The following is a 56,922-nucleotide window of genomic DNA, read 5'->3' as shown; positions in this document are numbered from 1 at the left end:
CGAGACGGTGGAACGCATCCGCGAGTCCGGCACCGACATCATCATCAACCTGACCACCGGCCCCGGCCAGCGCTTCGTCCCGGACAGCAGCGACCCCAGCAAGGCCGCCGCCGGCACCACGCTAATGCATCCGCTGAGGCGGGTGGAGCACGTTCTTGCGCTGAGGCCCGAGATCTGCACGCTCGACCTCAACACGATGTTCGCCGGCAACTCCGTCGTGATCAACACGCCTGACAATGTGCGCGTGATGGCCCAGGCCATGCGCGAGGCCGGCACGATGCCGGAGCTGGAGGTGTTCGACAGCGGCGATATCCACCTGGCCCGGGCGTTGCTGTCGGATGGCACGCTGGCCCGGCCACCCCTGTTCCAGATCGTCATGGGGATCCGCTTCGGCTTCGACACCAGCCCTCGGACGCTCGCCTACGCCCACTCGCTGCTGCCGCAGGACGCGATGTGGGCCGCCTTCGGGATCGGCCGCTGGGCTTTCCCAGCCGTGGCGCAGTCCTGGGCGTTGGGCGGCCACGTCCGGGTTGGTCTGGAGGACAACATCTACATCCGGAAGGGCGAGCTGGCGCGGGACAACGCCCAGCTCTGCGAGAAGGCGGCCCGCATCGTGGACGACATGGGCGGTGAGCTGGCAAGCCCTGCGGAGGCGCGCGCCATCCTCGGATTGCGCCCACCGGCATAGGCGGGCTTGCTGGCCGCCCTCCCGTAGCCGTTTGGGCCTTCCATAACAGGCCGTTGCGGCCCGGTGGCACGACCATGGCGGCCTGACGCGAGGCGAGGCCTCGTAGATGCCCCGGGTGCCGTGGGCGTCGTCGCCGCTGATCACCCCGATCCGCTCTCCTTCCGCCCCTCACCAGCAGGTCCGGCACGAGCTCGTCGTCCCCTCACCGGTGATCCTTCTCCGACGCTCGCAGGAGAGCCTCACGGCCTCGCGTCTTCGGACGCGTCCATGGAAACATCGTTCAAGGCAGAGCCGCCTGAGCCCTCATGGCCTGAAGACCAGCATATTTTTGCGCTGCAACAATTCCAGTTTTGAGGTGGATTTGACGCGGATTTCACGGCGCCTTGTTGTCCATAGTTTTTACAAGGTGGGCGTCTAAGATAGGTTAGCCCGTCGGATGACAAACCTCGTCCTCAGAATTGGTGAGCAGGCCTCAAGAGAGGCTGATCGGGCAGGGCGTCACATGCTGCTGCCGAGCGAACCCGGGGATCTGGATGCCCTGTTGGCGGACCTGGTCGCGTGCTTCAATGAGAAGGAAGTCTCCAGAGCCCTGCTCCAGGCTGTAGGAGCGGTGATCATCCAGGAACTGGCGATGCCGAGCGAGGTCGGTGCCCGCCTCGCCCACTGGCAGGAGCGCTGGCGGGAGACGGTGCGCTTAGAGGCACAACCCATGCAAAAGCCCGGTTAAGCCCGTTCAATTAGAGCTACCCTGATTTGGGGGCCACCTGGATGAGCACACCACCGCTTGACGGTTCACGGATCACCCGAGTTCTCAAGATGCGCGATCCCGTGGATGGGACTGGGAAACTTGCGGTCGAGTTCGAGACCGGCTCTCGCGCCGGCACCATCGTCGTCACCACGGATGCTGACGGGAAGCACAGTTTCAGCTTTCGTGACCATCCGCGCAGTTCATCATTAGTTGTCCGACAGCATGGTGCGGCAGTGCTTCCCCTACGGCCCGCCCCCTGTGCCGCCAGCGGCACCGCGGGGGTGGAGATCCGCCACCCCGCCCATGACGAGATCGAGGCGCTGCACATGCGCCGCGACGCGATTGTCCGCCAGTCGATGAAGCTCCTTGCCTTGCCGGTCTACTCGTACTGGGCACCATCGCCGTGGCCTGACGAGGGAAAGGGCTGATCGGGCAAGGCGAAAGCGTATTCCCGAAATGCTCCGGCCAATCGTTCGGCCGTGGGGAGCCCGGATTCCGACGACGAACGATCACCTTTGACTTCAAGGTCGCTGGAAGAGTGCCTGGCAGGCTTGGCCCGGGAAGGACACGTTTGCACGGCCTCAAGCCGGGCGTTGCTGACCGCCCGCAACTGGGGTGGAACCCGGGGAAGACTACCTCCGGCATCAGAATGAACATGCGTGTTGCCCGCCCCAGGGCAAGCCGCCTGGGGTCGGCTGCTAACGTACAGAAAACCGGGGCCGAGATCAGCGCGCGGAACGGGCAAGGTCGAGGGCGCGCTCAGGAAGCTGGAGCATCCCGATAGAAGCGCCCTGCCCCGCCGCGGGCGTAGCGGCTGCAGGCGAGGGCCGATCCTTGTTCCTCAAGTCCCCGGCCGAGGCACCCGTGGCGCCAAGCGAGAGCTTGGGGGCCCCACAGAATTGTCGTTGGCGAGCTCCGGCTTCCTCATTCCGTGCCCACCGGCCTGCCGTACCGGCCCATTCAGGAATTGCGTGCGGCGCCCCGTTCCCTTGAAGGGGCGCGCCTCGAACCAAGCAGGAGTTCTTGCCCTTTCAAGTTCCTCCACGAGCGTCTGATAGACCGCCCGCTCTGCCAACGAGTAGGTCGGGTCAGCCGCTCCTCGGCGCATTGCTCGCAGCGCTGACAGGCCTTTGCCGGCCAGACCCTCCGGAGAACGGAGGAGGGCCGCAACATCTTCGCGCCGCCGGTGCCGGACATGTGGGAGGTCGTGTCGATGCGACATCTGAATTGATCAGCCCTCTTACGTCTTCCGTGCTGGCGTCGAAATAGTGCGACCGAAAGCCGTTCAAAGCCGAAAGCGTACTTGTTGTGCCTATTTTGGTACAGTTCTCACACGAATGTCAGAGATATGAACCGGTAGGCCTCCTCCATCGGCATCATCTCACCCTGCCCGGACCCTGCGCTGCCGGCGGGAGGGCCAAATGGCAGCTGGGCTACCGACAGGATTGCTCCGCCTGCCCTGCGCCGCCCTGGCCGGCAGGATTGTGCCGGAACTTGGGAGAGGAACCTTGGGCGCGCCGTTGCAGGGCTGACTGGGGGACAATGCGCAACAGAGCCTCCGGCCAGCCGCAGCGACGACTGCACATCAGGGCTCTTTGGGCGCGATGCCGTAGTACTCCGCCGCCGCGTCGTGAAGCACGCTCCGGGCACGGTCGGGTCCAAGAACGTCCTGGATCAGCGCGACGTCCGCAGCATCGAACGGCCGCCGCGCCCGCACGGAGGGCAGATCTGTTCCGAACATCAGGGCTCCGGGGCGTTGGCGCTCGATCCTCTCCAGGGCGTTCCGCACATCGAGACTGACACGGCCGAAGCCCGTCGCCTTGACCATGGCACCGGCCGAAACGAGTTCCAGAACCAGCGGAAGGCCGGCCTCCGTCATTCCCAGATGGTCAATGACCAGACCGTCGCCGAGCGAGATCAGAGCATCCATCTGCGGCCGCATGGTCGCGAAGTCGACATAGACCTGGGCGTGCAGGCCAGCGACTGCGCGGGCACGCCGAGCGAGGGCGACGGCATCCTCTTCGGAGCCGGAGACACCGCGGTAAAGGTTGAAGCGCAGCCCTCGCGCCCCCGCCTCGGCCACTCGGCGGAACGTCTCGTCGTCCCAGGCCGGATCGGCATTGAGCACGGCGACGTAGCTCCGGCCTAGCTCCGCCAGGGGTGCCAGCACGGGCGCCGGGTCCAACCCATGTGTCGAGGCCGCGACCAGTACGCCGCCGACGATCCCGAGCGCCCCGGCCGCCTTCAGGTAGCCCGCCGCGAGGAAGGGGTCCGGGATGAAGCCCTGGTTGCCCGGTGAGGGGAAGGCCGGATCGAAGATGTGGAAGTGGCTGTCGATCAGGGGTTCCATGGCGGCTCCGTCAGCAGGCGGCCAGCCCCGGCCGCGGCGGTCCACCTTAGGGACGCGGCGCTCTCCTGGCTTTACCCCTCATTTGGCCTCGCACGCTCGATAGGCCATCTTGCGGCAAGCCTTCCAGCGAGGGGGCGCCCACCACCGAGGAACGCCATGCCCGTCGCCCGCCGCACCGCGCTCGCGCTGTCCGCACTGTTCCTGACCGCCCGCGGGCAGGCCCAGCAGGGTTGGGCGCCCGCCCGGTCCATCCGCATGATCGTGCCCTACGCCCCGGGCGGTGGGGCCGACACCACCGGGCGCCTGGTCGCGGGCCCGATGGGCGAGAAGCTGGGGCAGAGCGTGGTCGTCGAGAACCGCGGCGGCGCGGGCGGCACGATCGGCGCGGCCGAGCTGGCCCGCTCGGCGCCGGACGGATTGACGGTGATGATGGACGCGCTTGGCCACGTGGCGGTCCCCTTCCTGATGCCGCGCCTTCCCCTCGACTACGCCACCGCTTTCGCGCCGATCAGCCAGGTCACCGTGCTGCCGCTGATCGTCATCGTGCCGAAGGCGGCGCCCTACGCCACCCTGGCGGAACTCCTTGCCGACGCGCGGAGGCGGCCTGGGCAGCTCAGCTACGGCTCGGCGGGGAACGCGACGTCCAACCACCTCGCCGGGGTGCTGCTGGCACGGCAGGCCGGGGTCGATCTGCAGCACATCCCCTATCGCGGGGGCGGCGTGGCGCTGCAGGACGTGGTGGGCGGCCGCCTGACCTTCATGTTCGCCACCGTGTCCTCGGCCACGCAGCTGGTCCGGGACGGGCAGGTGAAGGCGCTCGCCGTGTCCACGGCCGCGCGGATCGCGGCCCTGCCCGACCTTCCGACAATCGCCGAGCAGGGCTTCCCCGGCTACGAGTTCGCCGAGTGGAACGGCTTCTACGCCCCCGCCGGCACCCCGCCGGAGGTGGTCGGGGCTCTCTACGGAGCCCTGAAGCACGCGCTGGCGGACGCCAACGTGGTGGGGCGTCTGGATGCGATGGGGGCCCAGGCCGTGGGGAGCGATCCGGCGACCTTCGCCGCCTTCCTGACCCGTCAGCGCCAGCTCACCGGCGACCTGATCCGGTCCGCTGGCATTCAATTGGATTGATAACCGCGCGCCGCCACGAAGGGCGGAAGTGGGTGTGTGACCCCGGCCCATGGAAGGCCGCCCTGCCGGATCGTTGCCGCGCGCACGTCGCCACCCGGAGGGCGCCTCTCGGGCGGCTGGTCCGATCTCATGGCCGAGCACCCGCAGGATCGCATCCGGCAGCGGCCGCTACGCGAATTCCTGCTCAGTCCACGCGATCGGGCCCTGCTGTCCGTCCCTGCCCCCGACCTCTCCCATTCGGATGATCGAACCGCACAGGGCGAGCGGAGCGAGGCGATGCGTCACGATCAGCGCGCCCTGTCCCGTCCTGGCGAGTTGGTGCCGCAACCCGTTCAGCACCCGCTCCTCGGTGGCGGCGTCCAGCCCTTCCGTCGGCTCGTCCAGCAGCAGCCAGGGCGTGGGGCGGAGATAGGCGCGCGCCAGCACCAGCCGCCGCCGCTCACCGCCGGAAAGCCGCGCGCCGTTCTCCCCGATCCAGGCATCCAGCCCGGCGGGCAGGGCGGCCACGCGCTCCGCCATCGCGGCGTCGCGCAGCGCCTCCCACAGCGCCGCTTCCGTCGCCGCCGGGCAGGCGAGCCGCAGGTTGTCGCGCACCGTGCCGGCCAGCAAGGCCGCGTCCTGCGGCGCGTGGGCGAAGCAGCGGCGCGCCGCCCCTGGCGGCAGGGCGGCGAGGTCCACGCCGCCAAGGCTGATCCGGCCGGGCGCCACCGGGCGCAGGGAGAGCAGGGTCTCCAGCAGCGTGGTCTTGCCGCAGCCCGAAGGCCCGGTGATCGCCACCACCGTGCCGGGCCGCAGCAGCGCGGCCGGCTCCGCGAGCCGGACCACCGGTGCGCCCGCCATGGCCGGCCGGGCGGGTAGCGGCGGAGCGGCGGCGCCCAGCACCGCATCCAGCCGAGCCTCTGCCTCCCACGACGCGCCGCGCCGTTCCAGACCGCGCGCAAAAGCGGCCGTGCCGTCCACCGTCATCGCGGCACCGAGCGCCGCGAGGGCCGCCATGGGCAGCGGCTGGTCTGCGGAGAGGGCCAGCGCGCCGACGGCCGCCAGCCCGGTTGCCGCCGCCCCGGCCAGGTCGAACAGGCCCGCGCCTGCCGTCACGTCGTTCTGGGCAGCGAGAAGGTCGGCGCTCCGGACGTCGATCCGCCCTGCGGCCCAGCTCTCCAGCCCGTAGGCGCGCAGCTCCGGCGCAGCGGAGGCCAGGGTGGCGTAGGTCTCCTTTAGCCGCCCGGCGGCGCGCTGCGCCTCCCGGCCCGGCGCCTGGAGCCCCGTGGCCAGGCGGCTCGCCAGCAGCAGGTAGGCGGCGGTGATCGCCCCCGTCGCCAGGGCCGGTGCGGGACCGGCCAGATGCAGCAGCGCCACGCCGCTGACGAGGGAGGCCACCATGCCCCAGCGCGCGGAGAGGCCGACGAAGCGTGCCTCCACCGCGTTCACGTCCCCCACGAGCCGCGCGGAGGCCTCGCCGGTGGAGAGACCGAGCGCCACGGCGGGCGGCGCGGCGGCCAGGGAGGAGAAGAGAGCCGGGCGGATCCGGGCCAGGGCGCGCAGCGCGGCATCGTGCCCCACCAGCCGCTCCCCGTACCGGCTGCCCGTGCGGAGGATCGCGAGAAGCCGGATCCCGGCGCTCGGCAGCAGGTAGTTGAAGGCCTGGGCCGAGGCGATCCCGGCGGCGCCGGCCAGGGCGGAGGCCGTGATGAACCAGCCGGAGAGCCCGAGCAGCAGCACGGAGGAGGCGGAGACCGCGGCGGCCGCGATCCCGGCGACGAGAAGCCGGGGGCGCTGGCGGGCGCGCTCGGCGGCGATGAGTTGGTGCAGGTGCATGGCGATCAACCGAGCCTCACGACGCGGTCGGCCAGGGCGGCCAGCCGCTCGGAATGGGTGGCGATGATCGTGGTGCGGCCCTTCGCGCCCTCACGGATCACCGGGATCAGCGCCGCCTCCGCCGCCGCGTCCAGATGCGCGGTCGGCTCGTCCAGCAGCAGGATCGGCGCGTCCTTCAGCAGGGCGCGGGCGAGGGCGATGCGGCGCCGCTCGCCGCCCGAGAGGCCGCCGCCGCGCTCGTCCAGCACGGCGTCCAGCCCGCCGGGCCTGGCGCGCAGCACGGCGTCCAGCCCAGCCTGCTCCACAGCCCGCGCGATCTCGCCGGCGGACGCGTCCTGGCGGGAGAGGGCGACGTTGGCGGCGATGCTGCCCGGCACGATCAGCGGCGCCTGCCCCATCCAGGCAATGGAAGGTGCGAAGGACCCGGCCTCGGAGAGCGCGAGCCCGTCCACCAGCACTTCCCCCTCCGTGAGCGGCGCCAGGCCGAGAAGAAGGTTCAGCAGGCTCGTCTTGCCCGATCCGCTGGGGCCGAGCAGCGCCACTACCTCGCCCGGCGCCATGTCCAGGCCGAAGCCCTCCACCGCCGCGCGGTCCTCGCCGGGATAGCGGACCGCCACGCCCTGGAAGCGGATGGCAGGGGCCCGGGGGATGGGCCGGGCGCCGCCCGCCGGGGTACGCGCCATGGCCTCCAGCGCCTCCAGCCGGTCCGCCGCGGTCTCGGCGGCCTGCTTGTCGTGGTAGGCGGCGGCGAGGCGGCGCATCGGCGCGTAGAATTCGGGCGCCAGGGCCAGCACGAAGAAGGCGCGGGGCAGGTCCAGCGCCTCCGGCGCCGGGAAGGGCAGCAGGCCCAGCAGGTTGAACCCGGCATAAACGGCGACCAGCGCCACCGAGAGCGCCGCGAAGAACTCCAGCGCGCCGGAGGAGAGGAAGGCCACCCGCAGCACGCCCACGGTGCGGCGGCGCAGCTCGTCCGCGGCCCCGGCCAGCCGCGCGGTCTCCTCCGCCTCGGCCTGGAAGGCGAGGATCGTGGGAAGGCCGCGCACCCGGTCGGCGAAGAGGGCGGAGAGGCGGGACAGGGCATCGAACTGCCGCCGCGCCTCGTCCGCCGCCGCCCCGCCGGCCAGGGCGAGCGCCAGGACGAAGGGGATCAGGGTGAAGGCCAGGATGCCCGCGCTGAAGGGGCTGGCGATCGCCGTGGCGCCCAGGATCAGGAAGGGGACCAGCGCCGCAGCCCGCCGCGCCGGCAGGAAGCGGGCGATGTAGCCGTCCAGCGCCTCCACCTCGTCCACGGCCGAGGTCATCAGGCTGCCGACAGGCGGCCTTTCCCCGGCCGGGATGCCGAGGCTGGCCACCACCACCCGGCGACGCAGCGCGGCCTTGGCCCTACGCGCGGCCTCTCCGCCTGCGCGCAGAGAGAGGCTGCCGAACACCCCGCGCCCGGTGGCCGCCACCACGCCCAGCGCAAGCCAGGGCCAGGCGGCGCCCACCCCCTGCCCGATGGAGGCCAGCCCGCCCGCCAGCGCGGCGGCGAAGCCGATGGCGGCCACGCCGTCCAGGCAGAGCAGCCCGGTGGCCGAGCCGTTCCAGCGGCCGCCGGCGCGGGCGGCCTCCTTCAGCCAGGCCTGGCGGCGGGCCTTGCGTTGCTTGTCGGGTAGGGGATGCGACATGCCCCTCTCTTCGCCCGGCCGCCGCCCTGGTTCCTTGATCGAGATCAAGGCGCCGCCCTCCGGTCCATGGCTTCTGAGGTCATCCCCGGCCTGAACCGCGCCCCCCGATGCGCGCGGCGGCCGGATGGGCGGAGCAAACCAATGGACCCCGGTGTCGTCGACCTGTCGCGGCTGCAATTCGCGCTGACCGCGCTCTACCACTTCCTCTTCGTGCCGCTGACCCTCGGCCTCTCCTTCCTGCTCGTCATCATGGAGAGCATCTACGTGATGACCGGTCGACCGATCTGGCGCACCATCACGCAGTTTTGGGGCGTGATCTTCGGCATCAACTTCGTGCTCGGCGTCGCGACCGGGCTGACGATGGAATTCCAGTTCGGCACGAACTGGTCCTATTTCTCCCACTATGTCGGCGACATCTTCGGCGCGCCGCTCGCGATCGAGGGCCTGATGGCCTTCTTCCTGGAAGCGACATTCGTCGGTCTGATGTTCTTCGGATGGGAGCGGCTCTCCAAGCTCGGCCACCTCTTCGCGACCTTCATGGTGGCGCTGGGCACGAATCTCTCCGCGCTCTGGATCCTCATCGCCAATGGCTGGATGCAGAACCCCGTTGGCGCCGTGTTCAACCCGGAGACCATGCGCATGGAGGTGAACGACTTCGCCGCCGTGCTGTTCAACCCGATCGCGCAGGCGAAGTTCGTCCACACCGTCTCGGCCGGCTACGTCATCGCCTCCGTGCTCGTGCTCGGCATCTCCGCGCTCTATCTGCTGCGCGGGCAATGGGTCGGCTTCGCGCGGCGCTCCATGACGGTGGCGGCGGCCTTCGGCCTGGCCTCCTCGCTCTCGGTCGTCGTGCTGGGCGACGAATCCGGCTACGCGCTGACCGATAACCAGAAGATGAAGCTCGCGGCCATCGAGGCCGCCTGGCACACGGAGGCGGCGCCCGCGGGGCTGACGCTGTTCGGCCTGCCCAACAGCACGACCCGCGAGACCGAGTACGCGGTGAACATCCCCTGGGTGCTCGGCGTCATCGCCACCCGCAGCCTCGACAAGGAGGTGACGGGGATGAGCGAGCTGGTGCTGCTCGCGCAGGAGCGGATCGAGTCCGGGCGAGAGGCATTCGGCGCGGTGGAGGCGCTGAAGGCGAACCCGAACGACCCCGCCGCGCGCGAGGCCTTCGCCCGCCACGGCCGCGACCTCGGCTACGGGCTGCTGCTGACCCGCTACGTCGCCGATCCCCGTAATGCCACGCCGGAGCAGATCCAGAGGGCCGCCTGGGACACGGTGCCGAACGTGCCGCTGATGTTCTGGAGCTTCCGCATCATGGCCTCCATCGGCTTCGCCATGATCGCGCTCTTCTCCACCGCCTTCCTGCTCTGCAGCCTGCGCAAGTTCGACCAGCGCTGGTTCCTGCGCCTGGCCGTCATCGCCATCCCCCTTCCCTGGATCGCGACGGAGCTGGGCTGGGTGATCGCGGAGATGGGCCGCCAGCCCTGGGCCATCGAGGGCGTGCTGCCGACCTTCCTCGGCGCCTCCTCCCTCAGCCGCACCGAGCTCTGGCTCACGCTGGCGGGCTTCACCCTCGTCTACGGCGTGCTCGCGGTGATCGAGGTCGGGCTCATTGTCCGCACGGTGAAGAAGGGCCCCTTTGCCGGGCACGAGGACCCGAACCCCGCCCCCGGCGCGCTTCCCGCCACCCCCGCGATGGTCGGCTAGAGGAGAACACGGTCATGGACCTCGCATACGACTACGCCACGCTGCGCCTGATCTGGTGGGGGCTGATGGGGGTGCTGCTCATCGGCTTCGCCCTCACCGATGGATGGGACCTCGGCGTCGCGGCCATGCTGCCCTTCGTCGGGAAGACCGATGTGGAGCGGCGGATGGTGATCAACGCCATCGGCCCGACCTGGGAGGGGAACCAGGTGTGGTTCATCCTCGGCGGCGGCGCGATTTTCGCCGCATGGCCCTTCGTCTACGCCGTCAGCTTCTCCGGCTTCTACCTCGCCATGTTCGTGGTGCTGGCCTCGCTGATCCTGCGGCCGGTGGGCTTCAAGTACCGGTCCAAGAAGCCGGACCCCGCCTGGCGCACGCGCTGGGACTGGGCGCTCTTCATCGGCGGCTTCGTGCCCTCGCTCGTCTTCGGCGTCGCGGTCGGCAACGTCCTCCAGGGCGTGCCCTTCCGGCTGGATGGCAACCTGCGCGCCTTCTACGAGGGGAGCTTCTTCGGCCTCTTCACGCCCTTCAGCCTGCTCTGCGGCCTGCTCTCGGTCGCCATGGTCGTGCTGCACGGCGCGGCCTTCCTCTCCGTCCGGATCGAGCGCGGGCCGGTGCATGACCGTGCAAGGCGCTTCGGGACCTGGGCGGCCCTGGCCTCGCTGGTGCTCTTCGCCCTCGGCTGGGCCTATGTGGCCTGGGGTGGGATCGGCTTCCGCATCACGGGCGCCATCGATCCGGTCGGCGCCTCCAACCCGCTGCGCACCACCTCCGTGAGGGAGGCCGGGGCCTGGCTGGCGAACTACAGGGCCTATCCCTGGATGATGATTGCCCCCGCCCTGGGCTTCCTCGGCGCGGCGCTAGCCCTGCTGGGCATCCGGGCGAAGTGGGAGGTGCCGGCCTTCGCGGGCTCCGCTCTCTCCGCCTTCGGCATCATCGCGACCGTCGGGCTCTCGATGTTCCCTTACATCCTGCCCAGCTCAGTGGACGCGAACTCCAGCCTCACGGTCTGGAACGCGTCTTCCTCGCAGAGGACGCTGTTCATCATGGTCGTGGTGACCGTGATCTTCCTTCCCCTTGTCCTCGCCTACACCGCCTGGGTCTACAAGGTCCTCTGGGGCCGGGTGACGACCGAGGATGTGGGCCGCAACCCCCACTTCTACTGAGAGAGGGATCCCCGCCATGTGGTATTTCGCCTGGGTCCTCGGCCTCGGCCTGGCCGTCGCCTTCGGGGTGCTGAACGGCATCTGGCACGAGTTCCACCTGCCCACCGACGACCGGGACCACCCGGCCGCCTGACCCTCTCCCCGCGCCGCCCGGGCATACGGCGGCGCGGCCCCCCCCAACAAACAAGCCGGGCCCCCCGGGCCCCCCCGCCCCCCCCCCCCCCCCGCGCGGCCGGCGCGCCCCCGCGGCCCCCTCATCGAAACAGCGCGGTCCCCATCCCGTCCCCGGCGCACTATAGTCCGGCCCTTGTCACGGGGAGGGTCGCCGCCATCACCCAGGTCTGTTCCGATTGCATGGTCCGCGATCGCACCCTTTGCGGCAGCCTCAGCGACGAGGAGCTGACCGCGCTTAACCGGCTCGGCCGCAAGCGGCAGCTGGCCCGCGGCGAGACCCTCGCCTGGGCCGGTGACGAGGCGGTGCTCTGCGCCAACCTCCTCTCCGGCGTGCTGAAGCTCAGCGCCTCCACCGCGGATGGGCGGGAGCAGATCGTCGGCCTGCTCTACCCCTCCGACTTCGTCGGCCGCCCCTTCGCGCAGGAGGTGGAGCACAGCATCACCGCGCTGACGGACGCCGAGCTCTGCGTCTTCCCCCGCAAGCCCTTCGAGGAGGCGCTGGAGAACCATGTCCGCATGGAGCGCCTGCTGCTCCGCCGCACCCTCGCGGCGCTGGACGAGGCGCGGGCGCGGATGCTGATGCTCGGCCGCAAGACGGCGGAGGAGAAGGTGGCGAGCTTCCTGCTCGACATGGCCGGGCACCTCGCGGGGCGGGACAGGCGGCCCGCGGGCGAGGTCACCTTCGACCTGCCGCTGACGCGCACCCAGATCGCCGATGTGCTGGGCCTGACGATCGAGACGGTCAGCCGCCAGATGACGAAGCTGAAGAGAGAGGGCCTGATCGACCTGCCCGCCGGCCGCGCGGTGACGATCCGGAACCGCGAGAGCCTGCAGGAGCGCGCCGAGGCGGCCTGAGCGCCGGCCCGGGCGGGGACGGCCTTGACGCTGATCAAGGCCTTCCCCCTGGCAGGAGGCGAGAATGGCGGCATGACGCATCGAGCCGACCTCCCGTCCCGCACCGCTCTCGCGCTCGCCGAGGCCCGGGTGCCTCGCTACACCAGCTACCCCACGGCCGCGCAGTTCGGGCCGATCGGGGAGGCCACCTACCGGGGCTGGCTACGCGAGGGAATCCGCTCCTCCGATTCCCTATCCCTCTATCTTCACGTCCCCTTCTGCCGCGCCCTCTGCTGGTACTGCGCCTGCCACGCCAAGCCCACGCGCTCGGTGGAGCGCGTCCACGCCTACTCCGCCGCGCTGCACGCCGAGGCGGCGCTGCTGGCCGCCGCCCTGCCGGTCCATGCCGGCGTCTCCCACCTGCATCTCGGCGGCGGTACGCCCTCCATCCTTGGCCCGGACGGGCTGCGGGAGCTGATGCGGGCCCTGCACCGGAACTTCGGCCTCCGCCCCGGCGCGGAGATCGCGATCGAGCTGGACCCGCGCGTGCTGGACGAGGCGACGGCGGAGGTGCTCGGCGAACTCGGCTTCACCCGCGCCAGCCTCGGCGTGCAGGATATCGACCCGGCCGTGCAGGCCCGCATCGGCCGCCCGCAGCCCGCCGCCCTCGTGGAGCTGGCGGTGGAGCGCCTGCGCCGCGCGGGGATCGGCGGCATCAACATCGACCTGATGTACGGGCTGCCCACCCAGACCGCCGCGCATATCGCGGCGAGCGCCCGCTTCGCCGGCGGGCTCGGCGCGGACCGCCTGGCGGTGTTCGGCTACGCCCATGTCGCCTGGATGAAGCCGCACCAGAAGGCCATCGACGCCTCCACCCTGCCCGACGCCGTGGCGCGGCTGGAGCAGGCCGAGGCCGCGGAGGAGGTGCTGGTGGGCATGGGCTACCGGGCGCTCGGCCTGGACCATTTCGCCCGGCCGGAGGACCCCCTGGCCCGGGCCGCCACGGCGGGCCGGCTGCGGCGCAACTTCCAGGGCTACACCACGGACAACGCCCCGGTGCTTCTCGGCCTCGGCTCCTCCGCCATCGGGAGCCTACCGGGCGGCCATGCCGGAAACGCCTTGGACGAGAGGCGCTATGCCCAGGCGGTCGCGGAGGGCCGTCTCCCGGTGGCACGCGGCGTAGCGACCACGGAGGAGGACCGCTTGCGTGCCCGCCTCATCGAGCGGGTGATGTGCGATTTCACGCTGGACCTGCGCCCGAGCGATCCGGCGACACGGCACGTCCTGCGGCAGGCGCTGGACCGGATGGCGCCGCTGGAGGAGGCGGGGCTGGTCCGGCGGGAGGCCGGCCGGCTGAACGTCACGCCGGCAGGGCGGCGCTTCGTCCGGCAGGTCGCCGCCTGCTTCGACGCGTTCCAGGTCCCGGCGGCTGGCCGCCATTCCACCGCGGTCTGAACAGGCCACGGTCAGACCACCCGGCACCCAAACGGCCTCGGCGTGCCCGACAGCGTTGCGCGCGCCTGACCAGAACGCAGAGGGAGGGACCGCGCCCTCGACCTGACCGGCGCGACATGACCGCGCAGGCCTGCTGAACTGGGGCGGGGCGGGATCCCCGTAATGACTGCACGCAGAAGAAATTCGGTTATGGTATGGGGGAGCTTCCAGGAAAGGGCGACTGTCGCGGCCCGGTCGAGCGGCGACGAAAGGGTGTGCAGGGTATCGTGGCAGCCAATCCGATGACAGCCAGCGGGTATGGCGTCTTCGCCCGGGTCAACAGCCTTGCCGCCTGGCCGACGTGACCGGCCCGGCCCTGTCAGAGTGATGCCTGGATCCGGCATGGCAGGAGAGCCGCCCTCCGAACCTGCTCGCCATCAGCAGGCCGCCCCGGGGCGGGGCACGTCACGGGCCCCGGAGCCCCGGCGATCGCTCGGCGCCCTGGTTCGATCCCTGCGGGGCCGGCCGGACACCGAGCACGAGATGAGCTTCAACCGGCTCGCCTTCGTCCTCACCGCCGTCGTCTACTTCGCCCTCGTGCCCGATACCACGCGGGCGATGTGGCAGATCTGCATCGTCTACGCCGTCCTGGCGGTCGGGCTGCTCGCCCACATCCTGCTCCGCCCGGCGCGCAACCTGATCCGGCGCGGCTTTGCGATGGTGCTGGATGTCAGCATCATCTCCCTGGAGCTTTGGATTGGTGGACAGCCGACGGCGGTGCTGTTCCCGCTGTACCTGTGGCTGGTGCTCGGGAACGGGTTTCGCTTCGGGGTGAACTGGCTGTTCGCCGGCATGCTGCTGAGCGTTCTCCAGTTCTCCGCCGTCGTTGCGGTCACGCCGTTCTGGCGCGAACAGCCCCACCTATCGGCCGGGCTCCTCCTAGGCCTGCTCGGCATACCGCTTTACGCCGCGACCCTGGTTCGGAAGCTCTCCGCGGCAACGACGCAAGCGGAGGAAGCGAACCAAGCGAAGAGCATGTTCCTCGCCAGCGTCAGCCACGAGCTCCGCACCCCACTCACCGCCATCATCGGCATGGGCTCCCTCCTGTCGGAGACGCGCCTGGACAACGAGCAGCGCGACATGGTGCGGACCGTCGATCGTGCCTCGCGCTCGCTCCTGTCCCTGATCGAGAGCATCCTCGATTTCTCACGGGTCGAGGCGGGGCGCATGCCGCCCCGGCTCTCGGAGATCGACCCGCTGACACTGCTGGGGGATGTGCGCCGGCTGCTGGGTGCCCAGGCTCTCGAGAGGGGCCTGCGGCTTTCAACCCACACCACGCTGCGCCTTCCCCCACGCATCCTGGGCGACGCGCATCAGCTGACCGAAGTCATGCTCAATCTCGTGGGCAATGCCATCAAGTTCACCCAACAGGGCACGGTCACCCTCGCGTTGGATGCGGAACCACTCAGCGCCAGCCGGATCCGGCTGCTCTGCGAGGTGTCGGACACGGGCATCGGCATCGCGCCGGAGGCTCAGGAGCGCATCTTCGACAGCTTCGTCCAGGCCGATCCGGGCATCTTTCATCGCTTCGGCGGAACCGGCCTCGGACTGGCGATCTGCCGCCGGCTGGTGTCGCTGTCCGGCGGAGACATCGGGGTGCGCAGCACGCCCGGGGCCGGAAGCACCTTCTGGTTCACCCTGGAGCTTGGATTCACGGAAGCCGGCCGGCCGGAGGTTCCGCGGCAGGAGATCCTGCTCCTGGCCGAGCCGGGGCCTCTGGCCCAGCGGACGATGGCGATGCTGGAGCGCCTGGGCCACGATGTGGAGGCCGCCCCTGCCCTGGCGGATGCCGTGACCTCGATCAGCCGCCAGCCCCGAACGGTGGTTGTCATGATGCAGCCGGGGGAGCCGGCAGCGACACCCGAGGCGGCGGCCACCGCTCTCCGGGCCGCGGCGCGCGGCCGGGGCCTGACACTTGTGCTGTGCCAGGGCGATGACCAGGGCCTTCCGGAGGTCGCACTCCGTCGGGAGTTCGCGCTGGTGGTGCCGGTGGATACGGCCGAGCCCGGATGGGCTGCCGCGCTCCGGATGACCACCGGGGACCTCCTGCCGCCCGCTGACGCCCACCTGCCGCGAGCCTCCGCCGCCCGTGCGCTGTCGGTGCTGGTCGCCGACGACAGCCAGGTCAACCGGCGCGTCTTCCACGCGATCCTGGAGCGAGCGGGCCATCGGACCCGGCTCGTGACGAACGGAGAGGAAGCTCTCAAGGCGCTGGACGATCAGGCCTTTGACGCTGTCCTCATGGACGTGAACATGCCCGTCATGGACGGGCTTGAGGCCACGAAGCTGTACCGCTTCTCGGCCCTTGGGCAGGACCGGGTCCCGATCATCGCCCTCACGGCCGATGCCACTCCGATGACCCGCGAACTCTGCAGCAAGGCGGGGGTGGACGCTTACCTCACGAAGCCTGTCGATCCTCGCACGCTGATCGAAACCATAGAGATGGTGGTCAGCAACAGGCCCTCCTCGGACCCTGCCAAGTTCGCTGCGGAGGCTGAGGCCAGCACCGGCCCGCAGATCCGGTCCTTCGCCACCGAACCACCCCTGGACGAGGCGACGCTCGAGAACCTGGAGGCGCTCGGCGGGCTGCAATTCGTCGCGGAGCTGGCGCACGATTTCCTTGAAAGTGCCGAAGAACACCTCATCCAACTCGACATCGCGATAAGCGAGCAGGACGTTTCCGGCTTTCGCTCCACGGTGCACGCGATCCGGAGCGGGGCCGCCAACCTGGGTGTCCGCGCCCTCTTCGACCTGTGTTGCTTCGTCGAGAACCTGCGGCTCGCCGATCTCTCGTACCAGGGCCGCAGCTACCACGCTCAGATCTCGAAGGAGGTGGACCGGGCCCGAGAGGCGCTGGCCCTGCGCCTCGATGCGTCCAGCGATCGGCCGCGGGGCACGGCGCCGGGGTGATCGCGGATCCTCGGGGGGTTACCCTGGCTCCGCGATCGCACGGTCCCTCGATGCCGGCCATGTCGGCCGGCACCGCGGGCTCATCCCGGCACAAGCGGCAGGCCGGGGAGGGGCTAAGTGGTTTCAGGCCGCTTGGCTCCGGCCTTCCATGGCGGCCATCCGCCGGTCCTGCGCCGCGGCCAGGCGGCACATCTTGCGCAGATCGGGCTCGCCAAGCTCCATGGCCGCGTCGACCCAGACGCCGACGATATCGCGCAGTTCCGACAGGGTGACCGGGTTCACGCGCCGACGGGCCCGGTACATCGCGAGATAGGCGTTCCGCTTGCGCTCGTTCTTCGCGATGTAATCGCGAACCGCCATTTCACCCTCGCCGTCCTCGGCCAGGACATCAACGATGCCGATCGAGTGCAGCTCCTCGGCGCTGTAGATCTGGCCACTGGTGATCATCTGCTCGGCCTTCACCGGGCCCACGCGCCGGCTCAGGAAGCTGTAGGCGCCCATGCCCGGGAACAGGTTGAACAGGATCTCCGGCAGGCCGAATTTCGCCCGGCGCTCGGCAACAATCACGTCGAAGGCGAGCGCGCACTCAAAGCCGCCCCCCAACGCGTCGCCCTGCACCAGCGCGATGGTCACGAGGGGGAGTCCGAAGGCCACGGCATTCCCGTACACCGCCTCAACGCATGTCTCACCGTAGTGCAGCAGGGACCCGCGGTCGCCAGAGCGGATGCGCTCAGCGAAATGACCGAGGTCCCCGCCGAGGTTGAACACGCCCTGCACCTTGGACGCCATGACATAATAGTGGGCTGGGAGCTTGGGCGCGTTCGCGTGGCGGGCGAACAGGTGCTGCAGTGAAGCCTGCATGGCCAGGATGTCACGCAGCAGTTCCATGCTGAAGCTGGGCCGGCCGCGTGGGGACATATAGGCCCAATAGGTGCTCTCGCGCGGGTCAAGCGAGACTTCGAGCGTCTCGTACCGCTGGGCCGCAACTTCGAGATGGGCTGAGGCGACGGAGAAGTTGACATCGGAACGCCGTCCCATCTCGGCAGCCACGCTGGTGGCGAGTGACGGGGCGGCACTGGGCGCAATAAAGGTCATGACTGATCCTTACGAAGGAGGTGGACTGCCGGCTGGCACTCCAGGATGACAACGAGCGATCGGTGCCTGCTGTCCGCGGCACATTACGGTTTACGTCTCAGATCGGTCCGCAATCTCCGCGGTTGGAGACATAAAATTCCGGCGCGGGGCTCCTGGCGCGCTCCGCAGGCCGCTCCGGGCCATCCTCTGCGCACCATATTGTTTCTTTTTCGGAATTAATCTGGGTTGAACTACCCCGGATGACAGCGGACTTGCTTCTAGCGGCAAATCCCGTACGCAAAGGTCAATCGCCCCTGCCGCCGCGATCCGCTGACCGTCTCACCAATCATCGTCTTGCCAGATGGCCGATTTCGGCGTTCGTCGCCCACAAACTGAGAAAGCTGCGTGTTCCCGGACCAACGGTCAGATCGAGACACACTGGATTTGCGGGCTGGGTGACGAAATAGGAGCGCTTAGATGTAAATTCTGCCGCGGAATGTCGGATCGGGGCAATTGACCTTTGGCAAAGAAAAAACGCTGCAGATGACAAACTATCGACAGCTCGGAGTAATAAGTCCGACCTTACAGGAATGTAAGACCAGCGGCAGCCCAATGCTCCCGACCGAAAGACCTTGACATCGACCGGGTCGGGGAGACTATCAAGCGTAACTTTCGATGGGTTCGCAACCTTCGAACGTTTCGGTATCTGTGCTCAAGCAGCAAAGATTGGTGCACTTGACGACGCCTCACATCCTGATTGTGGACGATCAAGACACCAACCGGCGCGTTTACAGCCGGCTAGCCACGAATGTGGAGGGTGCGCGGGTCGAGAGCGTTGCTCATCCCGAAGAGGCCCTCCTCTGGCTCGAGAGCCACGAGCCCGACCTGATCATCACCGACTTCCGGATGCCGGGCCTGGACGGGGCGGCCTTCACGCGGCGGGTGCGCGCCATGCCCGGCTGTGCCGACCTTCCCATCGTCGTCGTAACCGTATTCCAGGACCGCACCTTCCGGCACGCCGCACTTGAGGCAGGCGCCACTGACTTCCTTCTAAGCCCGGTTGATCATGTTGAATTCCGCACCCGGGTCCGCAACCTACTCCTGATGCGCCGCCAGCAGCAGCAGTTGCGCCGGCACGCCCAGATGCTGGAGCAGGAACTGGCCGAAAGCGAGAGCTCGCGGGAGCGCCTGGTGCGCGACAGTCGCGAGGCCCTGGCGCAGGTGATCGACACGGTTCCCGCCTTCATCACCGCCACCGACCGGGAAGGCCGTTGTGTCTTCGCCAACGCGCAGGTCGCCCGGGAGCTCGGCACCTCGCCATCCGAGATGGTCGGGCGGGGCCTGTCAGCGCTGCTGGGCTCGGCAGGGCGACGCAGCGACAATGCCGACCGCCTCGTGCTCGAGCGGGGTATCTCCTTGCCGGCGTTTGAGGAGGAGCGCAGTGACGCCCAAGGCCGCCGCCGGGTGATGCTGACCACCAAGGCACCTCTCCGCGATGCCGCAGGACAGGTCACCAGCGTCCTCACAAGCTCCCTCGATATCACGGACCGGAAGTTCGCCGAAGAACGGCTCCGGGAAATCGAGGTTCGCCAGACTTTCCTTCTATACTTCAACGACGAACTCAGACCGCTGCGCCAGGCAGCGCAGATCCAGGCCGAGGCCTGCCGCCTGCTTGGCGAGCACCTGCGAGTCGCGCGCGTCGGGCTTGCCGAGATGCACAAGCAGGAGGTCAGGGTAACAGTCGACTGGAATGACGGCCGCCTACCCTCCCTGGTGGGCACCTGGGAGAACGAGACGTTTGCTTCTGCATTCGGCGCGGAAATAGATGACGCTGCGCTTGGTGCCGAGCCCGAAACCGCCAGCAGATCGAAAACGCTGCGGATGGCGGACACCGATTCGACCAGCGCCGGGATGCGCTCATACCTCAACGTGCCGTTTCTCAAGGTGGGCCAGCCGGTTGCGCTGCTGTTCATCCACGACACTGAGCCACAAACCTGGACCGCCGAGCAGATCGACTTGATTGAGGAAGCCTGCGAGCGGCTATGGGGTGCGGTTGAGCGCGCCCAGGCTGCGGCGGCGCTGCACGACAGCCAGCAGCAACTGGCAATGGCGCTGAACGCGGCCCGTATGGGGACGTTCGATTGGGATCCTGTAGCCGACCGAGTGACGCTCACGCCCCAGTCGGGGACGCTGCTAGGTCTCGTGCCGGCCTGCTTTCCAGCCACCAGCGGGGAGCTGCTTGCGATTCTCCACCCGGAGGACCTGGCGCGTCATCGGCTCGCCCTTTTGGAGGCGGGCCGCAAGGAAGGACACTATCGCTCCGAGTATCGGGTGATCCGGCCGCAAGATCAGCGGGTGATGTGGATCGAAGAACGAGGCGAGGCAACGATCGACCCGGCCACGGGGAGAATGCGGGTCAAAGGTGTCCATTGGGACATTAGTGAGCTTCGATCCGCCGAGAAACAACAGACCTTGTCGATGCATGAGACCCGTGCAGGGGCGAGGAGCACCTGAGAAGTCCTGGCCGGGACGGGTGTGCCGCTCACTAAGCAAGCAACGGACGCTTACGCCGCGAAGTTTTACAACAGGACCTCGCGCCGGGTAATAGCGCCCATATTTCAAAAATATCTCAAACTTTATGAACCTCCGAATTCCTCTAGTTTTGATTGCCCACACAAGATGATAACAGCACCAACGTAGCAATGGCAGTTATGGGCAAAGCATGGGCCCTACCAACGACTTGAGCGATGATAAGATCTGGCTAGTTCCCGGAAAATATGAGTGTCCTCCCTGACCTAACCGCAGCCACCAGAAATCGGGGCAGCCTCCTTATTTTCAGGAGATCTGCCGTAGAGCAGCCATGCTTACCCTGGCGCGCGCAGCTTCGCCTTCGTCGCGCCGTTGGTACGGCTTGGATTCACGGTTGGAACCTCCCGCCACTCGCCTCACCTGCGCGGATATGAAGGCGACCCGGAGGTGCATGCCTCACCTGACCATGACCACTTCGACACCCTGGATCAGTGGATGATGCTGGGCAGCCCGGTTCTCAGCGCCGCCTCACGATAAGCATGAGGCGCGGCCAGGGCGGGACAGCCCACCCTGGTTCTCCTCCTCATCCCGCTGTCATGCGGATCGAGGTATCGAGGAAGGCGTTGGTGTAGGACTTCTCGACATCGAAGGGCTGAGCCCCCTCGAAGTTGGTCTGGATCAGGTCGTAATCGGCCTTCATCCGCTCCGCACTGAAGGCACCGAGCGCCACGCTCGTGGTCGTGGGGTCGCGCTGCAACTCGACCACCCGTTCCCAGACGCGCTGCTGCGTCCAGTCATCCAGGCCTGATGCCGCGGCAAACAGCGCTTTAATGGCGGGCTGCGGATCGGCCACCGAGGCCGAGAAAGCGCGCTGTGAAACCTGAACGAACTTTCGCACCGTCTCCGGCTGCCGGGACAGAAAATCCCCGTTCACGACGATGGAGTTGCCATACGGATTGATGCCAAGATCCATCCAGCGCTGGAAGCCAAGATCAGCACCGAACTCCCGCACCTTCAGGTCGTGCTCGTTCCAGAAGTCCGAGGTGACATCGATCACCTTGTTCTTCAACGACGGGATCTTGGCCGGCGGCGCCACGTTCACGAAGCGAACAGATGAGGGGTCAATGCCGACCCTTCGGGCGAAGATCGGCCACATGATGCGGGAAGCATCGCCGGGAGGGTTGCCGATGGACCGGCCGACGAAATCTTTCGGCCCAGAGATGCCGTTGCTCTTCAGCCAGTAAAAGGTCTGGGGAGAGTTGGCGAACACCGTCATCACCGCGACAAGATTTCCGCCCCGCCCACGGGCGAGCAGCGCGGTCGCCATGTCTGAGATGCCGACCTGTGCCGTGCCCGCCACCACGCGCTGGGAGGACAGGCCGGAGCCGCGCCCGGCCTCGATGATGACATCCAGGCCGGCCTGATCGTACCAGCCATTCGCCTTCGCCAGGTAGAAGGGCGCATGGTCCGCGTAAGGTGTCCAGTTGAGGACGAAGGTGATCCGCTCCTTCGATTGGGCACGGGCGATGGCCGGCAGGGCGAGAGGCGCGGCCAGGCCTGCGAGCAAAAGCCCGCGGCGCCGAACGGCAGAAGGTTCGCTGGGCATGCGCGCTTATCCCTTCCCTGACCCGGTCTCGCGGGCTGTCATGTCGAGCCTATCACGCTAGGATCGGGCCGCAACAAATTTCCAACCAAACGGTTGGTAGGGAAGCCAGTATGCCGAACCGAGCCGCCGCCAGCCGGACAGTACCGCGCCGCGAGCCCGGCAAGCGGGACCCGGAGAGTACGCGCCGTTCCCTGCTTGATGCCGCGATCGGCGAGTTCGCGGAGAAAGGCCTGGCCGGGGCCCGGGTGGACGAGATCGCGGCGCGGGCCGAGGTGAACAAGCAGCTCGTCTACCATCACTTCGGCACGAAGGAGGACCTGTACACGGCCGCGCTGGAGGAGGTTTACGCCGCTATCCGCCAGGAGGAGCAGGCGCTGCACCTGGACGACCTGCCGCCGCAGAAGGCCATGGAAAGGCTGGTCGGCTTCTCCTTCGACTATCTCAGCGCCCATCCGGAATTCGTCGCGCTGCTGAACGATGAGAACCAGCATGGCGGCCGGCATGTGCGCGCCTCCTCGCGGCTGCGGGAGATGCATTCGCCACTGGTCGGGATGGTGGAGGAGACGCTGGCGCGCGGGGCAGAACAGGCGCTGTTCCGGGACGACCTGAACGCGGTCGACCTCTACATCACCATCGCGGGGATCTCGTACTTCTTCTTCTCGAACAACCGCACCCTCTCGGCGATCTTCGGCAGGAGGTTGGATACCCGCCCGTCGATCTCCCGCCATCGGGCTCATGTGATCAGCTTCGTCCTCGCTGCCCTCCGCCCCTGATCCGACCTTGTCAACTATCTGGTTGACACTCCCTCTCGCCCTCTCCTAGCGTTTCGGCCGCACGAGGAAGGGCGGGCATGACGGCGGAGGTGAGCACCGATGTTCCGGCCGGCGGCGCCGCGGTCCTGCGCGATCCGCGAGGGGATGCGGCGGCCAGGGCCCTGCGGCGGCGGTGGGGTATCATCCTGGCCGTGCATCTCGCCGCCATCATGCTCTGGGAAGCACTGTCGCGGCTGGCCGGCCTGCCCGCCTTCCTCCTCCCGGCGCCGAGCGCGGTCGTGGCGACCCTCGGCAACCCGAATCATGCGTGGCTCTCCAACACGCTCGTCACACTGGCTGAGATCGCGGGCGGCTACGCGCTGGCGATCGCGCTCGGCGTGCTCGGCGCGCTCCTCTTCACCTGGTCGCGCACCCTGTCGCTGCTGGTCTTTCCGCTCCTCGTCACGCTCAACATGATCCCGAAGGTCGCGCTCGGCCCGATCATGATCGTGTGGCTGAGCTACGGCATCGTCACCAACATGCTCATCACCTTCAGCCTCTGCTTCTTTCCCATCCTTCTCACCACGGTACGGGGGCTGCAGGAGGTGGAGCCGGACCTGCTGGACCTCGTGCACTCGCTGAAGGGGTCGCGGTGGCAGGTGTTCCGTTACATCCAGCTTCCCGGCGCGCTGCCCTACATCTTCTCCGGCATGAAGGTCGCCTCCATCCTGGCGGTGGCGGGTGCTGTGGTGGGTGAGTTTGTCGCCTCGGAGCGGGGCCTCGCCTACCTGATGATCCAGGTCCAGAGCTCGCTCGATACGGCGGCCATGTTCATGGCCGTCATCATCCTCACCCTGCTCGGCCTCGCCCTCTACCTCCTCGTGCTGGGGCTCGAGCACCGCTTCGTCCCGAGGGACGCCAGGAAGGGATAGGCCATGTCCGCCCAAGCCAGAGAGAATGCCGGCGACCAGCGCTGGCTCGATGCCGCCGACCTGCCCGACCGTCTCATGGACGAGGCCGAGCTCGACGAGTTCCTCTCCCGCCCCAGCCGCGCGCTGGCCGCCGACCTGGCGGCGCTGGAGGGAGACATCATGGTCCTCGGCGTCGGCGGGAAGATGGGTCCCACCCTCGCCCGGCTTGCCCGCAACGCGGCGCCGGACAAGCGCGTCTTCGGCGTGGCCCGCTTCAGCGAGGCCGGGCTGCGGGAGGGGCTGGAGCGCCACGGCGTGGAGACGATCGCCTGCGACCTGCTGGACCGCGCGGCGCTGGAGACGCTGCCGCGCGCGCGCAACGTGATCCTCATGGCCGGGCGGAAGTTCGGCGCCAGCGGCGACCAGTCTCTGACCTGGGCGATGAACACCCACGTCCCGGCGCTGGTGGCGGAATCCTTCCGCGCGTCCCGCATCGTCGCCTTCTCCACGGGTTGCGTGTACCCCTTCGTGCCCGTGAACGGCCCCGGCTCCACGGAGGACAGCCCGCTCGACCCGCCGGGCGAGTACGCCTTCTCCTGCATCGGGCGGGAGCGGATGATTCAGCACTTCTCCGCGCAGCACGGCACGCCGGGCCGGCTGTTCCGGCTGAACTACGCCATCGACCTGCGCTACGGTGTGCTGTTCGACGTGGCGACGAAGGTGATGCGCGGCGATCCGGTGGACGTCACCATGGGCCACGTCAACGTTATCTGGCAGGGCGACGCCAATGCCCAGGCCCTCCGCTGCCTTCGCCAGGCCACCGTGCCCGCCGCCCCGCTCAACGTGACGGGGCCGGAAACCATCCCGGTGCGCTGGCTGGCCAAGGCCTTTGGCGAGCGCCTGGGCAAGCCGGTGACGATCACCGGCCAGGAGGCGCCGACCGCCTGGCTGAACAACGCGGCGGAGGCGGCGCGGCTCTTCGGCTATCCCGTCGTGCCCTTGGCGCGAATGATCGACTGGGTGGCTGACTGGGTTGCCCGCGGCGGCAAGGCCTTCGGCAAGCCCACGCATTTCGAGGTGCGGGATGGCACCTACTGAGGTTCCTCCCGTCGCGGCGCTGGGCCCTTCCGCCATGGCAGGCTGCCTCGCCCTGTCACGCGAGGCTGGCTGGAACCAGGCGGAGGCGGATTGGCGCCTGTTCTTCGGGCAGGGCACCGTCTTCGGCATCGGCGGCGAGCGGCCGGTCGCGACCGGGGCGATCCTGCCCTACCGGGAGGGCGGCTTCGCCTGGATCGGCATGGTGCTCGTCACCGCCTCCATGCGCGGGCGGGGCCTGGGAACCCGCATCCTGCGCCACGGCCTCGCCCTGTTGGCCGAGGCGGGCCTTCACCCCGTGCTGGATGCCACGCCGGCGGGGGCGCGCATCTACCGCCCGCTCGGCTTCGTGGAGCAGCTCGGCCTGACGCGCTGGCGCGGACCCGGCGGCGGCGAAGCACCCCCCGGCCCGCGCCCCGCGGCGGCGGAGGACCTGCCCCGCCTGGCCGCGCTGGACGGCGCGGCTTTCGGCGCCCCCCGCCCTGCCCTGCTCCGCGAGCTGCTGGAGCGCGCCCCGTCCCTCGCCTTCGTGGCGGGGGATGGCCTCGTCCTGGGCCGGGACGGCGACCGGGCCACGCAGCTCGGCCCGCTCGTCGCGCCGGACGAGGCGGCGGCGCTGCCCCTGCTACAGGCGGCACTGTCCCGCGTGCGGGGCGAGGCGATCATCGACCTCGCCGATCGCTGCACAATCCTGGCCGGCGCCCTCCGCGCCCGCGGCTTCGCGCCCGAGCGCCCCTACACGCGCATGGCGCTGGGCCATGCCACTCCGTTCGGGGATCCGTCCCGCCTCATGGCGGTGGCGGGGCCCGAGCTGGGCTGAGAGGACCACCATGCCCCTGCACCGCCCCCTGCATCGAACGGACCTGCCGCCCGAGACGCTCAGCCTGCTGCGGCGGGGTGTCGCCATTCCCGCCCATCCGCTCGCGCTCGATGCGGGGCGGCGCTTCGACCGGCGGCACCAGCGCGCCCTGACGCGCTACTACGTGGATGCCGGTTCGGGCGGGCTCGCGGTGGGCGTGCACACCACGCAGTTCGAGATCCGCGACGTCGGCCTCTACGCCCCCGTGCTGGAGGCGGCGATGGAGGATGCGCGCGGCTGGACGGACCGGCCGATGGTGATGGTGGCGGGGCTGGCCGGCCGCACCGCCCAGGCCGTGCAGGAGGCGCGCACGGCCGTCTCCCTCGGCTACCATGCCGGCCTGCTCAGCCTGGCCGCGATGAAGGGCGCCTCGCCCGAGGAGATCCTGGAGCACTGCCGGACCGTCGCGGCGGAGATCCCGCTGGTCGGCTTCTACCTGCAGCCCTCCGTGGGCGGCATCCCGCTCGGCGTCGATTTCTGGCGCGCCTTCTGCGCGATCGACAACGTCGTCGCTGTGAAGGTGGCCCCCTTCAACCGCTACCGCACGCTGGACGTGGTGCGCGGCCTGGCGGAGGCGCGGGCCGAGGACCGCGTGACCCTCTACACGGGGAATGACGACCACATCGTGCTCGACCTCGTCACCCCCTTCACCGTGAGGCGTGACGGCGAGGCGGTGACGCTGCGCTTCCAGGGCGGGCTGCTCGGCCACTGGTCGGTCTGGACCCGCGGGGCGGTACGGCTGCTGGAGCGGCTGAAGGAAGCGGTGGCGGCGGGGCCGCTCCCGCCCGAGATCCTGGCGCTGGATTCCGCCGTCACGGACTGCAACGCGGCCTTCTTCGACGTGGCGAACGACTTCCATGGCTGCATCGCCGGCTGCCACGAGGTGCTGCGCCGGCAGGGGCTGCTGGAGGGCACCTGGTGCCTCAACCCCGCGGAGGGGCTGAGCCTGGGCCAGGCGGAGGCGATCGACCGGGTGCTCCGACTCTACCCCGAGTTCTCCGACGACGAGTTCGTCGCCGCGAACCGGGAGCGCTGGCTGTCATGACCGAGCCGCTGATCCGACTGGAGAAGGTTCGCAAGACCTACCGCACCGACGGGCAGGACTTCACCGCCGTCTCTGACGTGACCATGACGGTGGACGAGGGCGATCTCGTCTCCCTTGTCGGTCCTTCGGGCTGCGGCAAGACCACGGTGCTGAAGATCCTGGCCGGGCTGCACGAGGCGAGCGACGGCGTGGTCCGGATCGGCAACGCCGAATCCGGCTTCGTGCCGGGGCGCGACGTGGGCATGGTGTTCCAGCAGGCCCTTCTGCTGAAGTGGCGCACCATCCTGGAGAACGTGACCCTGCCGGCGGAAATCCTGGGCCTGCCGAAGCGGGAAGCGCGGGAGCGCGCGCGCCATCTGCTGGCCATGGTGGGGCTGCGCGGCTTCGAGGAGAAGTTCCCCTATCAGCTCTCCGGCGGCATGCAGCAGCGCGCCGCCATCGCCCGTGCCCTGGTGCACGATCCGAAGCTCATCCTGATGGACGAGCCCTTCGGCGCGCTGGACGCGCTGACGCGCGAGAAGATGAACCTCGAGATGCTCCGCATTTGGCGCGAGAGCGGGAAGACCATCCTCTTCGTCACCCACTCCATCCAGGAGGCCGTGTTCCTCGGCTCGCGCTGTGCCGTGCTGACCGCCGGACCGGCAAGGATGGCAGATACCTTCAGCATCGACCTGCCTGCGGAGCGAGGCCTGGATATCAAGACGACGGAGGCGTTCGGCGTCTATGTGAAGCGGATCTACGCTCAGCTCGGCATGCACTGACACCGCCGGGCAGCGCGGCCAGAAGGATGTGGTGACGGGGAGCCCATTCATGCCCCGGGCCGCCCGCGGGGATGGCTGATAAAGCACCTTGCGTCAGCGCCGCGTGGCCGAGGATGCGTGTTCCGTACCCTCCCTGGCATGCCAGGCCACATCCGGCGGCGCGCTCTCGGCCGCCCGGCCCCGCTCGCCTCCTCGACCATGGCACCTCACCCCTGTTTCTCTGCTTTCCCTTCATCGGTGCAGTCGGGCGCCGGGAGCGCCCGGAGTAGGTCGGACGGTTCCCACGCGAATGGGATTCCTCCCTATGGAGGGTCCATGGCAGCGTGCCGGGATGAGCCCGCGCACCCTCTCCGACGATGCTCTGAAAGCGGCGCTTCGAGACGCGTTCGAGGCCCTTCATGCCGCGAACGGGAGGGATCTGCCCGCGGTCAACCTCACCGTCCTGACATCACGCCGGGACGTGTTGCTGGCTGAAGCCAAGCGCCGGGGCATGAAGGTGGCACTTCACCCACCTCCGACCTGCGTCGAGCCGTGGTGGGCCTCGTACACCCCTGAGTACGACGACCCGATCAGGGCTGCCCTGGACGCCTACAAGGCCGCCTTGCACATCGGCGCCGATCCGGACGAGTTGGACCGGCTCTGTGCTGAGTTGCGGCGGGCTCAGGCCGTCAAGCTCGCCGTGATCTACCCATCCGGACCAAGCTCAGCCTCGCCTATCCCACTCGGCCCAGCGCCGCCATGGTTCCGCAGGCCGGAGGGTGGATAGGCCGGCCGATGCACCTCGCTGCAACGAGGCGAAGGCAGATCAATCCAGCGCCGGATCCGGTATAACGCTGCCGCAGATCTCCGCAGTTCCCGGCTGGCATGGAGCCAGCACAGCACTTGCGGTTACCGAGATGGATCGGGAATTTCCCCTCTTCCCCTGTCAGGAACAGCGTTACCGCCAAGTAGGCTGGCCGAGGCCAGGAGCTTCCATCCGTGGCTGGGCGGGCTCAATGGGCGAATCGTCCTGCTGGTATCCAGGCGGGCTGCCGGGCTCCGGATCGTCCAGGCGATTTCGCCGGGGCTGATCGTAAGGCAAGCCATTCTCGGGGCGGTATTGCAGAGGCTGATCCCGACCGGGTTCGAGATCCCACAAATCGGACCGGCGGGCTGCCGGTTCACCGTAGCCCGAGCCGTAGGGCGGACTGTTGTACTCCGGGCGGGTTCCGAACCCCTCCTCGCTAGGGCGGTACGCCGGTGCCGCGTCGTAAGCGCGATAGCCGGGCGATGGGCCGTTGTAGGGCTGCTGCTCCGGCGCGCTATTGAGCGGAACCGGCGGCGCAAGCGGGTAAGCTTGCTGGCCGTATGCAGGCCCGTGGGGCGAGTAGGATGGCGGCAAGGCTGGCCCGTAGTAGCTGTAAGGGGGCGCGACACAGCCCGCCAGCAGGAGGGAGGCCAATCCAGCAAAGCGAACGCCTCCGGCCGGGTTCAAAGCACTCATCCTCGTGATGGTCACCGGCACAGGGAATACCTCGACGATGGCAGCATTCTGGCAGCCCGGCATTGGCGAGAGAGAGTAGCCCCGCAGGCGACTGGCCCTCGGCAAATGACCTTGCCCTCAATCCGGGATGGCGCATTGAGGAGAACGCAATTCCCATCCGCCCGGATCAGGGCTGATCCCGGAGGCACGCCAGGCGAGAGCCTTGCCCGAGAGGGAGCGAACTCGCCGAGCGCCGTCGATCATGCCTGGCGCTCGACGAGGACGGCCGAAGCCTAGATCAGCCCCTCATGCGTCATCGCCTTCCGCACGGACGGAAGCTTCATCATCCTGTCCCGGTAGGCGGCCAGCGTCCCGGGCACGTTGAGCCCGTTCTTCTGGGCCCAGAGGAGCATGACGAACAGGTAGCAGTCGGCAACGCTGACCTCGCTCCCGAACAGGTAGTCGCCCTTCATGGTACCGGCGAGATATCCCATTCGCTTCAGGATCATCTCGCCCGCCTTCCGCTTCTCCTCATCCCCGGCGCCGGAGAAGAAGGGCTTGAAGCTCTTGTGGATCTCGGTCGAGATAAAGGCGAGCGCCTCCAGCAGGCGGCTGTGGCCCATCGCGCCCGAGGGCTTCAGCGCTCCGTCCTGGTGGGCGATCCAGTCGAGGATCGCGACGTTCTCGGTGAGGGTCTCGCCGGAATCGAGGGTCAGCGTGGGAACGTAGCCCTTGGGATTGATCGTCGTGAAGTCGGTGCCGCCCGCCGTGCGCTTCGCCTTCAGGTCCACCTTCTCGTGCTCGAAGGAGAGCCCTGCCTGATGCAGGGCGATGTGATCGGCCAAGCTGCAGGCACCGGGCGAATAATAGAGCTTCATCGTGGTTCTCCCCGTCTCGCCCGGATGCGACATTCACCGAAGCGCCACCGGGCACGCCCGGATATGGTCCCTCGGCGGCAGCAAACATCCATCCCCATCCGAGATCCACCCGAGCGGCCGCCCTTGCTGGTCAGCCGGCGCCAGGATGGCGGGGGTGAAAGACCCAGCCTTCATGCCCTTTCTCGAATCCGGCCGATGATCGTTGCCCCGCGATGAGCTTCCTCGAAGGAGGGCACGGCGGAGGTTCGCGGGGCGCCTTCCGGCAGGCATTCACCTCGTCGGCACCGGCCCTCCGGCTGTCGATCGGCTCCGGAACCTCGCGCCCCGCCCCGCTCGCATGCGCCAAGCCGGCCAGCACAGCGCGCCACCCGCCGCAAGGGCTCGACCAGGGGGAATTTCGCGCATCCCACTGCCAGCACGAGGCCACTTCCGTCCATGCCTCGCCCTCGACGGACGGATGATGCTGCCATCCCGGCATGACGGGCGACCCACATCCCTCACCTACCGGAAAGTGGCCGCGGCAGGAGGGCGCTGCAGGACGCCGTGGCATCGCAACCACGGGTAGGTGCCGGGCAGCGGTTCAATTGCGCAGCAAGTCGTGCGCGGCGCCCTGGGCCCGGAGGAAGGCCAGCGCGAGGCGCGCTCGCCTCCAGCCTTCCCCTTCGAGGTGCCTCAGCGGGCCGGCGGCGCACCTGCCGGAGCTCCCGGCGCGCCGCCGGGCATCTGCATGGCGGTGTAGCCCGTCGGAATGCTCAGCCGGGCGGGATCCACCTGGCCGTAGCTCACCTGGGTGGCCTCCATCACCGTCGTCGGCGTCCCATTCGGGGGAGTGGTCGTGGCGCGCAGCAGCACGCCGTCCTCGGTGATGCAGGAGGTGCCGCGCCCCTGGGCGACGGCCACATCCCATTCGACGCAGCTGGTCCCGGCCACCGTCGCGGTTCCCTTGCGGGTGAAGGTAGCACCGGCCGGCACCCCCTGCGTCATGGCGGCGGCCGTGGCCGGCGGCATCGCCATGGTGGCCCGCTGGGCATCCATGACCATCACCGCCGTGTTCGCGCGGCGGTCAATCAGCATCCACCCGATGCCGCCGGGCGGATCCATGCGCTGCTTGCCGGTGCTGGCGGAGAAGGCCATCCGCATCTCCTGCGGCGCGGCGGCTGCGCCCGGTGCCCCACCCGTCGCCGCCGCGCCGTTCACGCGGTAGGTGACGGTGACGTCGCGGGTGGGCTGCAGGTTCGCGGGTTGAGCAATGGCGGGCAGCGCGACGAGGGCCAGGGCTGCCGTGGAGGTCAGGAAGCGGAGCACGCGGTTTCTCCGGTTACGAGGGCGCGGACTGTGGGCCGGACCGACAGGGGCGCCCAGGCCAAGCCCGTGCACGATCCAGCGAGACGCCGCGGCAAAACCCGAAAGGGTTCTCACAGGGCGAACGTTCCGATGCCACGACAAGACAGCAGGCAGCGGTATTCCCGTAGGTTAGCCCTGGCCTGGAACACATCTCCCCGCGGCGGCTATCATCCCGTCCAGGCCGCCATCACATGATCATCAACAGCCTCACCATTCTCCGCAGCCGGGGACGGCGTCTCGCCAAGCTGATCCGGGCCGGCGGCGAGGTACAGGGCTACGACCTCGCCCGCACCTACGACATGCACTCGGTCAGCTTCGGCGACATGGACGCGCTGCGCGACCATCTGGCCGCATTGGCGCATCGTCCCGAGCACTGCGTGGTGCGCGGCGCCATCCGGGATTCCTCCCAAACGGTCGGTGTGCGCAGGCTGCTTCACCCCGACCGGGAGACGGGCGAGAGTCCGACGCTGACCGATGCGCCGCGCGCCTGGGTCGCGCTGGACTGCGATGGCCTTCCAGCGCCGGAGGGCATGGACCGGCGCGACCTGGAGGCCTGCGGCATCCTGGCCCGGCTGACGATGCCGGAGACCTTCCACGGCTCCGCCTGCGTGATCCAGGCCACCGCCGGCCACGCCATCAAGCCGGGCCTCCGGCTGCGCCTGTGGTTCCTGCTGGATCGGGCGCTGACGGGGGTTGAGTGCCAGCGCTGGCTGCGCGGCGTGCCGGGGGTGGATCCGTCCACCCTCCGGGCCGCCCAGGTCACCTATACGGCCGCGCCGCTCTTCATGGACATGGCCGACCCTCTGCCTCGGCGCCTGGCAATTCTACCGGGCCTGGAGACCGTGGCCTGCCCCGCAGAGGCCGAGCTGCAGCCACCACTCCGGCCAGCGGCGCCCGCATCGTGCAACATCACGGCGGCGATTAGCAGCCGCTACGTCCTAGCGGCCCTGGCACGGGCTTGCACCCGTATCGCGGCCGCCCCCGTGGACAGCCGCCATCCGACCGCGGTGTCGGAGGCGTGGGGGTTGGCTCGGTTCGTGTCCGCAGGGCTGCTGACGGCCTCTGAGGTCATCCGCGCCGTCGATGGCGCCCTTGAGCAGGCCGGCAAACCCAGGGGCGAGGGCGCCAGGATCGCGGCCTGGGCTGTTTCGCAGCGCACCGATAGCGGAAACCTCGCGGGACAGGCGCGGACCTGACGGGCGCTGGCGGCGGGGGTTGGCCGAGATCCTGCCGCTCCTCCACCGGTTCGGTGCCGGCCTCGCCGTAGCAGCCTCGTACCTCACCCTCCCACGACGCCCACAGGCCCGGGCGGCCGGCAAGGCCGCCCGGGTCCGCTCCGAAGTGAACTCCCGCCCCATCCGTGCCCTACCCGGGCGATGGCAACCAGTGGCGTGACTGGCGCCGGGCTCTCAAGTCCGCAATGGCCGTTCAGCGGTACCAGCGCTGGCGGGCAGCCCAGGCTTCCCGCTCTCGCTCCTCCTGCCATTCCTCCCGCCGCCACTCCCGGCGTGCCCGCCGTGCCTGGCGTTCGCGCCGGCGGAACTCCTGCTCCCGCCAGCGCTCGTACTCCTCTCGGCGGCGCCGCTCCTCATACCAGGGCTGGGCGGCGGCCGGTGCCGCGGCGACCAGCAGCGCGAGAGGTGAGGCGAGCAGCGCGCGACGGGTAGACATGGACTTCCCTCCGGTTGTCGGACCCCATGGCCCAAGCCACCCACGATCCAGCAGGCCGGCCTGCTCTCGAAACGCCCTTTGGTCGTTGTGGTTGATGCGGACGCCCCGCCGCCCGCGCGACGGCCGCGCGGGCCCACACGGCCCCGGCGAGGACCAGCCGCCTTCCATTGTCACCCGGCCAATCCCGCATCGGCTACGGCACCCTGGGCCGCACATGCGCGGTTCCGCCGGTCGCCCGGGGACGAGGCCTCCGGCCAAGCGCCTGGGGTCCCCTTGCGTGCCGGGTTGTTCACCGGCTTCCCCGTGGAACGCGGGACGCTCCCGGGGGAGGTCCCATCGTCCGGCTGCCCTGCCCGGGTCAGATCCGGCCTTCGGCCACCAGCTCGCGGGTGCGCTTCAGCGTGGAGAGCAGGGCGGCCCTGTAGCCCTTGTCGCTGTCGAACTGGGCCTGCTCGGCCCTCTCCTCGGGGCCGTCCGGCTCGCGGCCCCGCAGGCCGAGATAGCAGTAGAAGCGGAGCTGGAGGACGCCGGACGCGTCCTCGAGAAGCTCGTTGACGATGGCGCCCTCCCGCGGGCCCGTGGCCTGGAAAAAGGTGACCTTGCTCTCCGGCTCGAAGGCGATGATCTCGCGCAGATCGGCGCCCGCGATCGTGGCCTCGCGCACGATGTGGGTCGGGCTCTCCTCCGTCACCTCGCAGCGGGTGCAGAGATTCGGCGGGAGGAAGAGACGGGCGTCGCGGGCCTTGAGGACAAGGCCGGCCCAGGCCTGCGCGCGTGTCAGGGGAGTCTCGCCCTCCGGGTTCACCGGGACGGTGGCGGTCGAATAGATCATGGCAGCGGTTCCTCTTGCGGGTTGGATGGCGTCAGGCGGAAGCCGCGGCCTCGGCGGCGAAGTCGCGGTAGGAGCGGAGGGGGCGGCCCAGCAGCGCGGTCAGGCGCGCCGCGTCGCCGGGCTCGGGGATCATCCCGTCGGTGAGGAAGCGCTCGCTCATCAGGCGCATGTCGTAGGCCATCCAGGCCGGCATCGCCTGGCGGAGGTTCCGCTCGAAGCCGGCGGTGTCGTTGCCGCCATAGGCAACGGGGCGGTGCAGCACCTCCGACCAGATGGCGGCGACGTCGGCGCCGGTCAGGGTATCCGGGCCGACGAGGTTGATCCGGTCGTGCGGGAGCGGCCCTGCGGCGCGGTCGCGGCGCAGCAGCTCGATGGCGGCGACCTCGGCGATGTCGCGCGCGTCCACCATGGCAAGGCCCTTGCCACCGATCGGCATGGGATAGACACCGTGGTTCAGCACCACGTCCCGGACCATGAGGTCGTTGTGCATGAAATAGGCGGGGCGCAGGATGGTGGCGCCGAAGCCCATCCGTTCGATCATCCGCTCGGCGCCGAACTTGCCCGCGAAATGGGGCACGTTCACGTAGACGTCGCTGTGGATCACCGAGAGATAGACGATCCGCTCCACACCGGCCTCTCGGGCGAGGTTGAGCGCGACCAGCGCCTGGGTGAACTCGTCGGGCACCACCGCATTCAGCAGGAACAGGGTGGAGGCGCCCTGGAGGGCGTGGCGGAGGGAGTCGACGTCGAGCAGATCGCCCTGAACGACATCGACACCGGCAGGGAAGTCCGCTTTCGCGGGATTTCGGACGAGGGCGCGGATGTCGGCGCCCCTCGCGGCAAGCTGTGCGACGACGTGGCGGCCGATGCTGCCGGTCGCGCCGGTGACGAGGATGGTCATGAGGATTGCTCCGGGTTGATGCCAGTGGACGGCCCGAAGATGAGCGATCCACATCTGGCCCAGGAGACGGTAAATCGGGACAGACCGTCCCACTGGTGGAACATATGGACCTGCTCGCCCTCTCCGACTTCAACCTGGTCGCCCAGCACGGCGGGTTCGGGCGGGCGGCGCGCGCCACCGGGCGGCCGAAGGCCACCCTTTCCCGCCGGGTCGGGGAGTTGGAGGGCCGGCTCGGCCTGCGGCTGTTCGAGCGCGGCGCGCGCGTTCTGAGGCTGACGCAGGAGGGGCGGGCGTTGCACGAGCGGGCGGGGGTCCTGCTCACGGAACTGGAGGAGGCGGCGGCGGCGATCGCCTCCGGCGGGGACCGGCCGCGGGGAAGGCTGCGGGTCAGCGCGCCGCTGCTCTTCTCTCAGACGGCTATGGGGAAGCTGGCGGCGGGCTTCGCGCTGCGCTTTCCAGAGGTCCGGCTCGAGGTCACGACGGAGGACCGCGCCGTGGACATGGTCGAGGAGGGATATGACCTCGTGATCCGGGTCAACCCGGATCCGGATGAAAGCCTGGTCGGACGGGTCTTCCTGCGGGACCGGCTGGTGGTGGTGGCGAGCCCGGCCCTCGTTCGTCCAGCGGACGGTTCGCCTGTCCCGGCTGTCGTGCGCGGGTCGGGCGACCGGATCGCGGCATGGGAGGTGACGACGCGGAACGGGACATCACGCATCGCGATCGATGCCGTTCTCGCCCTGTCCTCGCTCGTGATGGTCCGCGACGCGGTGCGCGCCGGCGTCGGCGCCGGGCGCCTTCCGCTGTCCCTCGTGAGCCATGACCTGCTGGCTGGAAGGCTGGTGCACTGGGCGGATGCGGAAGGCCCCGACATCGCCCTGTGGACGCTCTACCCGTCGCGCCGGCTGCTCAGCGCGCGCGTCTCTGCATTCCTGGAGCATCTTAAGGACGCCTTCCCAAAGGGAACGCCCGACGAGTTGGCGGCCTATATCGGGGAATGAGGCAGGAGGAGCAGATCGGTGCCGGGAGGCCCTGGCCGTCCTTCCCGCCAGGACGTCAGGAACTCATGGCTGCGATCTCCGCCTGCCCTTCCCGCCGACGATCCGCCCGCCGACCCGCGGACGAAATCGATGAAGGCCCGGAGCGACGCGGGCCATCCAACGAACCGGGTGTCACACAGACCTGTCCTCGCCGAACTGCCGGCTGAGCGGTGACACGGCGTCTCCGGCAAGGAAGGCCCGGACCTCGCCGACGAAGTGCTCCCATGCCGGCTCGTCCTCAAGGAGGATGTGGTTGCGGCTGTCCAGAGGGACGAAGCGGGCCTTCGGGATCGTCGTGGCGATGAGCCGCCCTTCCGCGAACGGCACAACCCCGTCACCCCTGGCATGCAGCACCAGAGTCGGAACCCGCACCTTCGGCAGCAGTGCCTGAACGTCAACCTGGCCGAACAGGTGGTGCAGCCGTTCCGCATTGTCCGGCGACACTGTGATGCGCTGCAGTTCGTTGAACCACTGCATCTGCTCCGGCGAGGCATCGGGTACGAACAGCGTCGTGAACGCCTGGCGGAAGGCGGGATTGTCCTCACCCCATCCGTGGCGGATCAGGGTTCCGAGCGCGGTGCGGCGCTCGGCCTCAGCGGGCGTGCCCCGCATGGCCCACCCGCGCGCGTAACCGCCATAGAGGATGAGGTGGCTCACGCGTTCCGGGTTCTGAACTGCATAGGCCACGGCGAAGGCGCAGCCCTGCGAGATGCCAAGCATCGGAAAGCGTTCAAGGCCGGCTGCCGCCACGACAGCGCTGAGATCGCTCATGCAAGCCTCGAAGGACAGATCGCCGACTTCCCAATCCGACAATCCGTTCCCCCGCTCGTCATAGCGGACGAGACGGTGATCCCGGGACAGTTCCCGGATCCAGTGCCGCCAGACCGGGCTGTGCCAGTCATATTCGAGGTGCGTCATCCAGTTCGCCGGGCGCAGGAGCGGCGGACCATTTCCCGCTTCCGCATAGGCGATCCGCGTTCCATCAGCGGCAGCACAGAAGCGGATCTCCTGGCGCCGGTCTGCCGGATCAGGCTTGTGCGGTGCTGGCTCGCCACCCTTGCCGCGACCGGCCTGTGCTTGCGGCGGGGATGGGGTGCGAAGGTCTCGCCGGCAGTTCCGCAGCATGCCTGCGGGCAGGCCAGCTGCATCCAGCAGGCGAATCCCGGCATCCAACCGCTCCTCCGCTTCGGATCGGCGGCCCGCGGAGAGCAGCAGGCGTACCAGCACGATCCAGCTGCCCTGGTCGTGCCGATCGAGTTCCAGCAGCCGACGAGAGTAGTGGAGGGCAGGCTCGGGCTCGGCCGACAGGCGCTGGATCAGGGATGCGAGGCATGCTCTCTGCAGGGCACGGACATCCTCGCGCATCGCCACGCACCACGCCTGGAACCCCTGGCAATCCGGCAGGTCCAACCCGGCGAGGAACTCGCCTCCGAAGCTCTCGGCAGCCTGCTTCAGATCCTCGACCGGCACGGGATCGTTCTCGGGATTGAGCGCATCCCGGACGTCTCTCAGGTCGATCCGCACATCCGACGTATCGAGCGACACCACCTGGCGGTCGGCCAGAAGGCGTGCCCGCCCGGCGTCGTCCACGAGCGGGCGAAGCTTGCTGAGGCTCCAGCGCAGGGCGCCACGGGGGTCGTCCGGGATGTCCCAGAACAGTTCGCAGAGTCTCTCACGCCGGTGCGGCCGGACATTCAGGACGAGGTAGGCCAACAGCGCCCGCGTTTTCCTTGATGGCGGAAGCTGCAAGGGTTCTTCGTCTCGGGCGATCGCCAGATCGCCCAGCAGCTGGATTCTCAGCACCCCGAGGCTCCATCCCGTTGCGCTTCGCGGCCCGGCAGTTGGCCGGGTCCTGGCCCAGTTCCCACCAATTACCACGCTGGACCGCCAGACTTCCACGCTTCTGCCACCGGCGACTCAAACGGCAGCCCGTCAGCTTGCTCCCGCCACCGGTGAACCCGGTGAGAGGAGAACACGCCAATGAGCACGACGATCAACGAGGCGGCGCACGCGCCGACGGACTTCAGGCCAGCCCGCGCTCTTCGGGAGCTACTAACGATTGCGCGGCAGATGTTCCTGGCGCGGCGGACCGCGCGCGCCCTGGAGGCCCTGGACGACGCGCAACTCAAGGACATCGGCCTCAGCCGCTCCGTTGTCCCCTCCGTGGCGGGCACCGTCGCATCCCGGGGGACCGATGCGATCTGGGGGCCGGCGGCCCTGGATGGCGCTGCGCCCATCCTCGTCCGTCTCCGCGGCATCTGAGCATCAAGTCATCCCAGAAACGATCTCCACCCTGCCCGAAAAGGATCAGTGCAATGTCCTATCGCAACCTCTTACGCCACCTCCGGACCTTGGGCATCGCCGTCGTGCTGATGAGCCCGCTCCTGATCAAGCTGGCCCTCGCCGAGGGCTCCTCTCCCTTCGACGGTCCGGCCGCGCATGCCGCGGCGCCTCGCGACTCCCGGCAGATGCTTGCTCTCATCGTCCCGCACCCGGCGTGGGAGTATGGCGCCATGGAAGGGGCGCCATCCTACGGCGGCCCGGCCGTGCATGCCGCGGCACCCCTTACCCAGAACAGGTTCGTTCCGTTCGGTTGGGCAGGCCTCCTGCACCGTGGCAACACCCTCGAGGGGAGCGGCGCCACCGGCGATGGTGGCCAGCACGGTTGACCCCGCGATCCAGCCGAGGCGGAGGCGACGTGAGGCGCCTCCGTCTTGCCGGACCAGGCATCGGCCGGGTCAAGCGCAGCTCATCCTGCCGCGACAGGAGATGCCCGCTTTTCGGCACCCGCCGATGGCTCAGCCGCCCAGTCACCTGTGCCATCGTCGTACCGCGCCGCCCGAGCCACCCGCCTCGGCACCCCTATGCGGCCGCGGTGGCCCGGATGGATCCGCGCGTAGCCCAGTTGGCCGCGACCGCGCCCAGCCCGACGAGGACCATGACCGGCCAGAAGGCCGCGTAGCTGCCCGTCCTCTCCACGAGCAACGCCGCCGCCCCCGCCCCCAGGAAACCCCCGATCTGGTGACTGAAGAAGCACACGCCGTAGAGCGCGCCCAGATCCGCCACCCCGAAGCGCCGGGCGATGGCGGCGGCGGTCAGTGGCACGGAGCCGAGCCAGATGGAGCCAAGGACGGCCGCAAAGATCAGCGTGCCCCATTCCGTCACGGGCAGGATCGCGAAGAGGGTGATGGCGAGGCTGCGGATCAGGTAGATCCCGCCCAGCGCGACCTCCGGCCGGATGACGCCGCCCAGCTTGCCGCAGAGCCAGGAGCCCGGGATGTTGAACAGGCCCACCAGCATCAGCGAGGTGGCGCCGAGCCAGGGCGGCATGCCGCACAGGGCTAGGTGTGCCGGAAGATGGGTGGTCAGGAAGGCCAGCTGGAAGCCGCAGGCGAAGAACCCGAGCGTCAGCAGGGCAAAGTCGCGCTCCTGCATGGCGGCGCGTGCCAGGGCGGGCAGTTCCGACAACGGCCGGCGCGGCGCCAGGGTGTCGCGGGGCGACCACTCCATGGCACGTGCGGCCGGCACGATCAGCAGCGCCATGACCGCGATCGCGCCGAGTGCCGCGGTCGCGCCGAACCAGCCCATGCCAAGCTGCGCGTAGGGCACCAGAAGGGCCTGCCCGACCGAGCTGCCGGCCGCGGCAATGCCGAGCATGCTGCCGCGGGCCTCGGGTGGCACCGCGCGCCCCACAGCCGCCATCACGCTCCCCGTTCCCGCGCATCCCACGCCCAGCCCCGTGAGGATCCCGAAGCCGAGGAGGGCCGTGACGGCGGAGGGGTGCGCCGCCATGAGGGCGAGACCTGCGGCGTAGAGCAGCCCGCCCACGGCGGCGACACGCCCCGCGCCGTATCGGTCTCCGAGCGCCCCGGTGATCGGCTGGGCGATCCCCCAGGTCAGGTTATGGAGGGCGACCGCGAAGCCGAGAGTGGCGACGGAAACGCCCGTCTCCGATCCCAGGGGCAGGAGGAAGAGGCCGAAGGTCTGGCGTATGCCCATGGCCATGGAGGCTGCGATGGCCGCCGCGACCACCACGGCCCAGACATTGGGGTTCCGCATCGCTCCCACCCTCGTTTCCCGCGGGCGTTGCGTGCTTATCGTGCTCCCGCTCGCGCCATTAGGCGCGCAACAATCCCACGGGTCCAGCCCACTCACCTTCTCGGCGCCGGCGCTCCCCTCTCCCGCCGCGCGGCGAGGAGAAGCGGACCGATCTCCGTCAATCCGCTCCGGCCTTCGCGTCGGCGACGGTCGCGCCACGAGCACCCTTGGGCTTCTCCGGCCCCTGCGTCGTGTCCCGCTCGGTCTGACGCTCCATCTCCGCGTCCAGTTCGGCACCGGCCAGCACGATGGCCGCCGAGATCCAGATCCAGGTCATGAAGCCGATCGCGGCACCAAGGGAGCCGTAGGTCTCGTTGTAGCTGCCGAAATTGGCGACGTAGAACGAGAAGCCCGCCGAGCCGATGAGCCAGGAGACCGAAGCGAAGGCCCCGCCCCAGCTGACCCAGCGCCACTTGGCGCTGTTCCGGCTGGGTCCGTAGCGGAACAGGCAGGCGAGCAGGGCGGCGATGACGACCAGCATCAGGGGCCAGCGCGCCCAGCGCAGCAGGAAGTCCGTCGTCTCGCCAAGCCCCACGAAGTTCAGGACCACGGGCAGGGCTACCATCGTGCCGATGGCCAGCAGCGCGAAGAGGATGCCGCCCAGGGTGAAGGCCAGGGTGATGGCGGTGCGCTTGAGGAAGCTCCGCTCCTCCTTCTCCTCGTAGATCACGTTCAGCGTGTCGAAAACGGCCTTGGTGGCGCCGTTCGCGCTCCAGAGCGCGACGGCGAGCCCGAACACCACGCCGAAGCCGAGTTTGCCGTTGCCCTGCTCCGCGACGCGCTTCACCTGCTCCTCGATGATCTGCATCCCGCCCGCGGGGACGACCCCCGACAGGTCCGACAGGTGCTTGCTGACGTCCCCGGCATCCGCGACCAGCCCGTAGAGCGAGACGAGAGCGGTCAATGCCGGGAAAAGGGCGAGCAGGGTGTAGAAGGTGATGCCCGCCGCCTCGGTCATCAGGCGGTCCTCCGAGGCCTGCTGGGCGGTTCGCTTCAGGATGTCCCACCAGCCCTGTGGCGGGATCTCCGACGGGGAGTTGGCGTTCCGGCCACGGTCGCCGCCCTTGCGGCGGGGGCCCGCGGCTCCTCTCGCGTCGCCACCCTTCCCGGGCGGCTGGCCGTCGGCTGGTGATCTCTCCAGTGCAATCTCCCTCTGGATCGGCTGGGCGCCGATAAGAAGGAGACCGACCAGCGCAAGGAGGGCGGCACCAAGCGGGCTGGGCCAGTTGTTCTTCGTCGGCACGGGCTCGTCCTACCTTCTGGGGCCATGGGGCTCACCAGCCGCGATGCGCGCGGCGGCCCCCGATCGGAAGCTGAACGCAACAGACCAATGGAGGGCGGCGCCAGGCCGCACCGCGGCGGGGTAGGAAACAGCCCAGTGCCTGCTGCCCTCACGCCAGCACCCCGGGTCGCGAGCCGACCGGCCGGCCTTGCCATGGCCCAGGGCGGCCAGGGGCGCCCTGTACCAGGATAACGACAGCACCCTGTCTAGTTTAGAGAACAGGAGGATTGCGCCGGCCGTCCTGGCGTGCCTATCGTTCCGGCCAAGAAGAGGACAGGGCATGGTCGCGGCGGCACCGGACAGGTTTCTCGGCAGCGTATCGAACCTTCGCATCGTCCTGTCGGGGAGGGACGGGCAGGCACTCCTCCGGATCAGCCACTCCTCCTCCCCTGAAGGTCCGAGCCCCGGCCCCGACTAGACCATGGCCTGGGATACAGCCTTGTCCTCGCTCCTCGTCTCCGACGCCTCCGGCCCGTCCATCCGGCTTGGCGCACGGAGGTGCCGGGCCACCGGACGGATCGCGGCCCCACCCCCGGTCCTGCCGAAAGAAGCAAGATCCTCGTAGCCGTCGAACGAGAGCACCATCCGTGCCGGCGCTGCGGCCAAATCACCCTCCACAGGTGCCCCACCAGGAGATGCGAGCGACATGACCCGCCCCGATCCCAGCGCGCCGGATTTCAGCCGCACCGGCACGCTGCCCCGCGCCATCACGCCCGACCTCCTCTGGACCGGCCGGTGCCTGCCCAGCAGCGTGCCGGACATGCACGCGCACTACGCGCTCTACCTGCTGAAGGGCAGCGAGGCGACGGTGCTGATCGACACCGGCCACCCTATCCACTGGGCCGAGGTGCGGCGCGACGTGGACGCCTTCCTGGACGGCCGTCCCCTCGACTACATCTTTCCCACCCACAGCGAGCTGCCGCATTCCGGCCTGCTGGAGCGGTGGATGCGGGAGTTCCCCGATGCCGTCGCGATCGGCGACATGCGGGACTACCCGCTCTACCTGCCCCACCTCGCCCACCGCTTCCGGCAGGCGGCCCCAGGGGATCGGCTGGACCTCGGCGACCGGGAACTGCTCTTCCTGCCGCCCGTCTGGCGCGACCTGCCCGACACGCTCTGGGCCTTCGACACGAAGGACCGCATCCTCTTCCTCTCCGATGCCTGCGCCTATTTCCACGCGCACGTTCCCGGCCAGTGCGATCACCTGAGCAGCGAGATCGCGCCGCCGGACCTCGCCATCATGCAGGATTTCAACGACAAGGCCCTGCACTGGCCGAAGTTCACGGATAGCCGCCCGAGCTTCCCGGAGATCGACGAGTTGCTCGCGCGCCTGCGCCCACGTTTCCTCGCCGGCGCGCATGGCTGCGTGGTGGACACGCCGGACGAGGCGCTGCCACTGTTCAAGCAGGGCATCGCCATGGGTCCGATGCCCGGGCCGGCCCCCGCGCCCGGAAAGGTGCGGGCATGAGCGAGACGGAAGGCTTCGCCGAGGTCATCCCCGGCACGCTCGCCGCCGTCGGCGGCTGGCTGGACGTGGCCGCACGCCCCGTCAGCTGGCTGCCGCCCGCGGGCCGCGGCCTGATCCCCGTGCAGGGCTACATCCTGCGGGACGGCGGGAGCTGGCTCATGGTGGACACCGGCCTCGCCGTGCACTGGCCTCTCATCGCGGACGGCATCCGCCGCACGCTGGAGGGCACGTCGGAGCGCCGCCTGATCACCACGCGGCGCGAGCAGGACTGCATGATCAACCTGCCCGCGATCCTGCGCGACTTCGGCGTGCGGGAGGTGCTCTACGCCGGCGTCCTCAACCCGCTCGACTTCTTCGAGGGCGTGGAGGAGCGCGACGCCGCCGCCCGGATCGAGGCCACGCCCGGCCTGCAGGCCACGCGCATCGCCCCCGGCGCCGTCACCTCCATCGGCCGCCTGCGCCTGGAGGTGCTCCGCGTGGAGCTGCGCCTCCTCGCGACCAACTGGTTCTACGAGACGGAGACGGCCACGCTCTTCACCTCGGACGCCTTCGCCTTCCTCGTGCGGTCCGCGCCCAGCTGGAGCCCGGGCCTGTCCCGTCTCCGCGCAGCGGGCGAGGCGCCGATGCGGGCGGAGGACGCCGCCCTCTTTCTCTCCGCGAAGATGGACTGGCTGATCGGCATCGATCCCGCCCCGATCCTGCAGGACCTGGACGCCATCCAGGCCGCCCGCCCCATCGCCCGCCTCTGCCCCGGCTTCGGCCTGGTGATCGAGGGCGAGGGCGCGGTGCGCGAGGCCTTCGACGCGGTGCGGGGCGCGCTGCGCATCCTCGCCGCGCGGCCGCGCCAGCCCTGGCGCTTCCCCGATGCGCTGCGCGACGCCTTGCCGGCGGAGAAGGCGGCGTGAGCCTCTATCCCGGCACGGCCTTCCGCGCCCGCATGCGGGCGGGCGATCTCGCCCTCGGCAGCAACCTCCGCCTCTCCCGCAGCGCGGAGGCAGGTCCCATCCTCGCCGCCTGCGGCTTTCACTGGGCGATGATCGACTTCGAGCACAGCCCGGCCTCCCCTCACCTCGCGCACGACATCGCCTTCTCGGCCATCCGCGCGGGGATCCTGCCCCTGGCGCGCCCCTCCAGCCACGACCCGCGCGAAATCGCGGGGCTGCTGACCAACGGCGCGCTCGGCCTCGTCGTGCCGCATGTGGACACGCCGGAACAGGCCGCCGCCGTCGCGCGCGCCGCGCGCTTCGCCCCGCGCGGCAACCTCTCCGTCCCCGGCACCCTCGCCCATTTCGGCTACGACAAGGGCCTCGCCGAGGCCTGCTCCATCTTCAACGAGGAGGTGGTCGTCACGGTGATGATCGAGAGCCGGACGGCGATCGAGAACGTGGAGGCCATCGCGGCGGTGCCGGGCGTGGACGGGCTGTTCATCGGTGGCTCCGACCTGCTCTGGGATCTCGGCCTGCCCGGCCGCTACGACGCGCCGGAGCTGCTGGACGCGGTGCAGCGCACCTGCGCTGCCGCCGCCCGCAACGGCCTTTTCGCCGGCATGGGCGGCCCGAGGGATGAGGGGCCCTGGCACGGCTTCCTCCGCGCGGGGATGCGCATGATCCTGACGGAGAACGACATCTCGCTGATGATGCGCGGCGCGCGCGACCGCCGCGCCTTCTTCGAGGACGTGCTCTCCGCCGGCACATCGGCGGGCGCCTGATGCAGCCGCCGGCCTCAGTTCCCGCGGGCCGGCCTTTCCAGCACGAGCGCGCCCTGACCCTCCACCGCCGCCCAGGCCGCGAAGGCGGGCGAGGGAGAGACGCGCCCGCTCCGCAGCAGGCGGAGCCAGGTCTCGGCCGCGCGCACGAAGGGGTTCACGCCGCGCGGCCAGATGATGAGGCTGATCGCCTCCGCCATCCGCCGCTCGTCCAGCCCCGCGCCGTAGGCGGCTTCCAGCTCCACCTCCAGCGCCCAGAGCCGCCCGCGCGCCGCGTGCACGGCCAGCCGCGCCAGACGTGCCGTCTCGTCCGGCAGGTCGCCCGCGGCATTGAGCGCGGACGCCGCCTCCAGATACGCCGCCGCCGGATCGAAGGCGGGGAAGTGCGGCGCCCACTCGCCGCGCATGAAGTCGTGCACCTCCGCGCCCATGGCCCAGGCGGTCTGCCGGAACAGCGCCGCCGCCTCGTGGTCCGTGCCGCCGCAGCGGCGGAAGGCGGCGACGTGGTGCGTGCCCACCGGCTCGTCGCAGGCCACGAGGATCGCCAGCCAGACGCATTCCCGCGCGAGCGGCGCCATGTGGCGCTCATCCACCGTCAGCGCGCGGTACATCACCTCATAGGCGCCGTGCAGCTCCGGCAGCGCGACGGCCATCAGGCCGCGATGCGGCAGCACGTAGCCGCGCCCCGCCTGCAGCGTCTCCAGCACCGCGCGCACGCCGCCAGCATCACTCTCTGCGGCCTCGTTCTTGCTCATTCGGATCCGGCCCTCCGCGCCGCAACCTCCTTCACGCCCCCGCACCGGTCAACGGGCCCCGGTACCATCTGAGAGGATCACCATGCGCCGCCGCACCGCCCTCGGCCTGCTCCCCGCCTCGCTGCTCCCCCTGCCCCGGGTGGCGGGGGCGCAGACCGCCTGGCGTCCGAGCAAGCCCGTGACGCTGCTCGTCCCCTTCCCGCCCGGCGGCGCCACGGACCTCTGCGCGCGCGCCCTGCAGCCCGGCCTGCAGGCGGCGCTGGGCCAGAACGTCGTGGTGGACAACCGCCCCGGCGCCACGGGCGTGATCGGCACGCGCGCGGTGGCGGGAATGCCGGGCGACGGGCACGTCCTCCTCGTCAACGCCAGCGGCACGATGACGATCCAGCCCGTGGTCATGCAGTCGCCGGGTTTCGACCCCGAGAAGGACTTCAAGCCGATCATCCTGGCGATGAGCGCGCCGAACGTGATCGTCGTCCACCCCTCCATCCCCGCCACGAACGTCGCGGAACTACGGGCCTGGATGGCGCGGCAGGGCGACACGCTCTCCTTCTCCTCCTCCGGGATCGGTTCGTCCGAGCAGCTCGGGCTGGAGCTCTTCCTGCTCCGCACGGGCCTGCGCGCCGTGCACGTGCCCTTCGCCGGCGGCGCGGCGGCGATCACCGCGGTGATCCAGAACACCGTGCCGATGTCGATGGTGAACTCCGGCACCGCCGCGCCGCAGATCACCTCCGGCCAGCTCCGCATGGTCGCCGTGGCCGGCCCGCGCCGCCTCTCCTGGGCGCCCGACGTGCCCACCATGGCGGAACAGGGATTGCCCGACCTCACCTCCCTCTCCTGGACCGGCCTCTTCGCCCCTGCCTCCACGCCCGAGCCGATCGCGGAGGCCCTGCACGACGCCGTGGCGGCCACGCTGCGCCACCCGGAGGTGGTGGAGCGGCTGGAACGGATCCGCTTCGTGGTGGAGGGCGGAAGCCGGGCCGATCTCGGCAAGCTCATCTCCGATGACCTCGTCCGCTGGCGCGGCGTGGTGCGGGACGCCCGCATCGCCGTGAACTGAACAGCCGGGAGCCACGCCACATGACCCTTTCCCGCCGCGCGCTCCTCGCCGGGGCCGCCCTCTCCCTCCCCGCGCTCCAGCGCGCCGCCGCGCAGCCGCGCTGGACGCCTTCCCGCCCCGTGCGCCTCGTCGTGCCCTTCACGCCCGGCGGCACCACGGACCTGCTCGGGCGCCTCGCCGCGCGGGGCATGGAGGCCTCGCTCGGCACCTCCGTCATCGTCGAGAACCGCGGCGGCGCGGGCGGCGCGATCGGCAGCGAGCTCGTCGCGAAGGCCGCGCCGGACGGCCACACCATCCTGCTCTCCAATATCGCCTCCCAGGCGATCGGGCCCGCGGTCTCGAAGCACATCCCCTACGACCCCGTGCGCGACTTCACGCCCATCGGCCTCATCGCCGCGGTGCCGAGTGCGATCGTCGTCGCGGCGGACGGCCCGATCCGCAGCCTGCCCGACCTGGTGGCGCGCGCGCGGGCGGGCACCGTGAAGTTCGGCTCCACGGGCATCGGCACCTCCAGCCACGTGAAGCTGGAACTGCTGAACCGCGCCGCCGGGGTGCAGATCCTCCACGCGCCCTATCGCGGCTCCGCGCCCGCCGTCGCCGACATCCTGGGCGGGCAGATCGACGGGCTGATTGCGGCCGTGCCGGATGTCGGCCGCAACGACCGGCTGCGGATGCTGGCGGTCACCACGCCCGAGCGCGCCGTGCGCTGGCCCGACGTGCCGAGCGTGCGCGAGTTCGGCTTCGAGAGCCTCGTCGCTACGAACTGGTTCGGCCTCTCCGGCCCCGCCGGCGTGCCCGATGCGGCCACGGACGTGCTGCACGACGCCCTGGCGAAAGGCCTTTCCACCCCGGAGGCGAACGAGCGCCTCCTCGATTTCGGCGCCGGCCCGAACAGCCTTTCGCGCCAGGACTACGCCGCCCTTATCGCCGCAGACGTGACCCGCTGGGCCAGGGTGGCGCGGGAGGCTGGCATCCAGGCGGATTGAGGCCCCGTCCCATGTCCCTGGAATACGCGCCGCGCGGCCTGATCGGCGTGCTGACGCCGCAGGCCAACACGACGGTGGAGCCGGAGCTGTCCGTGCTCCTGCCGCCCGGCATCGCGATGATCAACGCGCGCCTCACCAGCCCGAAGCCGGGCATGGTGGACCGGCTGCTGGACTATCTGCGCGACATCGAGGGTGCGGCCGCCCAGTTCGCAAACGCGCCCCTTGCCGCTGTGGCCTTCGCCTGCACCGGCTCCTCCTACTATGCCGGCCCTGCGGAGGAGGGCGCGATCGTCGCCCGCATGGAGGCCGCGCGCGGCGTGCCCGTCGTCACCGCGGGCCAGGCCGTGCGGGACGCGCTCCGCGCCCTCTCGGCCCGGCGCATCGGGCTCGTCTCGCCCTATCCCGACGAGCTGACGCGCGCCGCCATCGGCTACTGGGAGGCGCAGGGCTTCGAGGTCGCGCGCCTCTCCGGCTCCACCCTGCGGGACGGCGCCTTCCATCCAATCTACGCGATGGACGGCGCCGGCGCGGGGGCCGCGCTGGAAGCACTGGATCCCGCAGGCCTGGACGCGATCGTCATGCTGGGGACCGGGATGCCCACGTTGCAGCCCATCCTCGCCCGTGGGATCAGGGGCGGGGTGCCAGTGCTGTCCTGCATGCTGTGCCTGGCATGGCGCAGCGTAGAAGCCGTTACAGAGGGGCGGGCGGACGCGGCCAGCCTGCAGGGCTGGCTTGGCGGACGAAGCTGGCGCGGGCGATGGCAGATGCGGTGCGAGATCCCGCAGGACAGCACCGGGCCCGACATCGCCAAGCCGGAATCCACCGGGCTGCGCCGGTGAGGTTCAGCGGCCGCGGCCGCTCCTCTCGCGAGGGGCAGTTTGGGTCAACCCATGCCAAGGCTGGGAAGGAACAAAGACCCTGCCTTGGATAGCCCGCATCCCCTCCGCCGCAGCGTCTCCTCGGGCACGCCGGCGCTGCGCAGATCTCCGTTTCCCGGATCACTGCCGCCCGACGCTCAGCGCCGGGAGCGGCGGCCTACCGGGCGCTTTGCGCGTGCTTTGGTCTGCTTCTTCGCCGAAGCGATGAGAACCGGCCTGGCCGCGGGAATGCCCTCCGCCCCGGCATAGCGCTGGAGCGTTGCACCGGCAGCGAGATGCGGATAGGCCTGGGCGCCTTTCGGCCACGTCCTCGCGAAGGCGGCCACCTCGGAGTGATCCTGTCCACGGATGGTCTCGACGAGAAAGTGCGCCGCCTGCGCCGGCCGCAACCGCTCCCGCCGCAGCAGGTGAAGGTGCCACTCGCGGGCGCGCAGGGGGCACCAGTCCACCAGGGCTTCCTGCAAGGCCCGGCGCACCTCGGCCGGCAGTTCCTCATACGCCCGGTAGGGGTCGCCCTTGAGCTTGCTGTAGGGCTTGGCCGCCACGCTGTTATCCATGCCCGCCTTGTACCGCAGGGGCGCCCCCGGGCAAGTCGAAGGGCTGGACGTCCCCCCCTCGCCGGGCAACCCGAACCCTTCCACCCTGCCGCGGAGGCGCCCGGCGCCGTTGCGGGGCTGCGCAGCACAGCGCCGCACGGACCGCCGCTTCATGGGCCGATGAAGCCATCGAACATCGCTTCGACATAGCAATGTACAACTTTCGTCGGTACTCTCTTTCAGCTTGTTGCATGCCGGAGCGCACCCGGCGCGGCCGTGAGTTCGCCGGGCCCGGCGCACAGGACAGGGCAGGACCGACATCCGGGACGCCGCATCGCGGGGGGGGATTGCTGTGCCGATCACCGTGCAGTTCGCGACCAACCGGCGGCTGACTGGGCCCGGCGAAGCGCTGAGCAGTTACGGGAATAACGTGGTCACACCGTCATCCCCGGCAGAGATCACCTACGGGACCGCCTTCGTTGACGAGGTCAACCTCACCGCGGACACCGTCGGTGCGATCACGTCGATCGGGAGCCTGCGGCAGGGTGGATTCAGCGATGAGGCGATCGGCGATCTTGCAGGCGCGGGGCGCAACCTGCTGATTTTCGTGCACGGCTTCGACAACAGCTTCGAGAACGCCATCACCCGCGCGGCCTTCAATCGGGAGTGGCTGGCAGCCTCCGGACTGGAGGAGGCGGACACGAGCGTCGTCGCATTCAGCTGGCCGTCCGCGGGACGGCTGCTCGCATTTCCGCTGCTGTGGGAGCCGTACAAGTCGGACCAGGTCATGGCCGGCCAGTCGGGCCTACACCTCATGAGCTTCTTCGCGAACCTGGAGCCGATCGTGACCGCTGCTCGCGCCGATGGACGGCGCGTCTTCCTGCTGGCCCACAGCATGGGCAACTATGTGCTGCAATCGGCCGTGGAGAACTGGTTCAGCCATGGCAACGGCGATGCCGCGCTGTTCGACGAGGCCTTCCTCGCGGCCGCGGACGAGCAGTACAGGAGCTTCGACCTCCCCCATATGGGCCGGCTGAGCGGGCTGGGCCGCCTCGCGCAGCGCATCACGATCCTGTTCAGCGAGGCGGACAACGTGCTGGGCGTCAGCGCCGCGCTCAACCTCGTCAGGCGGCTGGGGCAGGAAGGACCGCACGCCCGCTTCGACCAGGCCCGCTTTCCACCTGCCCGCTACAGCATGGTGGACTGTGCAGCGCACCGGGACTTTGACTTCGGCTTCGCCAGCTCGCACCAGTACTACCGCCGCTCTCGGGCCGTTCGGAGCATCATCGCGTCCGCGATGGCTCGGCCGCAGGCCATATAGGCTTACCGGCACCCGGCGCCCGGCCCCGCCCCTAAGCCACCAGAAGGAAGTCGCTTTCCGTGAGCGCGGCGCCGCGGGACAGGTGGGCAATCTGAACCGGCCCTGCCCCGCCAGCGCCGTCCTCGTCCCAAAAGAGCCCGCCCGCGCCACCACCCGCGTTGTCGTAGAGCAGCACGCCTCCCTGCCCGCTCGCGACCGGGGCGGCACCGGCGATCAGCGCCGGCGTGATGCCCGCCCCGATCCCGAAAGCACTCCGCGAGATCACCATCTTGTCCACCCCGGCCTCGAAGTCGATGATCCATTCCACCGAACCGGTGGCTGGGGCCACGTCGAGGACGAACTGGTCCATTCCCGTTCCGCCGGTCAGGGCGTCTGTCCCCGCACCGCCCGAGAGGGTGTCGTTGCCGTCCCCGCCTTCAAGCCGGTCGTTGCCGCCCTTGCCGTAGAGCCGGTCGTTGCCGCCGAGGCCGGTCAGCACATTGACGCCAGCATCACCCCAGAACGCGTCGCTGCCGCTCGCAGATCCGACGATGTTCTCCACCGAGGCGAGGACGACCCCTGCCGCGGCATAGGCGTTGCTGTGGGCCACCCCCTTCTCATCCGTGCCGTCCAGGTAGATCCAGGACCGCGATTTCACCGCCGCCATGCTCAGCGTATCGACACCCGGGCCTCCATCCAGCCGGTCGCCCGCGTCCAGCCCGACGAAGGTGTCGTCCCCGACCCCGCCCTCCAGCGTATCCGCACCGCGCCCGCCTATCAGCGTGTCGTTCCCCTCCCGGCCGCGGATCAGGTTCGCCACGTCATTGCCGGTGATGACGTTGTTGAGCTCATTGCCCCTGCCGTTCACTGCCCTGCCGGTCAGTGTCAGGTCCTCCACATAGGCGCTGAGTGCGAAGCTCCTTGAGGCCTTGACCAGGTCCAGCCCGCCGGTATCGGCTTCGAATCCGACGACCTCGCTCACGGTGAACTCCATCACGGTGTCGCGCATGGAGTCCACGATGTAGGTATCGTTGCCGGCACCACCGGCCAGGACGTCCGCACCCAGGCCGCCGTCCAATGTGTCAGCTCCCGCATCGCCGGAGAGCGTGTCCGCCCCGTCCTGCCCGAAGAGCAGGTCGTCGCCCCCGCCGCCGCTCAGGGTGTTCTCGCCCGACGCCCCGACAAGGCTGTCGTCGAAGGCGCCGCCCAGCACGTTCTCGATGCCCAGCACCGCGTCGCGGCCTTGGTCCGCCACCAGGGTCTGGGCCGCCGTCCTGCCCAGGTCCACCGCGACCGCTGCCGTTGCTGCCGAGAGGTCCAGCCAGTCACGGCCGTCACCACCGTCCAGAATGTCGTTCCCGGCAGTGCCGCTCAGGATGTCGTTCCCCGCACCGCCAAGCAGGGTATCCCCATCCGCCCCGCCGTTGAGCAGGTCGTTGCCATCCTTGCCGTCGATGAGGTCGCGGCCCGCTCCGCCACGCATTGTGTCGCTGCCGGAGGTGCCGGAGAGACTGTCGTTCCCGCTCGTGCCGATCACCGAGGATTCGGGCGGAAGAAAGGTCAGGACGACCTCGAGATTGGTCGAGTTGTTGAGGGAAACGGCATCGACGTTTTCGAGCCGGATCAGGGGGTTGAAGCTGCCCAGATTCGGATACGTGTTGCTGATCCAGCCTATCAGCGTGTCTGCCCCATCCTGGGTGATGCGGAGGTAAGTCCGCGAACGGATTGCGTTGTCGAGCAGGCGGAGCATGTCGCCTCCCTCGCCCACGCTGAAGTCGGCGATTCGAAACGTATCAGTGTCGAAGATCAGCAGCCCGTCGATGATTCCTTCCAGGAGCTGCGGGGCGACCACGTCACGCCCGGTGCCGGTGGTGATCACGCTCGTGTCACGGACGCTGATGGTGTCGTCGCCTGCCCCGGCATCGATCACCGCACCGTCGCCAAAGATGCTGATCACATCGTTTCCGTCGCCCGCATCCACCAACGCGGCCGTACCACTCAGCCTGTCGTTGCCTGCACCGGCCAGCATCGTGTTGGCGCCCAGGCTATCATTGAGAATGTCATCGCCCTCGCCACCGGAGAGCCAGTCGTCTCCGCTCTCTCCGTCGAGCAGGTCGTTGCCGGCACCACCGAGCAGCGTGTCGTGACCAAAGCCGCCAAAGATGGAATCCGCGCCCGCCGCTCCATCCAGGCTGTCGGACCCGAAGGCTCCGTTCAGGGAGTCGTCCCCAGCCAGCCCTTGGATGGTGTCCGACCCGGCGCCTCCCGAGAGTACCTCGCCCAGTTCGCTACCAGCGATGGCCCTTGCCGGGCCGGTCGAGCCATCGGGGGAGAAGCCAAAATTTGCGGTGCTGAGCGAGGAGACTTTGACATTGGAGAGGCGAATCAGAGTGACGGCGCTGCCTCTGCCGCCGGCGCCATCGAGGTCCCACTGGATTAGGGTATCCGGCCCGCTCTGTGCCAGGTGAAGGTAACCCGTTGCGAAGGGGTTGGACTCGTCGTAGCCGACGGCCCTCTCCAGCATCGCCGTGAAGTCGAGCGTGTCGCCTCCATCACCCGCCGTGAAGTCGGTAATGCGAATGGGGATCTTGGGATAGACGAAGCCCTCGGGGATAGATCTATAGAAATCTCTGAGGATGACCGCGTCACGGCCCGCGCCGGTCGTGATCACGGCGGTGTCTCCGACCCAGATCTTGTCGTCACCTGATCCAGCGTCGACTGCTGCGTCGTTGCCGTAGATGTACAGAAGGTCGTCGCCGCTGCCCATGTCCACCAGGGCCGCGTCGCCGCTGAAGGTGTCATTGCCTTCGCCGCCCAGCACCACGTCACTTTCGTTGTAGGGAGAGTTGCTGGAAGACAGGTAGTCATCGCCGGCGCCACCATCCATGTAGTCGGCGCCGCTACTGCCATCCAAACGGTCGTTGCCCTCACCGCCAAGGAGAGTGTCGACGCCGCCGCCGCCACTGAGATAGTCGTCACCTAGACCGCCTTCGAGGAGGTCGTTGCCGCCGGGGTAGTCGGTGAGCAGGTCGTTTCCGTCCAGTCCCTGCAACGTGTCATCCCCTGCGATTCCTGCGAGGGTATCGTTGAAGGGAGTGCCGACCTTAATTGCCATGTCGTCCTGCTTGCCAGAGGAGGAGCCGGAATGGTGCGGAACCCCGGCAGTCCCCCCCCCCAGCTTCCGGCATTTGCTCTGAGGTTGAATTCACCAATCGGCGAGGGCGTCAGCAAAAGCTGAACGCCTCGGCTTTTGCAGCCTGATCAGAGCTTATTTCCCGTCGATTGTCGCAGTCTCCGACCCGACCAGGTCAGTTCTGATACGGAACACTTATATCGTATCGATGGGGCCATGATTGGTCGCGGGATAAGCCCACCCCGGCCCTGACGCGAAGCGCCGATACAGATTGACATTGATAGCCATTCTCATTTACCCCGCTCACGAAGGCTGGAGCGGAGGAGCGGTCCCTTGAGCGGAGCCCACAGGCAGCACACACCGCCCAGGGGCCTTTCCGGCCCTGGCACGAACGCGTCGGGCAGGATCCCCGTGCCAGCTCCGCACCCAGCCTTGCGCGCCAGCCTCCTCGCCGGAGCCGCGGTGGCGTGGGGCTTGGTCCTCACGCCGTCGTCTCGCGCCCAGGAGGCGGCGGGGACCGGCACCGGGCGGCCAGCAACGGAAACCGGCGTTACGTCGCAGGCCGTGGCCGTGCCGATGGTGGATGTCACCGCCGGAACCGTCCCTGGGGCTTTGCCGCCGCCCTACGCCGGCGGTCAGGTGGCGCAGGGCGGATCGCTCGGGCTGCTTGGCACCAGGAACGTGCTGGACACGCCGTTCAGCACCACCAGCTACACCTCGGAGCTGATCGAGAACCAGCAGGCGCGCACCGCCGCCGACACGCTGATCAACGATTCCTCCGTCCGCCTCACCACAGGCGCGAACGGCTTCGACGACACCTTCTCGATCCGCGGCTTCCCGGTCCAAGCCCAGGATGTAGGGCTGAACGGTCTGTACGGGCTGCTCTCCTCCAACCGCGCCCAGGCGCAGTACATCGAGCGGATCGAGCTACTCCGGGGGCCGGGCGCGCTCATCAATGGTATCGCGCCCGGCGGCAGCATCGGCGGCGCGATCAACATCATCACCAAGCGGGCCGGCGACCTGCCCCTAACGCGCCTGACGCCGATGTTCATCAGCGACGGCAATTTCGGCATCCACGCCGACGTGGCGCGGCGGTACGGAGCGAACAACGAGTGGGGCGTGCGCCTCAACGGACTGTACCGCGACGGCGAGACCTCGATCGAGGACGGCAACCTCCGGACCGGCCTCGCCGCGCTGGGGCTGGACTACCGCGGGGAACGGCTCCGCTGGTCCATCGACGGCATCTTCCAGCGCGACGACACCAGGAACTTCCGCCCGCAGATCACCCTCCTGCCGACCATCACCTCGATCCCCTCGCCTCCGGATTCGCGCAGCAACTGGTTCCCCGGGACCCGCCTGCGCCAGCAGGACAGCACTATCGCCACCCGGCTCGAGTACGACGTGACGGACTGGGCAACCGTCTACGGCGCGTTCGGCTACCGCGACGGCTGGAACGAGCAGACCTTCCCCGACTCCCGCCCGGGCGGCGTCGATGCCCTCGGCAATTTCAGGGTCACCAACGGCTACTTCGATTCCTACAGCAAGACCTACAGCGGCACCGTCGGCGCGAACTTCCGGTTCAACCTGCTGGGCGTCGGCCACACCTTCAACCTTGGCTATTCGGGCCTTCAGCAGAAAGCGGGCAACGCTTTCGTCGCCTCGTCCACCAGCAGCCCCTCCAGCATCTACAACCCCTCGCCGCTCCCGCCCATCACAGCCCCGCGCACCGATCCGCGGCGGGCCTCCGTGACGGAGTTCTCAAGCCTCGCGCTGGCCGACACGCTGTCCTTCTTCGGCGACCGCGTGCTGCTGACCGGCGGCGTGCGCTTTCAGGACGTGTCGGTCAACAGCTACAGCACGACGACCGGCGCGCGGACGAGCCGCTACGACGCCGACGCGACGACGCCCCTCGCTGGGCTGGTCGTGAAGCCCTGGCAGAACGTCTCCCTTTACGCGAACTACGCCCAGGGCCTGACGCGCGGCCAGATCGTCGGGGCAGGCTTCAGGAACACCGGCGAGGTCCTCGCCCCCTTCAAGTCCGAGCAGTACGAAGCCGGGATCAAGGTGGACTGGGGCACCGTTACCACCACCGCCTCGGTCTTCCAGATCACCCGGCCCAACGCCATCCGCACGGCGACCGACGACCTCGCATACGACGGCGAGCAGCGGAACCGGGGCCTGGAACTCTCCGCCTTCGGCGAGGTCGTGCCCGGGCTGCGCGCCCTGGCCAGCGCGACCTTCCTGAAGCCCGAGCTGACCAGCCCCACCATCGCCGCGGAACGCGGCAACGATGCCGCGGGCGTGCCGGACAAGACCTTCTCGGGCGCCGTTGATTGGGACGTGCCCTGGGTGCCCGGCCTCGCCCTTAGCGGGCGTCTGATCTACACCTCGGGCTCCTACCTGACGACCGCCAACACCCTGCGCTTCGACGGCTGGACCCGGGTGGACTTCGGCGCCCGCTACAGGACGGAAATCGCCAACAAGCCGGTCACGCTGCGCGCCAACCTCGAGAACGCCTTCGGGGAAAACTACTGGCTCACCACCGGCACCTTCGTGACCGTGGGCTCCCCGCGCACCCTCATCGTGTCCGCCTCCTTCGACTTCTGAGGCCGGGTGTCCCCTTTCTGACCTGTCCGGACCCAGGGGGCTCCGCCCCCTGGACCCCCGCCAGGAGGCTGAGCCTCCTGGACCTGCATCGGGCTGCCGCGGAGACTGACTTGAGACGGGGTCTCCGGTGAGGGCCTCTATCCTGCCCTTGCAGTCGCCTCGGCTCATCGAGCCGAGGCGCACCGTCAGCGATGTTCAGGCCAGCTGATAAAAAAAGATGATGGAGAGGGGTCCGGGGCGAGGAACAATACCATAATAAACACCCCCCCCCACCCCCCCCCCCCTCCCCCCCCCCCCCCCCCCCCCCCCCCCCCCCCCCCCCCCCCCCCCCCCCCCCCCCCCCCCCCCCCCCCCCCCCCCCCCCGACAGACCAACAGCGAAGGACCAGCCCGGGACCGTTCCGGGATCAGCGCGCCAGGATGAAGCGCAGCCCGCGCTGGACGGCCACGGGGAAAGCCGACATGTGGCCGTCGTCGGGCAGCGTCTCGAATCCCACCTCCAGCCCGGGCAGGGGCCGCAGGCGGTCGGCCAGGTTCCGCGCCCCGTCCACCATCCGCATCATCTCCATGCGCGGGCGCCAAGCGGGGTCGTGCCAGGGCGCGAGGCTCTGCTCGTAAGCGCCCACCGTCATCAGCAGTCGGAGCGGCGCGGGCCGGTCCGTGCGGGCGATGAAGCGGTCCGCCGATCCCAGGATCGCGCTGTCCTCCCACCAGATGGCGGGGCTGCCCGCCACATGGTCACGGAAGCTGCCGGGCCGGGTGAACAGGGCGTGCAGCGCGAACAAGCCGCCGAAGGAATGGCCGAGCACCGCATGGCGCGAGGGATCGATCGGCGCTGACTGCCGGGCCAGCGGCTTCACCGTTTCCTCGATGAAGTCGAGCAGCTCGTCCGCCCCGCCCGTCCGCGCGCCGGGGCGGCCTTCGGCGGCCGGCATGTCCCGCCCGGGCGGCGGCGTGAGGTCGAAGCTGCGGCGGACGAGGTCGTAGGGGCCGTCGGTCCGGTAGCCGATCCCCGCCACCACCGCGGCGGAGCGGATCCCGGCCTCGCGCGGCAGGAAGGCGAGGACGCGGATCGTGTCCACCACCATGCCCATCACGGCGTTGGCGTCGAGCACCGTGATCATCGGCCATCCCTCCGGCGGCGGCTCGCCCGCTGGGACGTGGAGGAACACCCGGAAAGGCTGGCCGCCGCGGGAGTCCAGGTCGTGGCGGGTGGTGCCGGGGATGGGCACGGGCGCGGCCTCCTGCGCCCGCGCCAGGGCCGGGCAGGCCAGTGCGGCGAGGAGGGGCGCAAGCTGGCGGCGGTGCAGGGAAGAGGAGAGCGAGGAGCGGGTGAGAGCCGTTCGGTTCATGCGACCACTCATGGCACAGACAATCCCCGCCGTGATCGGATCAGGGCGACGTTCGGGTGCGCGCGGCGGAACGACATGCACGCACCCGAACAGTGGTGCCGAGCTTTTCTTCCCGTGCCAGGGCGGGGAAGCCTGTCCCGCAGCCGGGGCGGCGCGCCCTCGCCCGCTCTGTCGTCCTCTTGGTGCCCGGGGCGAGCGCCGGACAAGGAAGGGGCCGCCAGGCGTCCCTGGCAGCCCCTCTCGGGCCATCGAGGCCCAGACCCCAGGACAAGAACCTGGGCTCTCTCTGACGCGGCTCTTTACGAGTGCTGGCCGGCGCCGC

General features: G+C 69.4%; 47 protein-coding genes (1 of these 47 only partly in view). 30 read left to right on the top strand and 17 right to left on the bottom strand.

Going from position 1 to position 56,922, the window contains the following annotated elements; genetic code table 11:
- The 3 genes from NRP21_RS25130 to NRP21_RS25120 form a co-directional block, all read left to right on the top strand.
- A protein-coding gene (locus NRP21_RS25130; RefSeq protein ID WP_257718989.1) for a BKACE family enzyme crosses the window boundary here: on the top strand, positions 1-688 show its 3' portion. Its footprint begins 191 nt before the window's first position; the window shows 688 of its 879 coding nt (coding positions 192-879); its start codon lies off the left edge, out of view; its stop codon occupies positions 686-688.
- Between the two features lie 502 nt (positions 689-1,190).
- On the top strand, positions 1,191-1,415 hold the full coding sequence (locus tag NRP21_RS25125) for a hypothetical protein (RefSeq protein WP_257718988.1): 225 nt from the start codon (positions 1,191-1,193) through the stop codon (positions 1,413-1,415).
- A 41-nt stretch (positions 1,416-1,456) separates the two neighbouring features.
- Positions 1,457-1,864: a hypothetical protein gene (locus tag NRP21_RS25120; protein ID WP_257718987.1), complete on the top strand. Its 408-nt coding sequence runs from the start codon at positions 1,457-1,459 to the stop codon at positions 1,862-1,864.
- A gap of 1,157 nt (positions 1,865-3,021) precedes the next feature.
- Here NRP21_RS25120 and NRP21_RS25115 read toward each other — a convergent pair.
- Positions 3,022-3,786, bottom strand: coding sequence for an amidohydrolase family protein (locus NRP21_RS25115; protein ID WP_257718986.1), 765 nt, complete (start codon positions 3,784-3,786; stop codon positions 3,022-3,024).
- A gap of 156 nt (positions 3,787-3,942) precedes the next feature.
- On the opposite strand from NRP21_RS25115, the gene NRP21_RS25110 reads away from it, so the two are divergent.
- Positions 3,943-4,914, top strand: a complete 972-nt coding sequence (locus NRP21_RS25110; protein WP_257718985.1) for a Bug family tripartite tricarboxylate transporter substrate binding protein — start codon at positions 3,943-3,945, stop codon at positions 4,912-4,914.
- Between the two features lie 168 nt (positions 4,915-5,082).
- Here the strand turns inward: NRP21_RS25110 and NRP21_RS25105 are convergent, their stop codons facing one another.
- Positions 5,083-6,729: an amino acid ABC transporter ATP-binding/permease protein gene (locus NRP21_RS25105; protein WP_257718999.1), complete on the bottom strand. Its 1,647-nt coding sequence runs from the start codon at positions 6,727-6,729 to the stop codon at positions 5,083-5,085.
- Positions 6,730-6,734: 5 nt separating this feature from the next.
- Positions 6,735-8,396 (bottom strand): thiol reductant ABC exporter subunit CydD, encoded by a 1,662-nt coding sequence (cydD, locus tag NRP21_RS25100; RefSeq protein WP_257718984.1) that lies wholly within the window; start codon positions 8,394-8,396, stop codon positions 6,735-6,737.
- 141 nt (positions 8,397-8,537) lie between these two features.
- Here cydD and NRP21_RS25095 point away from each other — a divergent pair, with 141 nt between their 5' ends.
- The 6 genes from NRP21_RS25095 to NRP21_RS25070 all read left to right on the top strand — a co-directional run bounded on the left by NRP21_RS25095 (position 8,538) and on the right by NRP21_RS25070 (position 16,684).
- Positions 8,538-10,109 (top strand): cytochrome ubiquinol oxidase subunit I, encoded by a 1,572-nt coding sequence (locus NRP21_RS25095; protein ID WP_257718983.1) that lies wholly within the window; start codon positions 8,538-8,540, stop codon positions 10,107-10,109.
- A gap of 14 nt (positions 10,110-10,123) precedes the next feature.
- Positions 10,124-11,272 carry a cytochrome d ubiquinol oxidase subunit II gene (cydB, locus tag NRP21_RS25090; RefSeq protein ID WP_257718982.1) on the top strand — a complete coding sequence of 383 codons (1,149 nt, stop codon included), beginning with the start codon at positions 10,124-10,126 and terminating at the stop codon, positions 11,270-11,272.
- Between the two features lie 16 nt (positions 11,273-11,288).
- Complete coding sequence (cydX, locus tag NRP21_RS25085) at positions 11,289-11,405, top strand: cytochrome bd-I oxidase subunit CydX (protein WP_257718981.1); 117 nt, start codon at positions 11,289-11,291, stop codon at positions 11,403-11,405.
- 221 nt (positions 11,406-11,626) lie between these two features.
- On the top strand, positions 11,627-12,301 hold the full coding sequence (locus NRP21_RS25080) for a Crp/Fnr family transcriptional regulator (RefSeq protein ID WP_257718980.1): 675 nt from the start codon (positions 11,627-11,629) through the stop codon (positions 12,299-12,301).
- Positions 12,302-12,325: 24 nt separating this feature from the next.
- Positions 12,326-13,735: an oxygen-independent coproporphyrinogen III oxidase gene (gene hemN / locus NRP21_RS25075; RefSeq protein ID WP_257718979.1), complete on the top strand. Its 1,410-nt coding sequence runs from the start codon at positions 12,326-12,328 to the stop codon at positions 13,733-13,735.
- 522 nt (positions 13,736-14,257) lie between these two features.
- Positions 14,258-16,684: an ATP-binding protein gene (locus NRP21_RS25070; protein WP_257718978.1), complete on the top strand. Its 2,427-nt coding sequence runs from the start codon at positions 14,258-14,260 to the stop codon at positions 16,682-16,684.
- A 123-nt stretch (positions 16,685-16,807) separates the two neighbouring features.
- Here NRP21_RS25070 and NRP21_RS25065 read toward each other — a convergent pair whose 3' ends face one another.
- Positions 16,808-17,779, bottom strand: coding sequence for a crotonase/enoyl-CoA hydratase family protein (locus tag NRP21_RS25065; protein ID WP_257718977.1), 972 nt, complete (start codon positions 17,777-17,779; stop codon positions 16,808-16,810).
- A 714-nt stretch (positions 17,780-18,493) separates the two neighbouring features.
- Here NRP21_RS25065 and NRP21_RS25060 point away from each other — a divergent pair.
- On the top strand, positions 18,494-20,272 hold the full coding sequence (locus tag NRP21_RS25060) for a response regulator (protein WP_257718976.1): 1,779 nt from the start codon (positions 18,494-18,496) through the stop codon (positions 20,270-20,272).
- 598 nt (positions 20,273-20,870) lie between these two features.
- Here the strand turns inward: NRP21_RS25060 and NRP21_RS25055 are convergent.
- Positions 20,871-21,893, bottom strand: a complete 1,023-nt coding sequence (locus NRP21_RS25055; RefSeq protein WP_257718975.1) for an ABC transporter substrate-binding protein — start codon at positions 21,891-21,893, stop codon at positions 20,871-20,873.
- Between the two features lie 110 nt (positions 21,894-22,003).
- Between NRP21_RS25055 and NRP21_RS25050 the strand changes: the two genes are divergently transcribed.
- The 7 genes from NRP21_RS25050 to NRP21_RS25020 all read left to right on the top strand — a co-directional run bounded on the left by NRP21_RS25050 (position 22,004) and on the right by NRP21_RS25020 (position 28,082).
- Positions 22,004-22,666: a TetR/AcrR family transcriptional regulator gene (locus NRP21_RS25050; RefSeq protein ID WP_257718974.1), complete on the top strand. Its 663-nt coding sequence runs from the start codon at positions 22,004-22,006 to the stop codon at positions 22,664-22,666.
- A gap of 77 nt (positions 22,667-22,743) precedes the next feature.
- Positions 22,744-23,577 carry an ABC transporter permease gene (locus tag NRP21_RS25045; protein ID WP_257718973.1) on the top strand — a complete coding sequence of 278 codons (834 nt, stop codon included), beginning with the start codon at positions 22,744-22,746 and terminating at the stop codon, positions 23,575-23,577.
- Positions 23,578-23,580: 3 nt separating this feature from the next.
- A complete protein-coding gene (locus NRP21_RS25040) occupies positions 23,581-24,654 on the top strand; it encodes an NAD-dependent epimerase/dehydratase family protein (RefSeq protein ID WP_257718972.1) in 1,074 nt (357 codons plus the stop codon).
- A complete protein-coding gene (locus NRP21_RS25035) occupies positions 24,641-25,471 on the top strand; it encodes a GNAT family N-acetyltransferase (RefSeq protein WP_257718971.1) in 831 nt (276 codons plus the stop codon). Before NRP21_RS25040 ends, NRP21_RS25035 begins: the two co-directional genes overlap by 14 nt.
- Positions 25,472-25,481: 10 nt before the next feature.
- Positions 25,482-26,555, top strand: coding sequence for a dihydrodipicolinate synthase family protein (locus tag NRP21_RS25030; protein WP_257718970.1), 1,074 nt, complete (start codon positions 25,482-25,484; stop codon positions 26,553-26,555).
- Entirely contained in the window at positions 26,552-27,316 is a 765-nt protein-coding gene (locus tag NRP21_RS25025; RefSeq protein WP_257718969.1) for an ABC transporter ATP-binding protein, read from the top strand. Before NRP21_RS25030 ends, NRP21_RS25025 begins: the two co-directional genes overlap by 4 nt.
- Before the next feature lie 331 nt (positions 27,317-27,647).
- Complete coding sequence (locus NRP21_RS25020) at positions 27,648-28,082, top strand: hypothetical protein (protein ID WP_257718968.1); 435 nt, start codon at positions 27,648-27,650, stop codon at positions 28,080-28,082.
- A gap of 989 nt (positions 28,083-29,071) precedes the next feature.
- Here the strand turns inward: NRP21_RS25020 and NRP21_RS25015 are convergent.
- Positions 29,072-29,656, bottom strand: coding sequence for a glutathione binding-like protein (locus NRP21_RS25015; RefSeq protein WP_257718967.1), 585 nt, complete (start codon positions 29,654-29,656; stop codon positions 29,072-29,074).
- A gap of 672 nt (positions 29,657-30,328) precedes the next feature.
- Positions 30,329-30,961: a hypothetical protein gene (locus NRP21_RS25010; RefSeq protein WP_257718966.1), complete on the bottom strand. Its 633-nt coding sequence runs from the start codon at positions 30,959-30,961 to the stop codon at positions 30,329-30,331.
- Positions 30,962-31,191: 230 nt separating this feature from the next.
- On the opposite strand from NRP21_RS25010, the gene NRP21_RS25005 reads away from it, so the two are divergent.
- On the top strand, positions 31,192-32,196 hold the full coding sequence (locus tag NRP21_RS25005) for a hypothetical protein (RefSeq protein WP_257718965.1): 1,005 nt from the start codon (positions 31,192-31,194) through the stop codon (positions 32,194-32,196).
- Between the two features lie 232 nt (positions 32,197-32,428).
- Here the strand turns inward: NRP21_RS25005 and NRP21_RS25000 are convergent, their stop codons facing one another.
- The 3 genes from NRP21_RS25000 to NRP21_RS24990 all read right to left on the bottom strand — a co-directional run bounded on the left by NRP21_RS25000 (position 32,429) and on the right by NRP21_RS24990 (position 34,404).
- Positions 32,429-32,671: a hypothetical protein gene (locus tag NRP21_RS25000; RefSeq protein ID WP_257718964.1), complete on the bottom strand. Its 243-nt coding sequence runs from the start codon at positions 32,669-32,671 to the stop codon at positions 32,429-32,431.
- A gap of 358 nt (positions 32,672-33,029) precedes the next feature.
- Entirely contained in the window at positions 33,030-33,503 is a 474-nt protein-coding gene (locus NRP21_RS24995) for an SRPBCC family protein (RefSeq protein WP_257718963.1), read from the bottom strand.
- 31 nt (positions 33,504-33,534) lie between these two features.
- The gene (locus NRP21_RS24990; RefSeq protein WP_257718962.1) at positions 33,535-34,404 is read right to left on the bottom strand and encodes an SDR family oxidoreductase; all 870 of its coding nucleotides are present in this window, start codon (positions 34,402-34,404) and stop codon (positions 33,535-33,537) included.
- Between the two features lie 104 nt (positions 34,405-34,508).
- On the opposite strand from NRP21_RS24990, the gene NRP21_RS24985 reads away from it, so the two are divergent.
- On the top strand, positions 34,509-35,402 hold the full coding sequence (locus NRP21_RS24985; RefSeq protein WP_257718961.1) for a LysR family transcriptional regulator: 894 nt from the start codon (positions 34,509-34,511) through the stop codon (positions 35,400-35,402).
- A 171-nt stretch (positions 35,403-35,573) separates the two neighbouring features.
- On the opposite strand, the gene NRP21_RS24980 is transcribed toward NRP21_RS24985, so the two are convergent.
- On the bottom strand, positions 35,574-37,244 hold the full coding sequence (locus NRP21_RS24980) for an alpha/beta hydrolase (RefSeq protein ID WP_257718960.1): 1,671 nt from the start codon (positions 37,242-37,244) through the stop codon (positions 35,574-35,576).
- 177 nt (positions 37,245-37,421) lie between these two features.
- Between NRP21_RS24980 and NRP21_RS24975 the strand changes: the two genes are divergently transcribed.
- Together NRP21_RS24975 and NRP21_RS24970 are read left to right on the top strand one after the other, a co-directional pair.
- Entirely contained in the window at positions 37,422-37,703 is a 282-nt protein-coding gene (locus NRP21_RS24975; RefSeq protein ID WP_257718959.1) for a DUF1127 domain-containing protein, read from the top strand.
- Positions 37,704-37,756: 53 nt separating this feature from the next.
- Positions 37,757-38,110 carry a hypothetical protein gene (locus NRP21_RS24970; RefSeq protein WP_257718958.1) on the top strand — a complete coding sequence of 118 codons (354 nt, stop codon included), beginning with the start codon at positions 37,757-37,759 and terminating at the stop codon, positions 38,108-38,110.
- A gap of 193 nt (positions 38,111-38,303) precedes the next feature.
- On the opposite strand, the gene NRP21_RS24965 is transcribed toward NRP21_RS24970, so the two are convergent.
- Entirely contained in the window at positions 38,304-39,500 is a 1,197-nt protein-coding gene (locus NRP21_RS24965; protein ID WP_257718957.1) for an MFS transporter, read from the bottom strand.
- Positions 39,501-39,657: 157 nt separating this feature from the next.
- On the bottom strand, positions 39,658-40,782 hold the full coding sequence (locus tag NRP21_RS24960) for a YihY/virulence factor BrkB family protein (RefSeq protein WP_257718956.1): 1,125 nt from the start codon (positions 40,780-40,782) through the stop codon (positions 39,658-39,660).
- Between the two features lie 685 nt (positions 40,783-41,467).
- Here NRP21_RS24960 and NRP21_RS24955 point away from each other — a divergent pair.
- Genes NRP21_RS24955 through NRP21_RS24945 form a run of 3 tightly spaced genes read left to right on the top strand, consistent with a single transcriptional unit; the run spans position 41,468 to position 43,997 of the window.
- Positions 41,468-42,289: an MBL fold metallo-hydrolase gene (locus tag NRP21_RS24955; protein ID WP_257718955.1), complete on the top strand. Its 822-nt coding sequence runs from the start codon at positions 41,468-41,470 to the stop codon at positions 42,287-42,289.
- A complete protein-coding gene (locus NRP21_RS24950; RefSeq protein ID WP_257718954.1) occupies positions 42,286-43,194 on the top strand; it encodes a hypothetical protein in 909 nt (302 codons plus the stop codon). The genes NRP21_RS24955 and NRP21_RS24950 overlap by 4 nt, the downstream gene beginning before the upstream one ends.
- Positions 43,191-43,997, top strand: coding sequence for an HpcH/HpaI aldolase family protein (locus NRP21_RS24945; protein WP_257718953.1), 807 nt, complete (start codon positions 43,191-43,193; stop codon positions 43,995-43,997). The genes NRP21_RS24950 and NRP21_RS24945 overlap by 4 nt, the downstream gene beginning before the upstream one ends.
- A 14-nt stretch (positions 43,998-44,011) precedes the next feature.
- On the opposite strand, the gene NRP21_RS24940 is transcribed toward NRP21_RS24945, so the two are convergent.
- Entirely contained in the window at positions 44,012-44,749 is a 738-nt protein-coding gene (locus tag NRP21_RS24940; RefSeq protein WP_257718952.1) for a hypothetical protein, read from the bottom strand.
- A gap of 82 nt (positions 44,750-44,831) precedes the next feature.
- Between NRP21_RS24940 and NRP21_RS24935 the strand changes: the two genes are divergently transcribed.
- The 3 genes from NRP21_RS24935 to NRP21_RS24925 are packed head-to-tail and all read left to right on the top strand — an operon-like array spanning position 44,832 to position 47,634.
- On the top strand, positions 44,832-45,809 hold the full coding sequence (locus NRP21_RS24935) for a Bug family tripartite tricarboxylate transporter substrate binding protein (protein WP_257718951.1): 978 nt from the start codon (positions 44,832-44,834) through the stop codon (positions 45,807-45,809).
- Positions 45,810-45,829: 20 nt separating this feature from the next.
- Positions 45,830-46,795 (top strand): Bug family tripartite tricarboxylate transporter substrate binding protein, encoded by a 966-nt coding sequence (locus NRP21_RS24930; protein ID WP_257718950.1) that lies wholly within the window; start codon positions 45,830-45,832, stop codon positions 46,793-46,795.
- An 11-nt stretch (positions 46,796-46,806) separates the two neighbouring features.
- Positions 46,807-47,634 (top strand): maleate cis-trans isomerase family protein, encoded by an 828-nt coding sequence (locus tag NRP21_RS24925; protein WP_257718949.1) that lies wholly within the window; start codon positions 46,807-46,809, stop codon positions 47,632-47,634.
- A 176-nt stretch (positions 47,635-47,810) separates the two neighbouring features.
- On the opposite strand, the gene NRP21_RS24920 is transcribed toward NRP21_RS24925, so the two are convergent.
- A complete protein-coding gene (locus tag NRP21_RS24920) occupies positions 47,811-48,218 on the bottom strand; it encodes a DUF6525 family protein (RefSeq protein ID WP_257718948.1) in 408 nt (135 codons plus the stop codon).
- 343 nt (positions 48,219-48,561) lie between these two features.
- On the opposite strand from NRP21_RS24920, the gene NRP21_RS24915 reads away from it, so the two are divergent.
- A complete protein-coding gene (locus NRP21_RS24915) occupies positions 48,562-49,530 on the top strand; it encodes an alpha/beta hydrolase (RefSeq protein ID WP_257718947.1) in 969 nt (322 codons plus the stop codon).
- A 31-nt stretch (positions 49,531-49,561) separates the two neighbouring features.
- Here NRP21_RS24915 and NRP21_RS24910 read toward each other — a convergent pair whose 3' ends face one another.
- A complete protein-coding gene (locus tag NRP21_RS24910; RefSeq protein ID WP_257718946.1) occupies positions 49,562-52,624 on the bottom strand; it encodes a calcium-binding protein in 3,063 nt (1,020 codons plus the stop codon).
- A gap of 429 nt (positions 52,625-53,053) precedes the next feature.
- Between NRP21_RS24910 and NRP21_RS24905 the strand changes: the two genes are divergently transcribed.
- The gene (locus tag NRP21_RS24905; RefSeq protein WP_257718945.1) at positions 53,054-55,249 is read left to right on the top strand and encodes a TonB-dependent receptor; all 2,196 of its coding nucleotides are present in this window, start codon (positions 53,054-53,056) and stop codon (positions 55,247-55,249) included.
- A gap of 406 nt (positions 55,250-55,655) precedes the next feature.
- On the opposite strand, the gene NRP21_RS24900 is transcribed toward NRP21_RS24905, so the two are convergent.
- Positions 55,656-56,600 (bottom strand): alpha/beta hydrolase, encoded by a 945-nt coding sequence (locus tag NRP21_RS24900; RefSeq protein ID WP_257718944.1) that lies wholly within the window; start codon positions 56,598-56,600, stop codon positions 55,656-55,658.
- Positions 56,601-56,922: the final 322 nt, after the last annotated feature.

The sequence above is a fragment of the Roseomonas populi genome (assembly GCF_024594815.1).
Lineage (GTDB): Bacteria > Pseudomonadota > Alphaproteobacteria > Acetobacterales > Acetobacteraceae > Roseomonas > Roseomonas populi.
Note: the sequence above shows the minus strand (reverse complement) of the source record. Positions and strands in the feature narration are given on the sequence as shown.

What these genes read in the sequence shown, in the direction of transcription:
- NRP21_RS25125 (WP_257718988.1), top strand. Translation starts at nt 1,191, where the DNA reads ATGCTGCTGCCGAGCGAACCCGGGGATCTGGATGCCCTGTTGGCGGAC.
- NRP21_RS25120 (WP_257718987.1), top strand. Translation starts at nt 1,457, where the DNA reads ATGAGCACACCACCGCTTGACGGTTCACGGATCACCCGAGTTCTCAAG.
- NRP21_RS25115 (WP_257718986.1), bottom strand. Translation starts at nt 3,786, where the DNA reads ATGGAACCCCTGATCGACAGCCACTTCCACATCTTCGATCCGGCCTTC.
- NRP21_RS25110 (WP_257718985.1), top strand. Translation starts at nt 3,943, where the DNA reads ATGCCCGTCGCCCGCCGCACCGCGCTCGCGCTGTCCGCACTGTTCCTG.
- NRP21_RS25105 (WP_257718999.1), bottom strand. Translation starts at nt 6,729, where the DNA reads ATGCACCTGCACCAACTCATCGCCGCCGAGCGCGCCCGCCAGCGCCCC.
- cydD (WP_257718984.1), bottom strand. Translation starts at nt 8,396, where the DNA reads ATGTCGCATCCCCTACCCGACAAGCAACGCAAGGCCCGCCGCCAGGCC.
- NRP21_RS25095 (WP_257718983.1), top strand. Translation starts at nt 8,538, where the DNA reads ATGGACCCCGGTGTCGTCGACCTGTCGCGGCTGCAATTCGCGCTGACC.
- cydB (WP_257718982.1), top strand. Translation starts at nt 10,124, where the DNA reads ATGGACCTCGCATACGACTACGCCACGCTGCGCCTGATCTGGTGGGGG.
- cydX (WP_257718981.1), top strand. Translation starts at nt 11,289, where the DNA reads ATGTGGTATTTCGCCTGGGTCCTCGGCCTCGGCCTGGCCGTCGCCTTC.
- NRP21_RS25080 (WP_257718980.1), top strand. Translation starts at nt 11,627, where the DNA reads ATGGTCCGCGATCGCACCCTTTGCGGCAGCCTCAGCGACGAGGAGCTG.
- NRP21_RS25070 (WP_257718978.1), top strand. Translation starts at nt 14,258, where the DNA reads ATGAGCTTCAACCGGCTCGCCTTCGTCCTCACCGCCGTCGTCTACTTC.
- NRP21_RS25065 (WP_257718977.1), bottom strand. Translation starts at nt 17,779, where the DNA reads ATGACCTTTATTGCGCCCAGTGCCGCCCCGTCACTCGCCACCAGCGTG.
- NRP21_RS25055 (WP_257718975.1), bottom strand. Translation starts at nt 21,893, where the DNA reads ATGCCCAGCGAACCTTCTGCCGTTCGGCGCCGCGGGCTTTTGCTCGCA.
- NRP21_RS25050 (WP_257718974.1), top strand. Translation starts at nt 22,004, where the DNA reads ATGCCGAACCGAGCCGCCGCCAGCCGGACAGTACCGCGCCGCGAGCCC.
- NRP21_RS25045 (WP_257718973.1), top strand. Translation starts at nt 22,744, where the DNA reads ATGACGGCGGAGGTGAGCACCGATGTTCCGGCCGGCGGCGCCGCGGTC.
- NRP21_RS25040 (WP_257718972.1), top strand. Translation starts at nt 23,581, where the DNA reads ATGTCCGCCCAAGCCAGAGAGAATGCCGGCGACCAGCGCTGGCTCGAT.
- NRP21_RS25035 (WP_257718971.1), top strand. Translation starts at nt 24,641, where the DNA reads ATGGCACCTACTGAGGTTCCTCCCGTCGCGGCGCTGGGCCCTTCCGCC.
- NRP21_RS25030 (WP_257718970.1), top strand. Translation starts at nt 25,482, where the DNA reads ATGCCCCTGCACCGCCCCCTGCATCGAACGGACCTGCCGCCCGAGACG.
- NRP21_RS25025 (WP_257718969.1), top strand. Translation starts at nt 26,552, where the DNA reads ATGACCGAGCCGCTGATCCGACTGGAGAAGGTTCGCAAGACCTACCGC.
- NRP21_RS25020 (WP_257718968.1), top strand. Translation starts at nt 27,648, where the DNA reads ATGAGCCCGCGCACCCTCTCCGACGATGCTCTGAAAGCGGCGCTTCGA.
- NRP21_RS25015 (WP_257718967.1), bottom strand. Translation starts at nt 29,656, where the DNA reads ATGAAGCTCTATTATTCGCCCGGTGCCTGCAGCTTGGCCGATCACATC.
- NRP21_RS25005 (WP_257718965.1), top strand. Translation starts at nt 31,192, where the DNA reads ATGATCATCAACAGCCTCACCATTCTCCGCAGCCGGGGACGGCGTCTC.
- NRP21_RS25000 (WP_257718964.1), bottom strand. Translation starts at nt 32,671, where the DNA reads ATGTCTACCCGTCGCGCGCTGCTCGCCTCACCTCTCGCGCTGCTGGTC.
- NRP21_RS24995 (WP_257718963.1), bottom strand. Translation starts at nt 33,503, where the DNA reads ATGATCTATTCGACCGCCACCGTCCCGGTGAACCCGGAGGGCGAGACT.
- NRP21_RS24990 (WP_257718962.1), bottom strand. Translation starts at nt 34,404, where the DNA reads ATGACCATCCTCGTCACCGGCGCGACCGGCAGCATCGGCCGCCACGTC.
- NRP21_RS24985 (WP_257718961.1), top strand. Translation starts at nt 34,509, where the DNA reads ATGGACCTGCTCGCCCTCTCCGACTTCAACCTGGTCGCCCAGCACGGC.
- NRP21_RS24975 (WP_257718959.1), top strand. Translation starts at nt 37,422, where the DNA reads ATGAGCACGACGATCAACGAGGCGGCGCACGCGCCGACGGACTTCAGG.
- NRP21_RS24970 (WP_257718958.1), top strand. Translation starts at nt 37,757, where the DNA reads ATGTCCTATCGCAACCTCTTACGCCACCTCCGGACCTTGGGCATCGCC.
- NRP21_RS24965 (WP_257718957.1), bottom strand. Translation starts at nt 39,500, where the DNA reads ATGCGGAACCCCAATGTCTGGGCCGTGGTGGTCGCGGCGGCCATCGCA.
- NRP21_RS24955 (WP_257718955.1), top strand. Translation starts at nt 41,468, where the DNA reads ATGACCCGCCCCGATCCCAGCGCGCCGGATTTCAGCCGCACCGGCACG.
- NRP21_RS24950 (WP_257718954.1), top strand. Translation starts at nt 42,286, where the DNA reads ATGAGCGAGACGGAAGGCTTCGCCGAGGTCATCCCCGGCACGCTCGCC.
- NRP21_RS24940 (WP_257718952.1), bottom strand. Translation starts at nt 44,749, where the DNA reads ATGAGCAAGAACGAGGCCGCAGAGAGTGATGCTGGCGGCGTGCGCGCG.
- NRP21_RS24935 (WP_257718951.1), top strand. Translation starts at nt 44,832, where the DNA reads ATGCGCCGCCGCACCGCCCTCGGCCTGCTCCCCGCCTCGCTGCTCCCC.
- NRP21_RS24930 (WP_257718950.1), top strand. Translation starts at nt 45,830, where the DNA reads ATGACCCTTTCCCGCCGCGCGCTCCTCGCCGGGGCCGCCCTCTCCCTC.
- NRP21_RS24925 (WP_257718949.1), top strand. Translation starts at nt 46,807, where the DNA reads ATGTCCCTGGAATACGCGCCGCGCGGCCTGATCGGCGTGCTGACGCCG.
- NRP21_RS24910 (WP_257718946.1), bottom strand. Translation starts at nt 52,624, where the DNA reads ATGGCAATTAAGGTCGGCACTCCCTTCAACGATACCCTCGCAGGAATC.
- NRP21_RS24900 (WP_257718944.1), bottom strand. Translation starts at nt 56,600, where the DNA reads ATGAACCGAACGGCTCTCACCCGCTCCTCGCTCTCCTCTTCCCTGCAC.